Origin of the sequence: Parapedobacter defluvii (assembly GCF_014642075.1) — a bacterium.
GTDB lineage: Bacteria > Bacteroidota > Bacteroidia > Sphingobacteriales > Sphingobacteriaceae > Parapedobacter > Parapedobacter defluvii.
Genome location: NZ_BMIK01000002.1, coordinates 346029 through 403699, shown reverse-complemented (window position 1 = coordinate 403699; position 57671 = coordinate 346029). Strand labels below are relative to the sequence as shown.

Genomic DNA, 57671 nt, shown 5'->3' with positions numbered 1-57671 from the left:
TTGCTTTGTTCCATCTGATAAACCAACCCCACCCGGTTGCTTTCAAAAAAATAGGAATAGTCAATGCCCAGTGAATCCACAAACCGTTCTTTGTCTAGGTCCCAAACACTGCGGCGACTGTCAATTGCTGTATAATTATATTCGTAGCTAATCTCCAATATGCTGCTATTGTCGATGGGCTCTACATAAGACGCTTTCAGCCGGCCCACCCGGTTCTGGTTGTCACTCTTTACTTCCTGTGTAAGGTCGTAAACGTCGACGCCTCCCGTCACGGGCTCTCCGGTTACCATGCTGATGTTTCGGGATACGTCGCTGATGTCTTCCAACTTATCCCGCTGTGCGTATTTGCCCTGCATATTAACCACAAACTTTCTTCCCGGTTTACGAAATGCACGGGAGTACAGCACGTCCATGTCAAAATTGGGCGTCGAGACATTCTCATCCGCCAGGTAATTCCGGTCAGTAAGGATCTGCTCATGACCCCGCCGGTAGATATTGTTGCTGGCATGCTGGGAACCAACCTCGCTATATGAGATATTTGGACTGATTTTCAAATAATTACGATCATTTAACTGCGCCTCGATATCCCATGCCATCAAGTGATTGATATTATCGGTATTTATTTCTTTATCTTCCTGATTAACAATTGAATAACCTTCAAGAACACTTGTTGTCTCCGAATTTCCCAACGTCCGGTTCTTTCGGTTTGTAAACGTGTACTTTCCATAGATACTCACTTTGTCCGATACATCATCGGAATAACTCACCCCGACAGAATTGGTTGTGTTTACGCCATCCTCGGGGTCTATCATTCCGGTCAGATCGCTATTGCCACGTTCCCTGGCACCTGCTCCCGTTGGAGCCCCATAGCTGAAAAGGCTGGTATTGGTATTATTCAGGGATCCAAGTACCGAAAATTCCTGACCGTCGTTAAAATTATTGATACCCAGGCTGCCGATATAGCGGTCCACCGTACCGCCACCACCGGTTACCTGACCGAAAAGGATGCGTTTTTTGTCCTCTTTTAACACAATATTTAGTATCTTCTCCGGTTCGGAATCTTTAATCCCCGTGCTGTTGGCCATGTCTCCATAATAATCAATCACCTGAATGGACTGAATAAATTCAGCGGGCAGGTTGCGGGTAGCGGTTAGCACCTCCCCCCCGAAGAAATTTTTGCTATCCACCTGCACCCGGCTGATCTGCTTGCCATGGGCAATCACCGTTCCATCACGCCGCACCTGCACGTTGGGCAGAAGTTTTAATGCTTCTTCCAGCAACGAATTCTGCCGTACATTAAAGGCGTCCATATTATACTGCACGGTATCTTCCTTGATCACAATAGGCTGTACACGGTTGATGACAATCTCCTTGAGCAATGTCTGCTGCGGGGGCAACACTGTAGGAAGTAACTGCACAACCGGCCCGGGAAAATTGAATGGATACGATTTGTCTAATATCTTGTAGCCAATCATGCTGAATGTAAGCCGGAATTCCGGGCCGATGATATCCGTAAACCGATAAGCCCCATTGCCGTCTGTAACAGCCAGTACCGTGTCAAGTATCGTGGTAAGCCGTACATTCACACCCGACAGGGGTGTACCTGCCGTGTCAATTACGACGCCGCTTATTTCCTTTCGGTGGTGCTGAGCAACTGCTTGCACCGACACCAAAAGAAATAAAAAAACGAATAATCTATGGATCGTTATTGATGGCAACTTTATCTCGGGATAGCTAACTAATCGATATACTTGTTCCTTATACAAGGAACGAAAGATAGTATATTATCCGTATGTGTGCAAAAAAAAACGGGTTGCCTTTAAAAAGACAACCCGCCTGAAATACTGGATTACTTCCGGCGGCTAACCTTCGTAACTCACTTTGGGAATATGTTTGTCAATTTCCCAACGTCCGATACCTTCTTCACCGATTACATCAAACATTTCAAGGATGCGCCTTGCCACATATTCTTCTTCGATTTGTTCTTCGAGGAACCACTGGATAAACTGGAAAGTGACAAAGTCCTTCAGCTTGATGCACTTCTCGGCAATGTGATTGAATTGCTGGGTAACATACATTTCCTGTTCAAGCATTTGTTCAAAAACGCTGCGGAAAGACTCAAAATCCGCGGGAATATTCACAATCTCCGGAGAAATCGCTTTGCCACCCCGATCGTTTACGTAATTAAAGAGCTTCATCATATGCTTCCGCTCTTCTTCCGATTGCTTGGCAAAGAAACCCGCACTGAAATCATAACCCTGATCATCACACCAGGATGACATCGCCAAATAAATGGAGGAAGAATGTGCTTCCACCTTAATCTGAGCATTTAATATGTTTTCTATTTCTTCGTTCAACGAAGTTTTTAACCGCAATAGATCTTTCATGATACGTATATTTATATGTTCGAAGACGAGCAGATAATTGCCCGTATTTTACCCTACAAAAGTACGAAAATAGAGCGGTAAAACTCTCAAAATAAAAACAATACAAATTCAGTCTAAATTATTGTGATCAGCGGTGGGTGATCAGTAATGAGTGACGCGGATCATTCAGACCAAACTATGGGGGGTTCTTTTCAGGCACTCATTGACCACACTATTGAGCTCGATCATAAACTTCGCACCATTCAATAACTCCCTCAGATTCAATACATCGTTGATATACAGCACAAAACAACGCGGAGTACGAAAGGGCATTACGATTGTAAAATCAGCGGTACGAGAAGGATTAATAATCATTGCCGATACATCAATAGCGTCGATCTTTTTCTTGAAACTCAAGAAGTCCCCAACCTTGAAGGCGGTGGTATCTCCAGCGAATTCCAACCAATAACAATTCTGTCTACTGCATTGATATACAGCGCCGTGATCCGTTCGATAAAGTTCCTCAAAATTAGCCAAAGGACAAACCATGGTCAAAACCTTTTCTATTAATCGGTGGCGAATATACACATTATTTATAATCAGTCCAACTTAAACTAATTTTTACCTAAAAACACAATGCCTTCGAGGGTGTTACTTGAATAAAATGAACAAAAAACCACAATTAACTATTGATTCGGCTTATTATTTTGGCCGCACATGAAAAACCCATATAGTAACTATGATGAAGCCTGAGGCCAAAGCAAAATTGGTAGTGAAGAATATACGGCGCGTTCGGGCACTCAGAAACTATACCCAGGAATACGTCGCGGGGAAAATTGGAATATCCCAAAATGCCTACAGCAAGCTCGAATTAGGGTCCCACAAATTGTCATTGGAAAGGTTCTTCCAAATCGCCGACGTACTGGATATCGAATGCACAATCCTGCTCCGGCATGACCTAGAGAAGGGAGAAATCGAGTAAACCGACTCCTAAAGCAAGCTGTTCTTATCTACTTTTTCTACTTTGCTACCATCTTTCAACAGTTTACTGATGGCATTAAACGGCCGGGATACCACCTCATCCCCCTCGTTGAGTCCCGAAAGAATGCGGATGTTCATATCATCCTGTATGCCGGTTTTCACTTCAACCTGCTTTACGGTACCTCCGTTGTAAACAAACACATACTCTTTCATCTTTGGTACTCCCGCAGCTACGTTTCCCGTGGTCGTATCGGTTGCTTTTGTAGTATCTGCGCCTGCGGGTTCTCGGGTTGTGACAGCTTGTATGGGCACGGCAAGACCGGTGTCTTGCTGTGTGTGGATGTCCACTGTGGCCGATAATCCCGGACGGAAAGGCGATGGATTCGGCTGATCTTTCTTCAATAAATCGGCATACGAATCGGGCAAAATGCGGACTTTTACGTTGAAATTGGTGACCTGATCGGTTCCGGCTGTTGTAGTTGTCGTCGTAGCCGCCGTGGTAGACGAGCTGGCTATTTCCGTAACGATTCCTTTAAATTTCCGGTTTTGGAACGCGTCAATCTCGATTGAGGCTTCATTATTGAGTGCCACCCGGTTGATATCATTTTCATTCACTTCCACGACCACCTCCATCGTTTCCATATTTGCAATACGCATGATTTCAGTACCGGCCATTTGCGCTGTGCCAACCACACGTTCGCCCAATTCTACCTGTAGCAACGAGATAACGCCATCTACCGGCGCATAAATTGTGGTACGGGCCAGGTTGTCACCCGCTTCCTTTACCGTTGCCTGCGATTGATCTATTCCATACCGGGTGGCCAATACATTCTGCCGTTGTCCTTCCAGGTTTGCCCGTGCGCTCTCATAATCCGCACGGATCTGATCAAATTCAGCTACTGAAATCACCTTCCGTTCAAATAATTCCTGATTACGTTTGAAGTTGGCTTCAATGTTCGCAAAATTTGCTTCCTGTTGTTTCAATTGCTGCTCAGCCATGGCCAAACTGGCCCGTTGCGCATTCAGTGAAGCAACTGCCCGCTCGTAGCCCGACTGCAGGATGTCCGGCCGTATGCGGCACAGAATCTGTCCCTTGGTTACCACATCCCCCTCCTTGACAGTAAGTTCGACGATTTCACCGGAAACTTCGGAACTCAGCTTCACTTCCACTTCGGGATGGATCTTGCCACTGGCCGATACTTGCTCGTTTACGGTTTTTTTCTCCACCTTATCGGTAGCTACTTTGATTACATCCCCTTGACCGATCCATCCCATCTTATTGGCGACAATTACCCCTATTACCAAGATTACCGCCCCGATCAGTACGTATTTAAGTGTATTTTTTTTCCTTGCCATAGTCTGTCTATGCTGTTGCTCGTTATTCGTTAGTTTAGAAATTTATTTCATTGCCCAGGTAGAAGTCGATCACTTTACTCCTGAACAGCAGGTCATACCTTGCCTGGATATGGTCAAACTCTGCCTTGTTCATTGTCGTCTGTGCCGTAAAAAGTTCAACCGAATTGGCCAGTCCTACTTCGTACCGCTGGCGGATGACTTCAAAAGCATCTTTTGCCGACTCAAAGGCGGTTTCCGTAGAGGCATAACGCTTGCTGGCAGAACGGAGATCGAGTACCGCTTGATTTACGATCTTGTTCAGGTTATTTTTGGCTAGTTGCTCATTCGTCAATGCATTTTGGTAATTAATTTTTGCCTTGTTTACGGCTGTTCTGACTTGAAACCGATTGAAAATCGGGATATTGAGCGTTAAGCCGATATAGGGGCTTTCGTTGGCTCGAAGCTGATCACCAAAAGATACCCGTCCGTATTCGGTAGGCCGCCCCTCGGCATCAAATGCGATCGGTTGCGATGCTACGGATGATACGCTGGTACCATAACCTGCACCAAAGCCCAGCGTGGGATAGTACCCTCCCTTGGCAATATCGATATTGTTTTTGGCTAAGGCCGTTGAAAAAACAGCAGTTTCTATGTCAGGTTGTGCTTTCAACGCTCGTTGATAAATCTCTGCCGCGGTATAAGGGCTTTCTATTTGCTCGATATCGGCAACGGGTGGCTTTTCCAATGCAATATCCGCGGCAGGATCCAGCTCCATAAGTTGCTTTAAATTCAGCATGGACAACTCAAAGGCATTCTGGGCTGAAGTCACATTCAATTCATCCGTTGCTACCTGACTTTTTGCCTGTGACAAATCGGCTAATGTGTTGTTTCCTACCTCATAATTTGCCTCTGCAACTTCCAATTGTTGCCGGGAAAGATTTAATTGCTGCTCAGCCGCGGTCAGCAAATCCTGATTGGTCAATGCCTCCAGATACGTAGTAGCCACAGATAGCACCAGGTCATTCTTCACTTTTTCAATGTTGCTTTGATCCGCGGCAAGTTGATTCTTATTTGCCAATATCTGATTGATACGTTGGAACCCCTGAAAGATCGGAACATCCGCTGATGCCCCTGCGTTAGCTGTATTTACTGACGGCACCAATTGCCCCGTTGTTTGGTCAAAATACCTACCAAATCGCATATTTCCACCTACCTGCGCATTCAACGAGGGATAAAACTGACTTTTAGCCTGTTTTAAGTCTTCCTCTGACAATGCAGCCTGAAACTGTGCCTGTTTAACTTGCAGGTTGTTTTCTAAAGCATGGTAAATCGCCTCTTTGATGGGAACCAATTGCTGCGCGGCACCCTGCTTGGGTAACAGCACCGTACATAAGCAAGTGATCAAACAGGCCAGGCATGAGAAACTTTTTTTCATTATCTTCAAAATCGTATCTTTACTTCCTTTATTTGCAACAGCTGATGTATACCGTCAAAGCTCCCTTCATTCTATCCTGGCTTTATCCTTCACTTATATGGCATCGCAACCGTACCGAAAAACGTATTTTCCTTACCTTTGACGACGGGCCGATACCGGATGTTACACCGTTTGTCATAAATACGCTAAATAATTACGGCATCAAGGCTACTTTCTTCTGTGTGGGCGAAAATATAAAAAAACATCCTGATTTATTTGATCGCCTCTTAGAAAATGGGCATCGCATCGGCAACCATACTTACAACCATCTCAACGGCTGGAAAACGCCAGACGAGGTCTATCTGTTGAACATTGACCGCTGCCAGCAACTGACGGGAACGTCGTTATTCCGCCCTCCTTACGGCCGCGGCAAGCATTCGCAATATACCGAACTAAAAAAAAAATATGATATCATTATGTGGGACGTACTGAGTGGAGACTTTGACCGTAAACTTGCACCTGAGCAATGCTTACGGAATGTACTTCGGTATACCCGGAATGGCTCCATCGTCGTATTTCACGATAATATCAAAGCGATTCCCCGTGTCACATATGCCCTGCCCCGGGCGATTGAACATTGGCTGGCTGAAGGATATGAATTTGGCGTCCTGTAAAGATTAGCCGAGTTGCTACTGAACCGTTATAAAATATTCTGCGACAGCCTGCGCACTGAAATAACCTAATGCACCGTTTCCAAAAGCCGAAGGTGGATTGGCAGGTGCGGCGTTACCGGGATTATTTGCCTGCACGGCGTTCCAGAAATCAAATGTAGCTTTATCAATACACTGCATCCATATAGACACCGAATCGCCCGTATCCAATTCGGTTTCGAAGTCGGTTACATCTTCGCTTACGTATTTACCATCGGTGAACTTGTCATTGGAAACCCTGACCATTTTAGGGGGGGCTCCGTTTATACTCCACAAATAGCGGTAGTAATTTGATACACCGATGGGGTCCTGATACTTGACACTGATGAACTTCTGCTCTTCATTGAATACATTCCGGATACCGGTTCCGATCGAGTCCGCTAACACGGATTCGGGCATGCTGGATACGGCTTCAAATGTTTGCCCATCCACGCGTACCTGCAGCCGATACCGACGCCCTACCTCGCCCCTGAATCTGCTTTGATACCGCCCCGGCGTATTCTCAACAAATTCAAACGCTTTGCCCCTATCGTCAAATACGGTAACCTCTGCATCCGATACTGCATCAAAAGGATCTGCAGCACTGAATGCGACTGTCCGGCTGATGGTTACATATTGGTCTTCCAACCGGTTGCTTACTTCACCGACGATCACCAGTTGTGGAGTAACGTCTTTCAGATCCACATCGATGACGTCTTCGCATGCGGTTCCGAAAACAACCAGTAACCCCATAAAATACCTGTAACAACTCATTACTAAAACTTAAAATTCCAAGTAACCGAGGGAATAATACCAAACAAAGCTATCCGATATGCTTCGGTAACGTTGGGATTATCTGCATTCTCTCTGAAATCAATGATAAATGCATTTTTTCGGTTGTATACATTGTAAATTCCGAATGTCCAGCTGGATTTAAAACGTTTCGACGACGCCGACTCCCAAGTGGCACCCAAATCCAGTCGATGGTAATCAGGCATCCGGTAACCATTGCGCTCGGTATAATACCAAAGGGTACGCCCATCCACCGTATACTTTCCGCTGGGGAAAGTCACGGCATTTCCTGTACTGTACACAAAAGTGGCTGACAGATTCCATCGAGGCGTCAATTGATACATGCCCACTACAGATGCATCGTGTGTACGATCCTGACGTGCAGCAAACCAGTTTCCGCCGTTAATCCCATCAAATTGCCGCTCACTGCGCGAAAGTGCATAACTCAACCACCCATTCAAGCGGCCCTCCCGCCTTTTCAAAAACACCTCCACCCCATACGCCCGGCCAATACCGAACAGCAACTCCGATTCAATGTGTTCGTTAGCCTGCAAATCGGCCGCATTGCGGTAATCTATCTGATTTTGCATGTATTTGTAATACGATTCGATCGAAAATTCATACCGGTCGTTATCAAAGTTCTGATAGTATCCCAACGCTGCCTGATCGGCAATCTGGGGTTTAATGTTGTTGCTGCTCATTACCCATGCATCGGTGGGTAGACTCGAAGTGGAGTTGGATAATTGATGCAGGTTTTGACTGTTCCGGTTGTATGACAACTTAATACTGTTGTTACCCTGCAACTGGTAACTCAAAGACAAACGGGGTTCCAAATTCAAATAATGCTTCACCACCTCTCCACGCCGGTATTCTGTATGTTCCACAATGTCTCCTTCTTCATCATATGCATAAAATGTACCCGGACCGAACAGCAAAAAGTTACTCAGGCGTAGCCCGTAAATTAAACTCAGCCGGTCAATAGGCGTCCACTCATGAGCAAGATATCCCGCTAGTTCCATTCCCTTACGGTCTTCCAATTGCAGGCTATTTACGGCTGTATTTTCGTCTGCGTCGATGTTGGCGGGAGAAATCCCCTGGTGCAGCAGATTCACACCAAAATGCCATGTACTCTTGCTCGACGAGAAAAGCTGAAAATCCTGTTTCAGGTTGTAATTCTGAATACGGGACGCGATGACGAAACTAAATTCATCGTTTTCGATGCTTACGTTGTAGTTAAAATTACTATAAACAAGGGTCGTATTCGAAAACAAGCGGCTGTTCAGTACACGGTTCCAGCGGAACGTTCCTGTTGCATTACCCCAGTCAAAACCAAAGAGGTTAGAATAGCCAAGTACATCCCGGCCGAAATACCCTGAAAGAAAGACTGTATTTTTTTCGTTGATCCGGTAATTCGCCTTGGCATTCAGGTCGTAGAAATAAAGCCGGCTTTTGTTGACATCCTCGTCGTTAGACAGCTTAAGAAACAGGTCGGCATACGTCCGGCGACCACTGATCATAAATGAACCCCGGTCTTTCACAATCGGTCCATCCACCTTCAGCCGAGATGCGATCAGACCGAGTCCACCTTCTGCCCCAAAATTCTTTTTATTGCCATCCAGCATCGTAATATCCAGTACAGAAGATATCCTGCCACCATACTGTGCCGGCATTCCTCCCTTATACAGGTTCACTTCTTTGATTGCGTCTGAATTGAACGTAGAGAAAAAGCCGAAAAGATGGGATGCGTTGTATACCATCGCTTCATCCAGTAAAATCAGATTCTGATCACCCGTTCCTCCACGCACATAAAAGCTGCTGCTGCCCTCTCCCCCCGAAAGCACTCCGGGCAGCAACTGGATGGTTTTCAACACATCCTTTTCGCCCATCAAGACCGGTACATGCTTGATTTCATTCACATCTACCCGGGCAATCCCCATCTGCGGACTGCGTACGTTTTCCCGGTGCGCCGATTGACTGATTACCACTTCTTCCAACAATTCGCCACTGTGAAGGTCTACCGTTAACGACGTATCTTTTACGATATCTGCCGATACTTCTTGTGTTTGGTAACCTACATGCGAAACGACCAATAGATGGGTTCCCCCCTGAACGGTAAGCGAAAAAAAACCATAATTGTTGGTCCGTGTGCCGGTACCAGGATGGGCTTTCAATCGAATGCTTGCTCCAATCAGTGTTTCGCCGGTCAGCGCATCACGGATATGACCGCTAATTGTAAAAAGATGTTGAGAAAACAGGTGAAACGGAGCAGAAATAAGTAAGGCTATGAAAATGAAACGATACCTGCGAAACCGAGTAAGGAACATGCCTACAATATTACACGCTTTATGCCAATTAACCGCCGGTAAAAACATATTTTATTGCTAGCCAGTCGGACAACACAGCCAAATTATCACAACAAACTGTATATCAGACCAATAAAATCCATTTAAAAAATCATGAAAATCAATGTATTTGTCGGTTGGAGGCCCTTCATTGATTAATTATGTGAGCATTTCTGTAGCCATTGGCTGTTGGGAATAGACTAAGTTGTTACAAAATAATCTATCAAAAACAGCCATTTTTAAAAATTAAGTTTGTAGTATTGACCCCAAAAAACTTGTAAATCAAAACATCTCAGAATTTTGAACATGAAAAATTTAAAAAAAACGTTATCAGTTGCGTTCACGGCTATTGTCGTAACTGCCTGTGGGTCGGGCCAGAAAACAGATGGTGGTCAGGATTCTACGGCGACTGAAACCGCTGTGGAAAATGACGGATGGGTATCCTTGTTTGATGGGCAAACTACCAACGGTTGGCATACTTACCTGAGAGATACAGTCTCCGACGCGTGGAAAGTGGAGGACGGTGCATTGAGTTTCAATCCGGACGTGCCCCGTGAGCAACGCGGAGATATCGTTACCGATGGGGAATATGAAAATTACGAACTTGAATTGGAATGGAAAATATCGTCCGGTGGTAATAGCGGTATCATTTTCAGTGTCCATGAAGATCCCAAGTTTAGCGCGACGTATCAAACCGGTATCGAAATGCAGGTGCTGGACAACATCGATGCTGGCGACAACAAGATTGAAAATCACTTGGCCGGTTCACTTTACGACATGATTGGCAGCAAAGAAGTATCCAAACCCAAACCCGTTGGCGAGTGGAATCAGGCCCGTATCCGTAAGAATAATGGACAGATCACGCTGTGGCTTAACGGTGTGCAAACTGCAGATGTAACCATCGGCACTCCCGAATGGGAGCAAGTATTGAACGCCAGCAAATTCAAAGACTGGGAAGGTTTTGCCAAGTACCCGAAAGGCAAAATCGCATTACAGGATCATGGAAACTTGGTAGCTTACCGCAATATCCGCATCAAATCACTGTAATTTAATTGTTTATGAAGGTGTCTAAAAAGGAAGCGGCACACAGATGACACGGATCGAATAGATCAACACGGATTATTAATTAGCGAAAATCCTTTTTATCTGCGTCATCAGCGTTCTATCTTCTTGTTTTAGACACCCTCATTGACCCCTATTCAAACCCCATCACATCTTTCTTTTTCTTAGATCGGAACCGCTTTGGAACAGATTCCTTGATTTCTTTTTCCAACGCGTCGACGGCTTGTTTTTTCAGGAAATTATGGGGTGTAACTAAACTTATTTCCCGCACAGGTTCGGGCGACCTGAAATAGCGGACACGCGCCAGCTGGTCTTCGTCAAAGTCTTCAATGCTTAACTCCGGCAAAATGGTTGTTCCCGCGTTGTTATCAACCATCCGTTTCAAAGTTTCTACACTTCCTGTATTGTATTCGAAAGTTCCTTCAGGTTCCATGCTCCGTTTGCGCTGACAGATATTCAGTACCTGCCCCCGCATGCAATGCCCTTCAGTTAGCAACCACAGCTTATCACCCAATACATCTTCTGAAGTCACTTCCTTTTTGGCAAGCATCGGGCTATCGGCCGATACATAGGCAACAAATGGTTCATAAAACATCGGACGTTCCGCCAATGCCGTATCATATACTGGTGTTGACAGAATTCCGCAATCCAGCAGCCCGACTTTCAATTCATGAATAATTTTTTCGGTCGTATATTCCCAAATCTGCAGCTGCAGCTTGGGAAACCGTTGCATGAAATTACCCAGTACCTTCGGCAGCAAGTAAGGAGCGATGGTAGGAATCACCCCAATACGAAATTCACCTTCCAGTTCACCTTTTTGCGTCTGTACCAGTTCGATGATTTTGCGGCTTTCCGTAAGCACCACACGCGCCTGCTTGATAATTTCGACTCCCACATCTGTGGGAATAATCGGTTGCCGGCTACGGTCGAATATTCGTGCACCGATGGATTCTTCCAATTTTTGGATTTGCATACTCAGTGTAGGCTGGGTCACAAAACACTTCTCTGCGGCTGCCACAAAACTACGGTACGTGTCAACCGCTATAATATATTCCAATTGTATCAGGGTCATAATAGCGAAGAAAAGAATACAAAGATAAGAATTACCTTTATTTCATACTTCCGTTTTCCCTAAGCCGGTTATGCCAGCTGAACGCCTCTTCGAGCATGTGAGGGGTATGCCCACCGCGTAACTGACAGGCACGATCAAAATAGGATCGCAGTGACTCCCGGTACTCGGGATGCACACAATTTCGGATGATGCGATCTGCCCGCTCGCGGGGAGCCAACCCGCGCAAATCGGCCAATCCGATGTCAGTCACCAAAATATCTACATCGTGCTCCGTATGATCGACGTGAGAGACCATTGGCAGTACGTGGGAAATCCGATTATCTTTTGAAGCCGCTTGCGTCACGAAAATACTCAGGTATGCATTACGGGCAAAATCACCGGATCCGCCGATGCCATTCATGATATTTGTACCACCGATATGTGTGGAATTGACATTGCCATAGATATCGAATTCAATGGCTGTATTGATCGCGATGACACCGAGGCGCCGGATCAGCCCGGGTGTGTTGCTGATATTCTGCGGCCGAAGGACAACGCGGTCCTTATACTTCTGCAGGTTAGCGAACACCCGATCATAGCAGTCGGCTGAAAGCGTAATGGACGATGCCGAAGCAAAACTCAATTTACCGCTGTCCAGCAAATCAAAAGTGCTGTCCTGCAATACCTCCGAAAACATACGGAGGTCATAGAAATTGCTGTCTTTAAAACCAGAAAGCACGGCGTTGGCCACTTTACCGATTCCTGCCTGCAATGGCAGCAGCCGGTCCGTAAGATGTCCCTTTTTCACTTCGTCCTCAAAAAATCTAAGCAGATGTCCCGCTATGGCAATGGTTTTGGCATCCGGTGGAGCGATATCCGCAGGACTATCCTGAATATCCGTAAATACGATGGCAGCAATTTTATTGATATCCACAGGTATCGATCTGCGGCCGATACGGTTCTCTGGGGCCACAATCGGAATTACATTACGATGCGGGTAATTGTCAGGCTGGAAGATGTCGTGGAGGCCGTAAATAGCCTCCGGAACACGCGTATTGATTTCGATAATGACCCTTTTTGCCAATGCGGCAAACGTTACGGAATTTCCCACGGACGTGGTAGGCACAATACTGCCATCCGCTTCAATAAACGCCGCCTCAATCACTGCAATATCAACCGGGGGCAGGCAATTGTTGTGCAACAGTTCGGCACTTTCGCTGAGATGCTGGTCGACAAATAGTACCTCGCCCCGGTTAATTGCTTCGCGGAGCACGCGGTCAACCTGAAAAGGCATCCGTTTTGCCAATGCGCCGGCACGGGTCAGTTTGGCATCGGTATCATGACCCAGCGATGCACCGGTCATTAGCGTGATTTTCAACTCTTCTTTTTCAGCCCGTCTGGCCAGGGCATCCAGTACCGCCTTGCTGTCGCCCGCTTTCGTGAATCCGCTCGCACCTATGACCATGCCATGCTCAAACAGCCTTGCGGCCTCATCCGCCGTGGTTACCTTATCAATCAATTGCGTCGCTTTAATCCTTCCGTATGACATTTCCGATAAATTTGTTCACATTATTTCTACACATATTGCAACAGCAATATTAACGGTTATATACGGACCATGCTTATTGCTTTAGGTCATAAATTTATCCATTTTAGACAAAACTCCGTATTTTCTCGTTATTTTTGCCGGCGATCAGCCTGCCAGGCTGATCGATTCAACAGATGAGACAATATGTAAACAGGTATTATATCACGGAAGTGGACCGGTATCCGGATACTATTTACTGCCACCATGCTGTCATGGGAGAGAAATTCATTCCCGAGCACGTGCATAAAAAGGGCCAATTCCTGTACACAGAAGGCGGTGTCGTATACCTTAACACTCCCCAGCGATCGTACTTCCTACCTGCCAGGCACTACATCTGGATTCCCGCGGGTATTCGGCATAGTATCCACCCCAGCACGCCGGAAGTCATTATGCGAAACCTGTACTTCCCCGTCTACGAATGTGACGATGCGTTCTTTGCACAAACGGCCATTTATCCCGTTGACGACCTGCTGATGGAGTTGATGATGTTCACCAATCGTTGGAACGGTAACATCCATCCCCAAGAGGAAAACAGGTACAGCATCGCCAAAGCATTCAAGATGTTACTTCCCGAACTGAGCAAAGGAGCACTTCCATTGGCACTCCCCTATCCTGACGATGCCCGGCTTTTGAAGATCGTCGAATACCTGGACAGGCACATTGCAGACAGCATTAGCTTCAAACAGGTAGCCGATGTATTTGGCATCAGTGAGCGATCATTAGCCCGCCTGTTCCAAAAAGAATTGAATATGTCTTTTATCCAATATTTTACTATTTTGCGCATGCTTAAGGGATTGAAGTTACTGCTGGATGATAAACTAAGCATCAACGATGTGGCAGCGAAAGTAGGTTACAGCAGCTTACCGACCTTCAGCAATACGTTTACTAAAATAATAGGCGTACGGCCAAGTGAATATGTAAAGCACAGAGGGCTTTGGTCCCCCATAAAACAACAGTAATTCAACTATTCAATCAATGAAAACACTTTTTATCATCGCATTTGTGGCAACGTTGTCAACCGCCGCATGTACCAGTGCTGCCAAGAAAGCGGATCAGTTGGAATGGATCCAGCTTTTTAACGGAAAGGATCTCAATGACTGGACAGTGAAAATCGCCAAACATGAAGTGGGCGAAAATTATGCCAACACGTTCCGTGTGGAAGATGGTCTGCTGAAGGTACGGTATGATGGCTATACCGATTTCGATTTCCAGTACGGTCATATACATTATAACACACCTTTTTCGGCCTATCTACTGCGTGTGGAATACCGTTTTGTGGGAGAACAGGCCCCTGGAGGCGAAGGATGGGCCTGGCGCAACAGCGGTGCCATGTTGCACGGACAGGATCCGCACTCGATGCTGAAGGATCAAGATTTCCCGATATCCATTGAAGGGCAACTGCTTGGTGGCGATGGGACCCATGAACGGACTACGAGCAATCTTTGTACGCCGGGAACTAATGTATTGATGGAGGTGGATGGCGAACTGTTTACGCCCCATTGCACCAATTCGACTTCAAAGACTTATCACGGTGACCAATGGGTAACTGCAGAATTTCTCGTGCTGACAGACTCTGTAGTGCATCATATCCTTGAAGGTGACACGGTACTTACTTACTACAAACCACAGATCGGAGGCGGCAGTGTATCAAACTACGATCCTGCTGTTAAGGTGGACGGCAAACCGTTAAAAAGCGGCTACATTTCCCTGCAGAGCGAAAGTCATCCCATTGATTTCCGAAAGGTGGAGTTGCTTGACCTGGCACCTTATATACAGGATCAGACCAAGTTACAGCAAGTACTTAAACAACTGAGAAACGAGCAGGCGGAGTAACCGCCTGTGTTGGGTAAGGGCACAAAAAAAGCCGCTCTGAGTTTTCAGGGCGGCTTTCTATTGTATCTGTAGTATTTATTATGACAAGCCGTTTACGTACTTCGTCAACTTTGATTTGTTGTTGGAAGCTTTGTTTTTATGAATGACATTTTTCTTGGCCAAGCGGTCAAGCATGGAAATCACCCGTGGCAACAGCGCCTTTGCCTCTTCGGAATTGGTAGTCCCCCTCAATTTCTTTATCGCATTACGGGTTGTTTTAGCTTGGTAACGGTTCCGCAGGCGCTTCGCAGCGTTTGAGCGGATTCTTTTAAGTGCTGATTTATGATTTGCCATTTATCTTAGCTAATTTTTTCTTCTATTTTTCAGTCCGCAAAGATACCACCTTCTTTTTAATATCCAAAACAAATATCTCAAATTTTTAACATCGTACTTGCAACTCCGCATTTCGTAAGCTATACCCCTTAACTTCATATTTCATATCTTTGCATCCATGCAGAAATTATCTATGGATCAATTGGGACGGCCGTCGGTTGAAACATTCCGGGCACAGGCGAAACTTCCGGTCACCTTGATACTCGACAATGTCCGTAGCATGCACAATGTGGGTTCGGCCTTCCGCACATCCGACGCTTTTGCTCTTGAACGGATCGTATTGTGTGGCATCACCGGTACCCCACCCCACCGGGAAATCGAGAAAACTGCACTAGGGGCCACGCAATCCGTGGTATGGGAGCATACTGCTGACACGGCGGCAACTGTGGGGAAACTCCGCCAAAACGGATATCGTATTCTGGCCATCGAGCAAGCCAAGGAGAGCATCCCTCTCCAGGAGTTTACGCCGGAAACCGGAGAAAAATATGCGTTGATATTCGGCAACGAAGTACATGGAGTATCAGAAGAGGTAATGAAGATAGCCGATGCATGCCTGGAAATTCCCCAATCCGGCACCAAACACTCGTTGAATATCGCGGTATCCGTAGGGATCGTGCTTTGGGAATTTTACCGGAAATACCTCGCGCAAGGGCAAACCGCCCGATAGTGGAGGTGCCTGGGTACTGAGTCACTCCATCACTCCCGTTGCGGCATTTTCTTCATGGCCGCCAGTAAAACGGCTTCTGCTTCTGCTGTCACACCGGACGCCGGTCCAGCCTCATATCCACCTTCCTCATAGGCTGCAACCGAAAAACGTTTCAATCCGCAATAAACAATTATCTTTGTGGTTGAGGGAAAAACCGCGAAAAAACTGTTAACATGAGAAAAAGTAAACGACAAGAGTTTATTCTTAGGGAAATTGACTTACATAATAAGGTGTTTTCTGTAGAACTTAGTGAGCAGCTAAATGTTTCGGATGATACAATACGAAGAGACCTTCATGAGCTGGCCCAAGAAGGAAAGGTCATTAAAGTGCATGGCGGAGCCATCAGCAAATCATTTGTAGCGCCTTTTAATTCGGAACATGTGGTCTATGCCGTGGAATCGAAAAAGAAAATCGCTGCGAAGGCGATTACATTGCTCAAAAACAACATGGTCATCATCACCGAGGGGGGTACCACGATGCTTGAATTGGCCAAGATGATCCCCTCTTCATTAAAACTCACCATCATCACCATTAGCCCCCAGGTTGCGATCACGCTTGCCCAACACGAGAACCTGAATGTCATTGGCATCGGTGGCAAACTTGTCAAAAACGCGAATTTATATATCGGTGCGAGCGTCGTCAATCAATTGGCGGGCTTGAAAGCAGATCTCTGCATACTGGGTGCCAATGCATTCTCATCCGAGGAAGGGCTGACTGATGCAGATTGGGAAGTTGTGCAGGTAAAAAAGGCACTCATGCGATCGGCCAAGAAAACAGCAGTAATCAGTATATCCGAAAAGCTAAATACGGTAAAGTGGTTAAACATCTGCTCAGCCAGTCAAATCAATTACCTGATTACTGAACTTAATCCTACCGACCCGCTATTGACCCACTTTATCCAAAAGAACCTCACCGTGATGTAACAGCAATCGCCCTAAATGTCGCTGAAATCTATTCTTCAGCAGCTAATAAGGGATGTTGCATATGAAAGCAATTTTATCTAAGTTTGCGGTGCAAAAAGACAGAACCATGAGCGTATTAGTAAATAAGGACTCCAAAGTAATCGTACAAGGTTTTACGGGCAATGAAGGCACCTACCATGCTTCACAGATGATTGAATACGGCACGCAGGTAGTAGGTGGTGTAACCCCCGGTAAAGGAGGTCAGACACACCTGGATCGACCTGTCTTCAACACCGTACAGGATGCGGTGGAGAAAACCGGTGCGAATGTATCCATTATCTTCGTCCCGCCTGCATTTGCTGCAGACGCGATCATGGAAGCCGCCGCTGCCGGTATCGAAGTTATCGTATGCATTACCGAAGGTATTCCCACCAAGGACATGATTCAGGTGAAATCTTATTTGAGCGATAAAAATTCGCGGCTGATCGGCCCAAACTGTCCGGGTATCATCACCGCCGATGAAGCAAAGATCGGTATCATGCCCGGTTTTATCTTCAAAAAGGGTACCGTTGGGGTAGTGTCGAAGTCAGGGACGCTAACCTACGAAGCGGTGGATCAAACCGTAAAAGCTGGATTGGGTATCACAACCGCAATCGGTATCGGGGGCGATCCCATCATCGGTACGACCACCAAAGAGGCGGTTGAACTGTTGATGAATGATCCGGAGACCGAAGGAATTATTGTGATCGGGGAAATCGGTGGTGGTATGGAAGCGGAGGCTGCCCGTTGGATCAAAGAACATGGCACAAAGCCGGTTGTTGGCTTCATCGCGGGACAAACTGCCCCTCCGGGACGCCGTATGGGGCATGCCGGTGCAATTGTCGGCGGTGCCGATGACACCGCTGCTGCTAAGATGAAGATTATGCGGGAATGTGGTATCCGCGTCGTGGAATCGCCGGCGGAAATCGGCAAAGCCATGGCTGATGAACTGGGCGTAAGTGCGTAAAGATAACTTTTCATTCAACACACTAGCACTATTAGGCACCCCGTTAGGTGCCTTTTCTATTTGAATTCATTGCGTTTCATCCGTGTGCATATTTTAAAGATGGATGAGAGCCGCAACTTGCTTGGATATAACTAGCAAGTTACCTAAGTTTGCGATTATGCTGTCTGATACCGAGGAAAATTACCTAAAAGCATTGCTCCGGATTACCGGTGAGCAGGGCAGTGGTGGCGAAGCAGGCACCAATCAATTGGCGGCGAAACTCAATGTACGCCCGGCCACTGCCACTGATATGCTGAAGAAGCTTCGGGAGAAGCAACTCGTCAATTATGAAAAATACGGAAAGATATCACTCACTGATACCGGGCGTGACCTGGCAATTACCATCATACGTAAACACCGGCTTTGGGAAACCTTTCTATTTGATAAATTGGGATTCAGTTGGGACGAAGTGCACGATATTGCAGAACAACTCGAACATATCAAATCGGATAAATTGGTGGAACGACTTGACAAGTTTCTAGGGTTTCCCCAGTTCGATCCACACGGTGACGCCATTCCGACTGCCGATGGCAACTATATCGATGAAGCCCGTCTCACACTGGCGGAAGCTGCGGAACATCAGCCGTATGTCATCGTAGCGGTAAAAGACAACAGCCCGTCTTTTCTACAATATGTAAGCGAAATCGGCATGCGTATACACAGTCAGGTTAAGGTACTGCATAAATATGCTTTTGACCATTCCATGGCGTTGGAAATAGACGGTATCAAAACCAGTATTTCGGACAAGGTTGCACAAAATATTTACTGCAAACCGTTGTAATTTATACAAAGATGACACTATCATCAGACATCAATATCAAAAATAAGAAAGCTTATTTCGAATACCATATCCTGGATACGTATGTAGCAGGCATCCGGCTTTTAGGCACGGAAATTAAATCCATACGCGAAGGGAAAGCCAATATCAATGATTCTTTTTGTTCCTTCTTTGACGACGGTCTCTACATCCGAAATATGCACATAGCAGAGTATTCACACGGGTCGTTTTATAACCATGAGGCGAAACGGGACCGACAGCTGCTGCTGAACAAAAAGGAACTTAAAAAACTGAGGACCAAAAGTGAAGAAAGGGGATTCACGATCATTCCGCTACGTATCTTTATTAGTAAACGGGGATTTGCCAAGGTGGAGATCGCATTGGCCCAGGGTAAAAAGGACTTCGATAAACGGGAAACGATCAAAGAACGGGATACCAAACGGGAGTTGGCACGGGTAATGAAAGGCTGATATTTCAAACACGGCAATACATTCAATTTTCGTTTACCTCCACACCGATCCCTTTCAACAGCAACGATGCGTTGAATACGGTACATGCCCCGTCCTTCAGTTTGTAATCAAAAAGCATTTCCCCGTCAAGGACCTGGATGTCAAAATGAAAATTATGTACCACACCGGGGTGCTCTTCAGCCAGTTTAGCCAACTGTAGGTCATGCGTGGCAACCATACCGACTCCCCCATAGTTGATTAACTTCTTTATGATAGCCTTTGAGCCCCGGTATTTATCGACCGAGTTTGTACCCCGCAGCATTTCGTCAATGAGAAAAAACGTATTCCGTTGGTTATCTACCGTTTGCAGCACGGTTTGGATGCGATTCAATTCAGCTTTGAATGTAGAAGTACTTTCATTCAATGAATCTGCAATGCGCATATACGTAATCAGATGAAAGACAGATAAGTGCATTTCATGCCCGCAAACGGGAGCTCCACAGAATGCCAGCACAGCATTGGTCCCCACCGTACGGAGAAACGTACTTTTGCCTGCCATATTGGAGCCGGTAATCAATGCAATCCGGTGATTGCGCATTTGATAATCGTTGGCGACAGCATTATCAGCAGGAATCAATGGGTGAGCAAGTGCCTGAGCCGCCAAAAACGGCTCGGTGCTATCCTGTACGGTTGGGAATACCCAATCCGGATGATTCCGGCTCACGGCCGCCAGGCTACCCAACACTTCAAATTCGGCAATGGCATCGAATGCGTGGAGAATATCTGTTCCATATTTTTTGCGCCATTCAATCAGTGCATATACCTGTCTGAAATCCCAAAGTGCCATCATATTGAGTACTGCGCCAACCAACATGTTTAACCGGTAGTCCAGCCGATCAATCAGTACCGCCAATTCCCTGAATATGGACGAAACGGGCGAACCACCAGTTGTCGAACGGAGTGACGAAAACAGCTCCTTACCCCGCTGGCTTCGCCACTCCCTGTTTTCAATCAATTCAAATGCTGCGGCAAAAGCCCCCAATAAGCGCCCCGCCTTATCTGTCATCCCCGCAACCTGATTTACTTTTCTGCCGCATCCAACAGCGGCCAACAGATGTACAATGGCGAAGAACACTGCAATGCCTGAAAAGACCGGAACAAAAAATGCGGCAATGATCAGTACTACCATCAGCCACGGTACCGCTTTCACGTAAAACCGCAATAACCTGTTGCCGAATGAAATAGCTGAATTGCTCAGAAATTGCGCAAACTGCCGTTTAAAATCAATTGGATGGTGCAGATTGAACCACAACCGGGCTTGAAACTCCTGGCACCAAGTACAATCGTCTGCCAGCTCCCCGACTGCTTGCTGCCGCGCTTTGACAACCCCGGCATCTGTTGGTGCCAACAACCATTCCGCTAACAAAGCATTGGCCTGCGGGGTGGCCCCACGGTTAATCATAGCAAATAGCGAAGATGGACCAAATAGATCCAAATCGCCACTGTACGGATGGCGACTATCTGCAAACACTGCACCATTCGAATATCGATTGGGCTCGCCTTCTGACAGGTTTATTTCATTTTCGTTGACCGCCAGAAAATTTTCCAGTGCTGTCTTCCGTATTTCCAATCTGCTCTGCCGCCATACAAGCCCTGTAAAAAGTATGATAACTGCAAAGAAAGCAACCATCACTGCACTAACTTGTTCCGATTGTACCGCGCCAAATATTGCCGCACCGCCACCGACAATGGCAGCTAAGCGGATTAGAGAATTGATGTTTATAGAACGACGCAACCGGATCAACTGCGTCTGTGTATCCGCGATGTTCTTCCGGTAGGTATTAAAAACAGGGGTTACCATGCCTGATCTCCCACCAATGGAACAAACCGGAATGTATCCAATTCGATCCGCTCATATTCCTGCTCACCGACACGGAGAACGGTTACCATTTTCTGTTCCTTTTCGCTTCCGACAGGAATGACCATCACCCCTCCTATCCGAAGTTGCTTCAGCATTACATCGGGCACAAAGGGTGCACCTGCCGTGACCAAAATTTTGTCATAAGGGGCGTGTTCGGGTATGCCTTTGGAGCCGTCGCCCAGGAAAAAGTTCGGCTTATACCCCATATAAGGCAACACGCGTGTAGTCCGGTTATAGAGACTGGCTTGACGCTCGATGGTATATACGTTTGCTCCCAATTCGAGCAATATGCACGTTTGGTATCCGGAACCAGTCCCAATCTCCAGCACCTTATCTCCCCGCTGGATGTGCAGCAACTCGGTTTGATAAGCTACCGTATAAGGTTGGGAAATGGTTTGCCCGTCGCCGATCGGAAAAGCGATATCTTTGTAAGCCTGATTCCAGAAAGTTTCGTCAAAAAAATAATGCCGCGGAACTTTACCAATCGCTGCTAACACCCCCTTATCTTCGATCCCTCTCCGTTTCAATAGTTCCACCAATTGTTTTCTCGCTCCGCGTTCCCGGTAGTTGTCAATAAACTTATATGCCATTGTGCCCCAAAAATACGGAGATTAGGCGAAAAATTTTTACTTTCGCACTATACAAATGCTATCGCAGATGAGGTATATTCTTTTGGCTGTTTTATGGTGTGTCGGAGCGGATCAGTTGTCTGCACAGGTCGTAAAAATTGACACAGTTGATTATCCTCCGCTTGTTATTCCCAAAGAGAAGACATATCATTTCAATACAGACTATTGGTATACGATTGCTGTGCGGGCATATGCATACGAACAATTCCCGCAATTGCTTAACCAGCCTTCGGGTCAGCCCTATCACTCCTCTTATTTCAACGGCCTTCTATTTAAAGTAAACGACAATCAAATCAGTTACCGGCTGCAGGCTGCACATTTTAACAACAACATCGAATTTGATAATGAATGCGAAGGATGTGTTCCGAAGGTACCCGGAAAGTTCCGAAACACAGCAGTGAAGGTCGGTGCAGAAAAAAATATCAATTATTCACGTTTCCAGCCTTACTTTGGTGCAGATGTGGGATTTATGATCCAAAAGCTTAGCACAAAGGGATTTGATAACACACCTGTTTTTGCAGAAGACAACAAGAATGCGCTGTTGTTCTCCCCTTTCGTCGGCATAAAGCTATACATCGTTCCGCGGGTTGCTGTCAGTGCCGAAGCTAATTTCAACGTAGCTTATACGTATCAGAAAATCAATACCTATAGCAATAGTTCCTTTACCGGTGCACCCCTCCAAACCAAACGCTACCGTTGGGAATATTTTTTCGCCCCTTTGGCAGCCGTTACCCTACAGTATAGCTTTGCTATGATGAATAAATAATTAATAGGGATCTACATCAATCTGTACACGGACGCCCCGATTGACTTTGCCGGCTTCAAACTGCAGCAAAACCGATCTGACCAATTCCTTTACTTTGCCCACACTGGTACCGGCACGTTCCACTTTAAGCAGGATACTGAAAATGTAGTGATTGCGTACACGCCCCACTAAAGGGATTTCCGGTCCCACCACCCGGTGTCCCAGCACTTCCCGCAAGGAAGCCGCTAACCGATGGGATGCATCATAGGCCGTTTGTTGTTCCTTATGCTTCACATCCATACGGAATAATCGAAAAAAAGGCGGATATGCATAGTTCTTGCGTTCAGCTACTTCGGCCATGAACATATCGTCGTAATCATTGGCAATTACCTGCTGGATGATGCGGTGATGCGGCGCATAAGACTGTACAATCACTTTTCCATTGCTGTCACGGCGTCCCGCTCTTCCACTCACTTGTGCTAACAATGAAAAAGCACGTTCATGCGCCCTGAAATCGGGGTAGTTGATCAAGCCATCGGCATTGATGATACCGATCACGCTCACGTTTCCGAAGTCCAATCCTTTGGCCACCATTTGGGTACCCACCAATACGTCGTAAACACGTTCATCAAAAGCGCTCAATACACGGTCAAACCCATGCTTGCCCCGCGTGGAATCCAAATCCAGACGGCCAACGCGGGCATCGGGCAACAACGTCTCCAACTCTTCCTCTACCCTTTCGGTACCAAACCCCTTACTTTCTATATGAGTCGAACCACAAGCGGGACACACCTGCAAAGGGTCTTCGGAAAAACCGCAATAATGGCAATGTAGTTTCCCGCTACTTTTGTGATAAGTAAGGCTGACATCACAGTGGATACATTTTGCAATGTAACCGCAGGTTTTACATTGCAGCAGCGGTGTATGTCCGCGCCGGTTCTGGAAAAGGATGACCTGTTGCCGCTGGGCAATGGCGTTCTTCATTTCCTCCAGCAGTGTACTGCTGAAATAAGAAAACATACTGCCTTTCCGATTTTCTTCCCCAATGTGCACGGTTACAATTTCGGGAAGCCTGGCGTCTCCAAAGCGTTCTTTCAATTCGACCAGTCCATATTTGCCCGCTTTGGCATTATAATAACTTTCTATGGCGGGGGTAGCGGACCCCAATAGGATTTTTGCACCATGCGTATGACCAAGGTAAATTGCGGTGTCACGTGCGTGGTAACGTGGTGCCGGATCAAACTGTTTGTAAGATGTTTCGTGCTCTTCATCAACGACGATAAGCCCCAGTGCGGGAAAAGGCAGGAAAACAGCCGAGCGTGCCCCAACAATCACCTGATACTCGTTATTGATCACTTTATGCCATACTTCTGCGCGTTCGTTGTCGTTAAAACGTGAATGGTAAACACCCAATTTATTACCGAAATGTAACCGAAGACGTTCCGTTATCTGTGTTGTGAGTGCAATTTCAGGCAACAGATATAACACATTTTTCCCATTAGCCACCGCTTCTTCGATAAGGCGGATGTATACCTGGGTCTTACCTGAGGCTGTGACGCCATGTAGAAGCACAACATCTTTTTCCTCAAACTGTTCCTTGATGTTGCTAAATGTCTTCCTTTGGGCCTCACTAAGCGTAAAATCTCCGGTAAGTTCAACGTCCTCTCCATCGAGTCTGCTGACGGCACGTTCCTTTGCAATAAACACACCTTTTTTAACCAGAGCCGTTATACTGGCGGTACCGCAACCACTGGCCTCCAGAATATCTGTTTTGGTAATTTTTGAAAGCTGTCGATTCAATTGAAGGTAAGCTAAAACCGCATCCTGTTGTTTCGGTGCGTTACCAAGCATATCCAGCAATGTTTTCCGGCCCAAATCATCGGCATAATCTTCGTGCAGCGAAATAAATGTCTTTAATTTAGGTTTATATCGGGGTGTAATCTCCTCCGAAATCAGGATTAGTCCTTTATCAAATAGTCTTTTCAAGATGGGAAACACTGTTTTCTGCCCGAGCAGTTTAACGATATCACTTACTTTCAGCTCCGGTGAAATATCCAGTGCATCCAAGATCAGGAATTCCTTGTCGGTAAGCGTAGACCGATCAACCGAATCTGCTTCCGCCGCGATGATCCGCGTTTCGCTGGCCAGTTTCAGCGCAGCCGGTAACGCAGCTTGCATCACTTCTCCCAGCGTACACATATAGTAGGATGAAATCCACTCCCACAGCCGGAGTTGGGCGGCATCGACAATGGGCCGGTCATCCAGAATATCCAGGATATATTTCGCTTCATAACGCTCGGGGGCTTGGTTGGACACCCGGTAAATGACTGCTGAATAGACTTTGTTCTTTCCGAATTGAACAATAACCCGCTTACCGATCTCTACTTCTGCATTCCACATACCGGGTACACGGTAGGTATAGGTCTTGGAAATCGCCAGGGGTAATACCACCTCCACGAACAACGTAGTACGTATATCGGTCTTACCTTCGGTAAATTCAAGCATGGTAAAAATGGATAATGCTATCCCTTGTTTTTAATCGTCGCGATAAACAAACCAAGCCATCCCAAAATGAAACATAGCCCTCCGATTGGTGTTACCGGACCAAGAATAGCCGGTGTACCGAAATCAGTGATCGAATAAGTACTCAAGAGATACAATGAACCGGAGAACAGCAGGATTCCCAGCGTAAACGTGATAAAGGAAAATTTGATGTACGTATTTTTTGCTCTTGAAAAGGTAGCCAAAAATAACAGCGCCACCGTGTGGTAAAACTGGTAATCGACCGCAGTCTCCCAAGTTTCCAACTGGTCCTCACTGATTTTGCCTTCCAAACCGTGGGCTCCAAAAGCACCCAACACCACAGCGGCCAAACCAAAAAAAGAAGCGGTGAGTATGATCCGTTTATTCATTCGTCAACAATTTTTCAAATGATTTATTGAAGGCCAATTTATGTTATAATATTTTGCCAAACATAACGATAATTAGGTGTATCTGCAATAAATAGTTTGCAGCATACTGTGCAGCTATGGCATTTTTATGTTAAGTTTGTAGGGATGAGAAATCTGATAATCATCACGTCGGTTGTGTTCATTGCCATCGTCATTACCTCATACCTCTATTTTTCAAATCTGAGGAAAGATGAGCCGCCCGGGCAGGAAAACACAGAAATTGCTGGTGAGGAGATAACCTCTGCAGACAGAGCCACTGGGTACGCAGCACCTCTGTGGACTTTTGATCTGAATGCCGAGCCGGTGAGTAAGCCCATCGTCTGCATTTTTGATGACCGCCAGCGCTTTGTCCTGATACAGGACGCCTATCATATACTCTATGCCATTTCTGCAAGTGGCGAAAAACTATGGAATGCACAACTTCCCGGTGCAATTGTCGGTAACATCCATCAGCTTTCCGACAGCAGTCTCTTATTTACCACCGCCGAACGGCTATACCGGATTGATACCGCGGGCGACCCGCTGCCCGGATTTTCTTTGCGGCTTTCACAAAAAGCGACCGGACGCGGTGCTACACCTTCGTATGAAAACACGGAAGATATCCGCATTGAGGTACAGGCAGGCAACCGCATCCTCTCTTTCGACCACCGCGGAAGACAGCTTCAGTCCCGTAGCATCCGGGCAGACGAAGCAAGCGATGCAACCGTTGGAGACCAGGAGATGCCGGATAGTACGGACGTTACCTTAGCGACTGACTGCGGCCCGCTCTTTTTCTACGGCCCACTATCGGAAAAAGAAGGCAATTACCTGCTTTGCGGTAAAGACGACGGAAAACTATATTGTTACCGGTCATATGCACGATAGTGGCATAAAAAAACGAGGATAATCGCTAATGCACGCAGGTGGTCCAGTCCGGCCAAATGCCTACGGTCAACATCCACCAATTGATTCCAGTAAGCCTTCAACATCCTTTACCTGCGTGCAGCAGTTACCGTCAGTCCTTCGGAGCCAACTTCAAGTCCACTGTTTTGGTTCCCGACAATGGCCTGATTCCCATACCCGGTGTATTGGTGTATTGGGCATGAAAACGTAATACGGTTTCCTCTGCTTGGGTATCGGGCTGCCTGGCCACGATACTTCCCTTAGCTGGCAACGATTTTTGCTTAGCAGACTGGTCCTCTCCCAATGACAGAATCCATTGTACAATCTGTTTTGCTTCACCTTCTTTCATACCCGGATGCGCTGCCATTGCGACTTCTCCCCATACTCCGCTTCCGCCATTCAGCACTTTATCTACCAGATAAGCCGGTGCATCCTTTTGTCCGCGGTATTTGGTTGCCACCTGTGTGAATGCCGGGCCAACGCTTTTTTCAGAAATTTTGTGACAAGACTGGCAATCAGATGCCATCATCAAGCTCCGTCCCAAAATCAGTTCAGATACCTGCTGATGTCCCAATGACGCTCCGGCTAAATCCTTACCCTTCACATAATCCACAGATATCACCAGGTTCGAAGGGTCAATTTCGCGGCCCTGGTCGTTTACTTTCACTTCATATTCAATGCGCTCACCCGGTTTATAATAACCGGAGGTATTGGACAAGACAATCTCCACGGTGGGTTCCTCATTCCCTGCATAAACGGATGCTGGATTTGATTCGGTATGATTACCCGATGGATCACTCACTGTCACGGTGATGGAATATTCTCCTGACCGGTCTAAGGTGTAGGTCAGCGATGGTTCCTCCGTTTTCTGTGTCACCTCGCCTATTTTCCAGGTATACGTCAGTTTATCGTTTTCATGATCAGCGGCTTCTACCTTGGCATGAATGGTAAATGGCACGTTGCCGTTGTATTTCTCCAGCTCAATCTGCCCTACCTGGGGCGGCAGGTTGCCTGCGATGTAATCGATACGGGCAATACCGGCATCTGCATTTTTAGCAAACCATCCCCTGCCATATTCCAAAATATATAACCTACCGTCCTTGCCCACTTCCATATCGATCGGATTTGCGAAGGATTCTCCCTCCACAAAAGGCTCCATCTTGTCAAAATCACCGTTGGGCTGCATGGTCACCGCTTTGATCCATCCGCGTATCCAATCGTAAATAATCAGTTTGCCATTGTAATAGTCGGGATAACGGGTCTCTTTTGGAAACATGTCCGTGTAATATACCGGGCCGGCCATTGCATTACGCCCGCCTGTACCCACTTGCGGAAAATCCGGCGAGGCAGCATACGGATACCAGATAAAAGCCGGCTGTGCGGGTGGTAGTATCGTTAACCCCGTGTTGTTGGGTGAATTATTTTCGGGCTTTTCGGGGTTAAACGGTTCACCGGAACGGCCGGTTTCATAGTCGTAAGCACGATAAGGATAGTTGTTACCCACAAATAGGGGCCATCCGAAAAACCCGGCTTGCCTTGCTTGATTTACTTCATCGTAGCCCCGCGGACCACGCGTATCCAAGCTATCATTATTCGCATCGGGTCCCACTTCTCCCCAATAGAGATAACCCGTCTTCTGATCAACAGCAATCCGATACGGGTTGCGGTTACCCATTACATAGATTTCCGGGCGGGTTTTGTCTGTACCTTCTGGAAACAGGTTGCCCTCCGGAATGTCATAGCTGCCATCCGGCGATATCTTTAAACGTAAAATTTTACCCCGCAAATCGTTGGTATTACCCGATGAACGACGGGCGTCATATTGTTCAAAACCCGGCCGGCCATCGGTTGGAGAAAACCCGTGATTTTTGTACGTGGTAGGCTGATCAAAAGGTGTGGAATTATCACCGGTAGAAAGATACAGCAATCCGTTGCCACCGAAGGCGAGCGATCCACCTGTATGGCAGCAGATCTGCCGCTGCGAATAAAACTGGAGAATCACCTTCTCTGACGCGACATCGAGTTTGCCGTTATCAAACACAAACCGCGATAGACGATTCACGGATGTATCGACAGGGCTATAATAGGCATATAAAAACTTGTTGTTTTCAAAATCAGGATCCAATGCTAAGCCCATAAATCCTTCCTCCGCATTGACATTGGGTACACCCGACTGGTGATAGACATCCAGAAACCCCACCTGTTCCACGGTACGGCTTTCCTGCTTATATAACATCAATTCGCCACGACGCTGTGCAATCAAAATATCAAAATTGGGCAGGATGGCCATTTCGGTAGGTTCAAAAAGCTCTCCTTCCAACAATTGTGTTTTGACGAAACGCTGCCGCTCAGGAGGCAGTTGTGTTTTTGCTTTGCTGTAGTTGAGATTCAGGTTCTTACCAATAGCGTATTGGATACCACCCAATATTAATTTCAGATGAAGCGGGTCTTGGAAAGATTCCGAGGAATGTCCCAAAGCGGTATAAAATGAACGCCCTCCATCAAACTCGTGATACCATACCACGGGATGGTTTTCGCCATTTTTCCCACCTTCATAACTACTTTCATCAATCGTGATCAACACGTTATTGTCCGGATTGAGTTTTTTGAAGTTATACCATTCGTCGTGGTAGCTGAACGTTGCAGGCATCCCCTTGGTGATCGGATGAAGCGAATCCAACACATGGAAAGTCGCCTCCTGAGGATGGGGATGATTTAAGAAATAACCACCGACCAACCGGCCGAACCAACCCCAGTCGTATTCGGTATCTGTTGCAGCATGAATACCTACAAAACCGCCTCCTGCTTGTATATAACGCTCAAATGCAGCTTCCTGACGATAATCGAGCACATCGCCCGTTGTGCTCAGAAATACCACAGCCGAATATTTTTTCAAGCTGTCTTCGTTAAACCACGCCGCATTGGTCGTCGTATCGACATCAAACCCATTCTCCGCTCCGAGCTTGATCAATGCTTCGTTGCCAGCAGGGATAGATTCATGATAGAACGCCGCTGTTTTGCTGAAAACCAATATCCTCGGTTTGCCGCTGCGTTTGTTGCAGGAGCTAATGCCAACGATGGCAAAAACAACGATAAAAATAAAAGGCAGTTTGCCGGTAGCTGTTTTAAGAAACTCTCTCATGTTACGGTTTGTCACGTTAGCAAATATCTGGTTTGCAAAAATGATAATTCTGCGACAAATATGCTGATAAAAATTTATCTTTCTGGTGGTAGCACCGAAAATTCCCAATTCTTTACAGATTCTAAGGGTTATTTCGCTGCCAGCGAAACCTGCTATGTCTGCATCCGACTCAAAAAAACAAAAGAGATGCAGATGAAAATGCCGGTTTCCCGAGATCTTTACGAACAAGGTCTTTTGAATGAAATCGTTGTGAATGGAGGATTTGTTGGAAGAAAACCAAGACTTAGCACTGGTTATTGCCTGGCCCGATAAAACGGCCCGGGGTGATGAACAGTGGATGGCATTACTCAAAAAACTCGGAATTGTCAAAAACCTGAATTTCAAAGTTGGACATGCGGCTATTGTACTTGTGCAGCGGCATTCGGGACAGTTGGCTTATTTCGATTTTGGCCGTTACATTACTCCACGTGGGTATGGCCGTGCACGTTCCGCAGCGTCCGACCCCCGACTTGCCATTACGGTGCAGGCACAGATTGACCCCACTGGTCATATTGATAATCTACCGGCAATTTTGGCTGAACTCCGCCGGATGGAAGATGCGACCCACGGAGGGGACCGGCTGTTCTTCTCCATCGCTAACGGACTTTCCTTCGAAAGGGCTACCCAATTCGCAAGAAAACTGGTTGATGAAGGGCCGATTAAATACGGGGCTTTAGCCCGGGGCAACAATAGCTGTTCCAGGTTCGTCGCACAGGTGCTTTTAGCCGGTTGGGCCGCTGGCAACCCTGCAAGGCGGCGTGTATTGCGTCCGGAAAGCCTCAAACCGAGCCCGATGAGTAATGTCGTAAATGCATCGCCAGATGGCTTTGTTTACTGCTACCACGAAGGGGGATTGGCATCTAAACGGATGACCCGCTGGCGATCGCTGCGCTTTCAGGTGGATTTACTCCTTCATAACTTATCGGTCCATAAAGCAAAAAAATTACCCTGTGACCAAGAACCGGGTAACATGGCTGAGCCAAAGAGACCCTCCTCCATCCCTGCAAATGCCCAATGGCTGGGTGGCATCGGCGAAGGAGCGTGGTATGCTTTGGAATCAAATCCGAAATATGGCACCCTGCTGGTACTTAGATATGGTGCGGATGGCCAAGTGGATTATCAGGTGAGTTGTCAAGCCAATGATGGAATAGACCCCTCCCTGCCTCATCAGTTCACATATCACTGCCATTATCAACGACATGTGATTATACAGGGCGAACAGCAATTTCTCCTGGAAACGTGTGAACGATCAGAAAGCTACGTACGCACCGCATAACAATCAAACTAAAAAAACACAATCATAACAAATGGAGTTAACTATTTTAAAATCAAAAATCCACACGGTTAAAGTAACAGAGGCAAATGTCGAATACAACGGTTCTATCACAGTAGATGCCGATCTATTGGATGCTGCCCAAATTAAGAAATACGAACAGGTATATGTAAATAATGCAATAAATGGAAGCCGCATCATGACCTACGTGCTGCCTGGCAAACGTGGCAGTGGTGAGGTATGTATGAACGGAGGGGCAGCGCTGCATGCCAAGGTAGGCGATACGGTGCACATCCTCAGTTTCTGTACGGTAAATGAAGAAGAAGCCGACCGCTATCAACCCGTGTTGGTGTTTACCAAAGAGGGGAACCAAATTGCCTCCGTAGAGCGATATACTTATTGATAAATCTCAAAAACACCCTGGTAGCATCAATAGGATTATATGCCTGGTGATTGCTACCTATTGATAATGAACGTTTAGCTGTTGATTCCCCATCAGGGCTCCTCCCTTTTTTTCTGAAACTATAATTTTTAGTATATTCGCATCGGATTCGAAACGAATACATCGGGTCTGCAGTACACCGATACGAAATGAAAAAATCCGGAATTGCCAACTTACCGCTCCACTATGGCTACGTGCCTACATGGCTTGCCGAACGAATGGCCAGACTGGGATTAGCTATCACGGAATGCATCCTCCAGGATTTCGGGAAACAGGAATTTTTAAAGAGATTGGCAGATCCTTTTTGGTTCCAGAGCCTGGGCTGCGTGTTGGGGATGGACTGGCACTCCTCGGGCGTTACCACTTCGGTACTGGGTGCACTGAAAAAATCCATCAATCCACTATCCAAGGAATTGGGCATTTATATTTGTGGCGGCAAAGGCAGACATTCGAAAAATACACCCCAAGAACTGGCTCTTTACAGTGACCGGAACGGTTTAAATGGCCAGCAATTGGTGCGGGCTTCCAAATTGGTTGCCAAAGTGGATAACACGGCTGTCCAGGATGGTTATCAGTTGTATCTTCACACGTTCATCATCAGTAACGAGGGCGACTGGACCGTGGTACAGCAGGGAATGAAAGATGCCGATGCATCCGCCCGGAGATACCATTGGCACTCCGGGGCATTTAAATCGTTCACGGAAAAACCACACGCAGGGATCTGTGGGCCCCACCAAGGAAAAATTATGGATATGACCGCACCGGACGCGATGCCGGCAAAAAATGCCATGATCAGTTTATGTAATGAAAATCCCTCACTTATTTTGGCGGAAACATCCAAGCTGGTCATGCCCGGTCATCATCACGTTACCTCCAAAGACATCGATCTCAAACGACTGGGTGCTATGCTATGGCTTACACACGAGAAACAACCTGCCGATTTCGAAGAACTACTGTTGCTGCAGGGTATGGGTGCGCGTACGCTGCAGTCGATGGCCCTGGTCAGTGAAATCATTTATGGTACGCCGACCAGATTCGATGATCCGGCGAGATTTTCGTTTGCACACGGTGGCAAAGACGGACATCCTTTTCCTGCATTGACCCAGGTGTATGACGAAACCATCGACGTGCTTACCCATGCCGTCCAACGATCCAAACTTGGCCTTGACGATAAGAAACAGGCCATCAAAGCGTTGAGCAACCTGGCCTACCAAGCCGAGCAAAACTTCGTGGCGAAAGACAACCTGGATGAACTTTTGAAAACCGAACGGGACAATGCCTGGAAATACGGTGGCAAAACTGTGTTTGGAGACGCGAAGCGACCGAGAAGCGGCCAATTAAGTCTATTCGATTGAAGATCCCGATAATTTCCGTAACTTCGCTCTGCTGGATAACCCGGAACCATGAAGTTATTAAGGACAGAAATCACGCCGTTCATCAACGAACCCCTGTATATCGACAAGCGGGAACAACCTTTTCTTTGGTCTCCTTTCCACTCCCAGCCCTCTTTCCACGCTCATCCCGAGATGGAACTGGTATTTGTCGAAGAGGGCTTTGGCAAACGCATTATCGGAAATCAAGTAGAACCGTTCGAAGCCGGCGACATGGTTTTTATCGGCTCCAATGTGCCGCATATCTGGTTGAGCGATCCGGCATTCTACGAAGAGGGATCAACACTTAAATCCAAGGTGATTATCACATACTTCAACCCCACAATTTTCAATCAGCTACTAGGTTCCCTGAAAGAGTTCGATCAGATCAGGCGAATGGTACAGCAGGCCGCCAAGGGCATCCGCATATACGGCCGTACGCGCAATACCATCGCAGAACAGCTCAAATCACTTTCCACTACGTCGGGTTTTGAAAAAGTAAACGGAATGCTGCAAATTATGCATCTTATTTCCACCTCCCATGACAAGGGTTACATCCTCCCCCATGCGCAGGCCCGGACAAATGCTGACAATGCAGATAAGCTAGTAACTGCCATTAATTTCATAAAAAACAATCTTGACAAACCCATTTACCTTCAACAGGCAGCTGCCTTAGCCTGTATGACCGAATCCAGTTTCAGCAGGTACTTTAAACAGCGGATGAAAAAAAATTTCTCTGCTTTTCTGACGGAACTCCGTATCGAAAAGGCAAAGGAGCTGTTTTTACAAAGCGACCTTTCCGTCAAGGAGGTGGCATACCGCTGTGGCTACGATTCGTTAGCGCATTTTCACAAACTGTTCAAGGATTTTACGGGATTAAGTCCAGCCAAATATAAATCCGATTACCACCTTTTCAATCCTCTTCATAGGGCGAAGGACTGACAGACGTCCATCCCCCGTCTATTACAAGTGTCTGCCCGGTAATGTGCCGTGCCTTATCACTGATCAGGAACATTACAGCTGACGCGATATCGGCGGTCGTTGCCGGTCTGCCCATCGGAGTAATGGCCGACCACGTCGACACATATTCCGCATCTGCCTCGGTGCGTTCTGTACGCGTAGCACCGGGGGCAACCGTGTTCACGTTGATCCCGAAAGAAGACAACTCAACGACCAAATGTTTGGCCAGCATCTCCAGTGCAGCCTTTGACATGCCATAAGCCGCGAGGTTCTTATGTGCCTGATGACCCGTAACCGAGGAGGTAAACACCAAGCTTCCTCCTCTTCCCTGTTTAATCAGCTGCTTGGCTGCCTCCTGTGCCAGGAAAAACGTGCCGCCGAGATTCACCTGCATTACCCGATAAAACGACTCGGGGGAATAGTTCAAAAAATCGCCAAAGAGCGTAATTCCCGCGTTGGCTATGACAACGTCTAAGGTGCCGGTATCCGTCACGGCCCGTGCCACCAGCTGCCGGATAAATGTCAGGTCGCTCGAATCGCCCGGACAGGCAATGCATTTCCCGATTTTCTGCAGTTTCCGGGAAGCATCGTTCGCCAATGCTTCATCGACATCGTTGAGCAGTACCGCTGCACCTTCCTGTACCAATTGCCGGCAGATCTCAAATCCGATACCCTGCCCCGCTCCGGTCACAATCGCTGTTTTACCGCTGAATACACCTGCTGTCTTAACATCCATATCGTAATCTGTCTTTAGTGCGAATCGCGGGACACTTCGCTTCCGGACTTTCCTTTCAGGAAATCGAAATCAGCCCCCAGATGAGCTTGCTCCACATGATCTACAAACAATTTTACATAACCCCGTGTAAATCGGTTGGCGGCGTTCTTCCAGTTGCTTCTCCTTTGTTCCAATTCCGCCTCCTCCACCAGTAGATCCAAACGGCGGTTAGGTACATCCAACCGGATCATATCGCCATCTTCCACCAATGCCAGGGTGCCCCCTTCGGCCGCCTCTGGCGATACGTGCAACACCACCGTGCCAAACCCCGTTCCGCTCATGCGACCGTCGGAGATACGGATCATATCGGTGATCCCTTTTTCCAGCAGCTTTGCAGGGAGACCCATGTTGCCCACTTCCGGCATACCCGGGTAACCTTTTGGCCCTACGTTTTTCAGCACAAGCACGCAGGTCTCGTCCACATCCAGATCCGGATCATCAATTTTGTGTTTATAATCTTCAATGTCTTCAAATACCACAGCCCTGCCCGTATGCTGCATCAATGCCTGACTCGCCGCAGACGGTTTGAGTACTGCGCCCGACTCGCAAAGATTGCCTTTCAATATCACAACACCAGCCACCTCGTTAAAAGGCTGCTCCATGTCAGCTATTACCGTGGTATTTAAACTTCGCCTTCCATCGACGTTCTCACCTACCGTACGTCCGTTTACCGTCAGGCAATCCAGGTGGAGATGTGCTCGAATGGCATGCATGACCGAAGGTAACCCCCCGGCGTAATACATGTCTTCCATGAAATACTTTCCCGAGGGTTGTATATTGGCGACCAGCGGAATATCCCGTGAATACCGATCGAAATCATCAATGGAAAGCGGCACCCCGATCCGGCCGGCTATAGCGAGCAAGTGAATGACAAAATTGGTCGAACCACTGATGGCGGCATTTACCCGGATGGCATTTTCAAATGCTTCCCGTGTGAGTATGTCCGATAACTTAACATCGTCGCGGACCATCTCCACAATACGTCGACCCGACAATTGGGCGAGTACCTTCCGGTTTGCATCAGCTGCGGGTATTGCGGCATTGCCCGGCAACGACAGCCCCAACGATTCTACCATACAGGCCATGGACGAGGCCGTGCCCATTACCGCACAGTGCCCGCGGCTCCGGCACATACCGGCTTCAGCAAGGTTCAATTCCTCCTCGGTCATAATGCCGCGGCGCGCATCTTCAGAAAACCGCCATAAGTCACTCGTGCCGATATCGCGTCCGTTATATTTACCGGTCAGCATGGGTCCGCCAGATACCACAACCGTCGGAAGGTCCACACTGCATGCACCCATTACCAGGGAAGGTGTTGTTTTATCACACCCGCACAACAGCACTACCCCATCTACCGGATTTGCCCGGATGGATTCCTCCACATCCATGCTGGCCAAATTCCGGAAAAGCATCGCCGTTGGTTTCATCAATGTTTCACCCAACGACATGACCGGGAATTCCACCGGGAAACCTCCGGCTTCCCATATTCCACGCTTTACAGATTCGGCTAGCTCCCTGAAATGGGCATTGCAGGGTGTAAGTTCTGACCAGGTATTGCAGATACCGATAACCGGCTTACCCCTGAATTCATCGTCAGGTATCCCTTGGTTCTTCATCCATGCCCGATAGATAAAGCCATCTTTTCCTTTTCGGCCAAACCAGCCTGGGCTTCTTAACATAGTTTATCGTTTAGTCAGTAATATAACGTCTCAGCGTGATACAAATTTCAAAAAAAATCGGTATCCTCTTATACGGTAATTTGCGCATCCTCTCTGTTTTTTTAACAAAGGATAATCAGCAACAAAACGGCATCAATAAAATTTCAGATTTCGTCACTCAAAAATTCGGTAATCGGATTTTTTGTAGTAGGTTTGCACACTTTTAGCAGTTGAATGTTTACACCGGAAGCGCTTAAGGAGGAACTGACCAAACCAAAGCACATAGTTGTCACCACCCACCATAAACCCGATGGGGATGCATTGGGGTCTTCGTTGGCGATTTACCATTGGTTAAGGGCCAAAAATCACCTGGTACAGGTTGTGGTACCTTCCGATTTCCCTACATTTTTGGATTGGTTGCCCGGGAGGGAGGATGTACGGATCTATACCGATGACAAAGCAGCCAATGATGCGTTAATTGAGCAGGCGGAAATAATTTTTTGTTTGGATTTCAACGGATTACCGAGAATACACGCGATGGAAGAGGCCGTAAGAAATGCGGCAGGCACGAAGATCATGATTGACCATCATCTCGACCCTGAGGGTTTCGATGACTATCGGCATTGGGATAGCCATGCAGCGGCATCGGCACAATTGGTCTATGATTTTATTGTGAACGTAATGGACGATCACAGGTCCATTACCCCTGAAATCGCTACCTGTTTATATACGGGTATCATGACCGACACCGGCTCCTTTCGCTTTCAGACCACAACTCCCCTTGTGCATAACATTGCCGCAGACCTGATTGCGCTGGGAGCCAAAAACTGGGAAATCCACGAACAGGTATACAACAGCTATACCGAAAACCGCATGAAGTTCCTTGGATTTTGCTTATTAAACCGACTTGAAGTACTTCCTGAATACCGAACGGCTTTGTTCAGCATTTCCCGCCAGGACCTCAAGCGTTTCCAGATTACAACCGGTGACACCGAAGGGCTCGTCAATTACGCATTGGCAATCAGCGGGATGAAGCTTGCTGCACTGATCATTGACCGCACCGAACAAGTGAAGCTTTCGCTCCGTTCAATCGGTGATTTTCCCTGTAACGAAATCTGTAAACGCTATTTTAATGGCGGCGGCCATCGTAATGCCGCCGGTGGAAATTCAAATGAACCGCTGCCGGAGGTGGTGAAGAAATTCAAATCCATTTTACAGGAATATAAAACACTTTTAACACATAATTAATTACATAAAAAATGAAGAAATCAATTTTCAGTTTAGGACTTGCAACCCTTGTGCTTGCCGGTGCCTGCCAACAATTCAAGACGGGTGAAGGAGGCTTACAGTACAAAATTGTGAAGGACAACGGGCAGCCGAAAGCGCAAACAGGCGATTTGCTTTCCGTCAATATGACCGTAACCACGGATCGGGATTCCCTCCTTTCCAGCACCTATAAAATCGGCCTTCCCCAAATCATTAACATCGCTGCTGATTCGCTTCCAGGTTTATATCCGGGTGATTATAATTCGATGTTCAAAATGTTGGGAGAGGGAGATAGCGCCGTATTTAAGCTGAATCTGGATACAATGGCTGCAAAAACCATGCAACCCAAACCGGATTTCGCGGATCATTACGTAACGTTTAGCGTAAAGGTAAACAAGCATTTCAAAAAAGGGGAATTGACCGACAGCGCACTGTATGCCGAAGTAAATACGTATTTTGACGGGGAAATCGAAAAGCTGAGGTCGTCTGAAGAAGGTAAGATCAACGATTATATCAAAAAGAATAACCTGGAACCCCTGAAGACGACTTCCGGATTGCAATATATTATCACAGAAGAAGGTAAGGGTGAAAAGCCGGTAGCCGGTGATACGGTTAAAGTAAATTATACCGGTGCCTTGGTAGCTACGGGCGATGTCTTCGATACATCCATTAAAGAAGTAGCTGAAAAGAATAACACATACAATCCTATGCGTCCGTATGAGCCTGCTAAATTTGCCATTGGTGTACGCCAGGTGATTCCGGGCTGGGATGAAGGATTACTATTATTGCCGAAAGGCAGTAAGGCAAAACTCATCATCCCCTCTGAACTGGGGTACGGCGAACGCGGTGACGGTCGTGGAATCATCCCGCCTTTTGCTCCGCTGGTATTCGACATCGAACTCATTGATGTGATCAAACCGGTGGCAAATGACACCACCGCACAGGACAACACGGCAAAATAACGATGTTAGAACGCCTTCCCCAACGGAAGGCGTTCTTGTTTTAGTTGGATTTCAGAGGTGAGTTGCCTATGTTTGCACACGGTCAACGAAAAGACGATGACATTAACCGATACGCATACACACCTGTATTATTTGTTTGGCACACCGGAATTGGATCTTCAGATGCAACGTTGTTTTGCCAACGGCGTGCAGCAATTGCTCCTTCCCAATGTCGACAGGGAGTCCATCCCTAGGGTCTTGGGCACAGCTGCCCTGTATCCGGGCCACTGCTATGCCATGATGGGTTTACACCCCTGTGAAGTGAAAGCCAATTACACAGACGAGTTGGCAGCCATCGAAAAAACAATCGCCGAAAATAAGGTATATGGCATCGGCGAAATCGGTCTTGACCTCTATTGGGATAAAACAACGCTGCCTTTACAACAGGAGGCATTCCGAATACAGACCACTTGGGCCAAAGTATTGGACCTTCCCGTATCCATTCATTGCCGGAACGCATTCGACGAACTTTTCGAGCTGCTCGACGAAGTGCAGGACGGTCGCTTAAGAGGCATTCTACATTGTTTTACGGGAGATAGCCAACAGGCTAAACGTGCAATTGATTTGGGTCTGACGCTGGGAATCGGAGGGGTGGTTACTTATAAAAATGCCGGGCTAGATACGGTGGTTGCAGCGCTCGATCTCCGGAATGTCGTATTGGAAACGGATGCACCTTACCTGGCACCCGTACCCTACCGCGGCAAAAAAAACGAAAGCAGTTACCTGTTACCTATCGCACAAAAAATTGCCGACTTACAAGGGGTTTCATTGGAAACCGTTGCGGCAACCACAACAGAAAATGCCCGGAAAATATTTAGGATTAAGTTGAATGAATAACGTCTTCGTAATTTACACTGGGGGGACCATCGGAATGGTCAAAGATGAACAAAACGGCACGTTTGTACCGTTTGATTTTGATCTCATCGCAAAAAACATTCCCGAATTGGGCCGGCTTAATTACAACCTCAGCGTACATTCATTCACACCCATTATTGACTCATCCAATATGCAGCCGACCATATGGGTCGAAATGGCTAACCTCATCAAAGAAAACTATGACGCATACGACGGCTTTGTTATTCTTCATGGTTCCGATACAATGGCATTTTCCGCATCGGCATTAAGTTTCATGCTGGAAGGGCTACAAAAACCGGTCATTCTTTCCGGTTCACAGCTTCCCATCGGTGAAATCAGAACCGACGCAAGGGAAAACCTGATCACTGCGCTCGAACTCGCCTCAGCAAAGAAAAAGGGTAAATCACTCATCCATGAGGTATGTATTTTCTTCGACAACAAACTTTTCCGTGGAAACCGGTCATTCAAATATAACTCTGCAAAATTTGAAGCTTTCCGGTCGCCCAATTATCCGGTATTGGTCGAAGCGGGGGTACACCTCAAATACAACAAGGACGCCCTGCTCGATAACAGCGACAAAGAGTTCATCTTACATACCAAATTAGACAACTCCGTTTCCGTACTTAAACTGTACCCCGGCATCAGCGCCCAGGTCGTCCGCGCTGTGTTGGAATCCGAGGCGCGTTCCGTGATCATGGAGACCTTTGGTTCCGGCAACACCACCACGGACCGGTGGTTTCTTGACCTCATCCATGAAGCAATCCGTAAGGGGAAAAATATCCTTAATATCTCTCAATGTAAGGTAGGAAGCGTTGAATTGGGTCGTTACGAAACCAGCAGGTACCTCAAAGAAATGGGTGTGCTTAGCGGATACGACATGACCTTCGAGGCGGCTGTTACCAAACTGATGTACCTACAGGGCGAATTCTCCGAACAGGGGGAAGTAGCCTATTGGGCCGAACAGAATATCCGCGGTGAATTAACCCCCTGAGAAAGGCATTAGGATTTAAAACCCAAAGCCGCCAATGCATCTGCCACGATAAATGTGCTGCCACCTATAAAAATGAGATCATCCATTGCGGCACGCTGCTGTGCTGCCTGTATCGCATTGGACACATCGCCCCACGCAGCTCCCTCCAAGCCCCGCCGGTTTGCCGCAGTACACAATTCGCCGGCAGGAAGTGCCCGGGGCATAGCTACCTCGCAGAAATAATAATGTGCATTTTTCGGCAATAGCGGCAGCATCTTGTCCAGGTCTTTATCCCGCATTACCCCGATCACCATATGAAGTTCACGATGCGGGGTAGCGGCTATATTTGCCAATACTTCTCGCCATCCATCGGCATTGTGCCCCGTATCACAGATAACCAGAGGATCCAGCGACAATGTCTGCCACCTTCCCATCAAGCCCGTGGTCTGCTGCACCTGCTTCAGAGCTTGCCTAACCTGGGCCTCGTCAATGGAGAAACCTTTCAAGCGCAACGCTTCCACAGCAGTCAGGACAGCGGGTAAATTTTTTGCCTGGTATCCTCCTTTCAGATCCAGCATATACAGAACACCATTGGCTGCTCCCCGCTGATTGGTTTCCAGGTATTGGTAATCTTCATCCCTTCCGTGGTTTCTAACCTGCCATTCCTGGGAAGCATAAACTAAATGGCTGCCTCGTTCTTTCGCTACACGTTCAAAGACACCCGAGACCTCCGGTTGCCATTCACCTACGATGACCGGTACCTCCGGCTTAATGATTCCTGCTTTTTCATTTGCGATTTCCTGAAGCGTATTACCTAACATGTGGGTGTGGTCATACCCGATATTGGTAATCAGGGATAACAGGGGGATGATCACATTGGTAGAATCAAGCCTCCCCCCCAGTCCGGTCTCTATGACAGCTATATCAACCTTTTCACGGGAAAAATAGTCAAATGCCATCGCTACGGTTACTTCAAAAAATGAAGGTTGGATAGATTCGATCAATGACCTGTGCCGACTGACAAAAGCAGTCACAGATTTTTTGGGGATCAACGCACCGTCAATGCGGATGCGTTCTCTGAAATCCAGTAAGTGGGGCGACGTATATAATCCGGTGCGGTAACCCGCAGCCTGCAAAATAGCCGCCAGCATATGGGACGTTGAGCCTTTGCCATTTGTACCCGCAATGTGTATGGAACGGAACTGCCGCTGGGGATTTCCCAGTGCCTCACAGAGCTGCAGTGTATTGGTTAGGTCTTTCTTAAATGCAGATACACCGTCGCGCGTAAACATGGGCAAACGCGCATACAGGTAATCAACCGCCTCCTGATAGCTCGCCACTATTTCAATCTGAACCTAACGGGAACGATAGCTTTCTGCACCGTCGGGGCCCGCTCCAATTCATTTAGCCGTGCTCCCCGCAATGCCTGTTCACATTTTTCCCATAGACTTCTGTCGGGCAGTGTGGTACCTTTCACCCCCGCACGCGCATACGTAATTGTGCCGTTGGGAGCCACATGCACTTCTACAGCAACAACACCTGCTTGCTGACCATTGTCTTCAATCCGGGGGGGCACTACCCACCGCCTATTCGCAACGGTAAGTCCTTCCGTTCCGAATCCCGATCCACCTTCACCGTAATTTGCCGCCAGGGGATCCCCTTGGTTACTGCCTTGGTTGCCTCCTTCTGTTCCCGTGCCGTCACCTCTACCCGGAGCATTGTTACGTTTACCGGTATACAGGGCATTGGGATTAACAGCCGGCTTACTTTCTTTCTTCTCAACAGTAGCTTCCTCGGCGTTGGCCTTCTTCGGCTCATTGGCCACTACTGCGGGTGCATCTTCCATATCCTGCGTGGCGACACTTTTCTCAGTTACCTGCTGGGAGGGTGTAGGCTGGGTTTCCTGCTTCGGATCAATCCGATCGGGTGGAACATGGTTGGCATTGGGGTCCATCGATGCTTCGTCCACCGTCATATAATCGTCGCCCATTCCCACATCGGAAGTACCGTAGTTGACAATGATGCCTCCTGTTCCAATTTCGGGAAAAGCCGACCCGATCATGATAATAAAACTAAGAAGCAACAACCCGCCCATGATGGCTGTGGATATCCATAACGCCTTGGGATAATTATTGTCTTCCTGTATCCGATAATAACTCATCGTATTCAATACTACATTTGCACGTTTAACCTATGATGCATTCAACAGGCCAATTCCATAAACAAATTTAGCCAACCTGCGCCATAAACACAAGTCGCTATTCCTTTAATGGCTCAGTGGCCAGCACCAACCGGATCTTCAGCTTGTTTGCGATATCCATCACCGAAATCACATGCTGGATGGGCACGGCACTGTCTGCATACAGCATAATGGTTAGCTCTTCGCCCGGCTGTACATAAGCCTTGACAGCATCCAACAGATTTTCATAGGGCACTTCCTGCTTATCCAGGTAATACTTCAGATCCTGTGTAACGGAGACTGTTACCGTCTTCTTTGCAACGGATTGTTCGCCTGCACTTGAACGGGGCAACAGTAATTTCACCACCTGAGGGTTGGAAACAGCCGATGCCAACAGGAAAAACAGCATGAGAAAAAACATGATGTCATTCAGGGAGTCCGTAAATACCCGGACTTCCGATCGATTTCGTTTCGCTCTTAAATTCATCGCATCAGCAAGTTTTTAGGAACCGGGTTCATCCAACAAATCAACAAATTCAATCGCATCGGTTTCAATCCGGAGAATCAGGCGTTCAAGCATGGTATTCAGGGTATGATAACCCGCAAATGCCAAAATACCAATGGTAAGCCCTGTTGCAGATGCAATCATTTTTACATATAACCCACCGGACACACTGGCAATATCAATTCCTCCCGCGGCTTCCACATCCCGGAAGATGATAATTACCCCAAAAATGGTTCCAATGAAACCAAGCATAGGTGCAATCGTGGATATGATACTTAATAAATTAAGATTCTTCTCCAGCCGGGCAACCTCTAGTTTTCCAATGTTTTCTATGGCTCCCTCAATATCCTTAATCGGCCTGCCTATCCGCAGCAATCCTTTTTCCAGCATACGGCCCAATGCGCTGTTGCTGGCCCTGCAAACGGACAGCGCCGAATCCAACCTGCCGGAAAGCACACTTTGCTTTACGTGAGACATTAAACTCGGATCGTATTTTGAGGCTTTCCGGATGGTTAGGTACCGTTCGATGAAAATCACCAGTGTCGCAAAGAATAACAACGCCAAAGGGATCATGATCCACCCTGCCTTAAATAACAGGTCGATCAGGCTTATTTTTTCGTTCGCCAGTTCTACAGTCTGCTGTGCTGCGCCCGCCATCGAGTCAAGCGGATAAATGGTGTCTTGTTGTAATAATGACATAATGAATGATGTGTTTCCTGTTATTGTTTTATCGATCTGTTTTTATCCAACTATTTTTTTACTCATTTTCTACTTTAGCAATCCAGGCCCCCGGCTCGAAATTCTTCTGCACCCTTACCAGTTCACGGTATGCCTCTTCTTCCGTCGCGTATGACCCCCAGCTTATCTTCTTTCGGTTGCCCGGCATACGGCTATCCAGCGCCTGCAAATTGTATCCCTTGGCTTTCATGGTAGCTACATACTTCTCAGCCTGCGCCATGGTCGCAAAAGACCCCACAATGATTTCGTAGGTTACAGCGGGTTTGACTGGTTTCGTTACCGCAACTGTTGCATCTGCATGTACGCTATCCGCTGCCGCTCCCCCTAATTGGGCGACAGCCGTCGAGTCGGCAATGGTGTCTACGGGAGAAGCTAGCCTACCTGACGGCTGGCTTTGGTATGGTGACTCATCCGTTTTATCTTTTTGCGTTGAAAATGGCGCTTTTTTTTCTCCACCGAACCAATCAGACCGGTAATGCCACGTTACCATACCGGCCGCCGATACCAGCAATATCAGCGCCGCAGCGACAATCCATCGTATCGTATGATATCCGCGTAGAGATACCGGGCTTTCCTCAACTACGGGCAATGCTTTCTGTTGCACAGTTTCCTGTCCCTTATCAGATTCTTCAACCTCATCTGCCAACTCCGGTCTGCTTACCACAGGAGAGCTCACTGTTGTCTCCTCAGGCGTTACTTTTACGGAATGTATTTCTAAACCCTGGGTATCAAAAGGTTTGAGTACAAACGATGCCCCTTCGGCCATCAGGTATCCCAGACCGTCTAATAACGCCCGACCGTTGCGGTTCACAGCGTCAAACACCTCCCCGACCGCCCGGTTGAGCATCTGTGCCGCTGTGGATTCGTCCACATCCACTTGGGTTTGCAGGTAATTCAATATAGGGAAAAAATCGTTATGTTCCTCCGCCAGCTCAACCCGACTTGTGGGAGGAAGCAACACAGAACGTTCCCGATCATAAGAAGCAGGCATATGCGTTACCTTGAACACACCTATGCCCGGCACTTCTACTGCTGGGTACCGCCGCAACAAATTCACTATACACAACCCCAAATTCATGTTTCCAACCTATTCCTCAAATTAAACACTCCAAATCATTTGGGCATTCGGTGATCTATCAAAATGAAAAATTAACACCGCCGATTACGTTTAATCCCAGCCGGGGATAAAACAGATATCGCTCATAATTTGTCCCAAGCATATTGTTCAACCGCACATAAATTCCGATGCGATCCGTAGCACGGTATTCTGCACCGGCACTCAAATCAGCAAAAGAAGGGATGGTCGTTTTGCGTGCACCGGTACTACCCAACTCAGTAAACGCATAGCCCGATAAATTGATCGTGGGATCTTGTACCAGTCCATAAGTTGGTCCCTGAAACAGCAGTTCCCCGTCAATGTACAGCTTGTCACTAATATTGAAACGGGCATTGGCAGATAACCGCATCTTAGGTGTATACCACGCTTCTTCTTGTTGCTGAAGATCAAATTCATTGAAATTCACTTTACCTCCCAATGTTACCACCTCAGAAACACGAACATTAACTTCCCCTTCCAAACCAACGATGGTACTTGCATTGTCTCCGTCTTCGTAAATCAGGTTAAATGCATAGGGAGCACCGGGAGCGATCGCATAAAATGGCATATTCTCAATGCGACGGTAGAATGCTTTCACTTTATATCCGAAGGTAGCACCCGCGTTTCCTTTAATACCGCCGAACACATACATCCGGTCTACCGAATTCCGGATGTAGTTATCGCCTCCCAACGCTGCTAACCACGGATTTTCCTTAGTCAGCTCCTTAACAGACGTTCGGTTCACATCTCCGTTGATTCCGCCGAAAATATGGGCAAACTGTGGTATCAGTGCAAAATCAATCTCCGCCGAAGGGAAGATATTGGTGCGTGAGGAATCACCGAACTCAGCCACGAATTTCGCTCCAAGCGTAACGTTGTAATTGGGCCCTTGGAATCGGATATACGGATTTACTTTTGCAATGTTATTGGTAAAGCTGTATGAAGCATCCTTTACAGCAGTAAAATCCCCTGAAATATTGGCTCCAACATTGAACACACCGATTTGCTTATTGACATATCCCCCCAGCGCGAATGAGCTTTCTTTCGTTGCTTGCGCATTGCTATAGCCATACGCATCCGCTTTCAGTGAATAACTAAATGCATCCGTTGCCTGCTCATCGTAATTGCTGGTTAGCTCACCGGTAAAATAAATATCATTAAAGGTCTGTTTGGCGGGATTAAGGTTCAAGCCCACTCCGTCCATATCCTCCATCAAACCATAAAACCGGGTACCATACCGGTTGTATCCCGCTTCGCCATCCAGGGTGACCGGTCCAAGGATCGTACGGCCGAATACACCAATCTGCTGCGACGAATATTTCTGTGCTTCGATGGTCCCCTGTTGATTTAAATGCTTCACGTATCCACCCACACGGGTATCCACCCAATAATCCGAGCTAAGATACACTTCGCCCAATAGGGTACCTAGATTTCCAGCTCCGATCTTCGCATAATTGTTGGATGGGGTTTGCGTACGCGTAAATGGCATTTCCTGAATCGTGAGCCGTTTTGTACCGGTATTGATATCCAACTTCTTGTCAAGAATGTTATAGGTCAGTTTCGGCTGGTATTGTCGCTTGTTGCTCATATCCGGACTCCGTCGTATCTTGACAGCATCTGCCAGGATGGGCCGGTAATCACGCACGACATCGATGGAATCAATGGTAGCTGGCCTTTCGTCGGTCCGCTCCTGCTCCTGCGCATACCCCGCCGTAAGCAAGCACGAAAAAATCCCTGTAAGCAAATACCCCTGGCGCATGGTTCTATGAAAGATCATAAGCTATTAAAATTCCTGTTACTCCTTGTTCAACTTCTGTAAACGCTCCTTCGCTGAAGGGATGATATCGTCGTCCCCTTCGTAATTTTCTATCACACTTTCCAAGGTACTCTTGGCCTGGAAATCATCACCCTTGCCCGCGTAGGCATCGGCAAGTAAAATAAAACTTTTAGCTACCCAATAATCATGCGATGCCATGTTATTGATCACTTCAAATGCAGACTCAATGGCTTTATCATATTCTTTAGCCTCGTATTGCAATTGACCTACCCGGTAGCGTGCTTCGGCCGCTACGACGGTTTGGCTTTTCAGCGCCGCCAGGTTCAATTCCTTCATTGCCGGCTGTACATCTCCATTTCTTAACAGGGCACGCGCCGTGTAAAGATGTGCTTTCGCGATGTCTTCTTCAGACGACCGGTCATACTCTTTAATCAGCTTGGCATATTTCTGGACTTGCTCCATATCGCCGATTTCATAATAGCAGACCATCAAATTATTCACTGCATAGCCGTAATTGGCTTTATACTCCGATGTCAACTCCAGTTTCTTGAGGTGCACAATGGCCTCGTTGTACTGCTTCAAGCCTAAGTAAAGTTCCGCTGCCGTCAGCAGGGAGTTTTCCGTGTATGGGCTTGTCCAATCGTTGAGAATGATGTTAAGGTCATGTAATGCCTCCTTCGGGTGCCCGGTTTTATAAAGGCTTACCCCGCGGATGTAGCGTGCATGCTTCTCTTGGATGGGTTTAGGAAACTTATCAAAATACGCATTGATAGCTTCCACAGCAGCCTGGTATTCACCCCTGGCAAACAGCGTCTGGGCAGCCTGAAAAGCCAGGTTATCCTGCTCAGCAGTGCTGAGATCCCCAATGTTGGTACTCGTGGCGTAGTTGATATACCCCGATGCATCCCCACGGTCCAAATAGATGTTTTCAATGGAACGCAGTGCCTGTCTCGCTTCGTCGGTAGTTGCATGTTCTTCCACAACCCGCCGGAACGTAGCCATTGCTGCTTCCGTATCGTCTTTGTTATACTGTACGAGCCCAATGGTCATCAATGCCCGCGGCGCATAACTGCTGCGCGGATATTTTTCGATCATCTGTTGAAGCCCTTCAATAGCGGTATCGTAGTCCCCCGTGGTGAAATAGGTGTAAGGGATTTCAAATGCCACATCGTCTGCATAGTTCGAATTGGGGAACTGCTCAATGACCGACCGCAAGGTAGCGAGTTTCGCATCGTTATTCCCCTGCAACCCCTGGATGATTCCCCGCTGGAACAAGGCATAATCCTGGCTTGAAGCTTTACTGTTAATTAACCGGTCGTAATATTGCATAGCGCGGCCGTAGTTCCGCATCGAGAAATAGGAATCACCCAAACGGGCGATGGCATCGTTGCGGACGTTCGGCTCGATGGAATCCCCTCCCGTGGAGAGAAACCGTTCAAAATAATTAGCAGACGTATTGAAACTGTTATTACGGAACGCTGCATAAGCCAGCGCATAATTTGCATAGCTGTACACATCGGTATTCCGGGCGCCGGGCATGCGAAGGAATCGTGAAAAATTCTGCACCGCTTCACCATACTTGCGTACTTCATACATCGCCTCCGCTTTCCAATAGGTAGCCAATGCGGTAAGCCGCGGATCAATGGGGAATTTCTCCGAACGCATGAACAGTGAAATGGCGTTTTCAAAGGCCCGTTCGTTGTAAAACTCCAACCCACGGTAGTACGTTACTTTCTGATACGCTGCATCCGCCTCCGGCCCGCGGTCCTTCAGCTTTTCCAAAATATCGACTGCAGCGCGGTAATTGCTGGTACCCAACAGCGTCTCTGCATAGAGTGTTTGCGCCTCCTCCATCCGTTTGTTGTTCGGATAAGTATCCAGGTATTCTTTGGCCGCTTCCAACGCCACCTGATGGAATTCCAGCTCCGAAGACAGCTTTGCATAATTGAACAGCCCTTCCTCCTTCATTGCCGGGTCAAAATCCAGTTTGGAAGCTTTAAAGAATGCATTGCGCGCACTCTGCTTATCTCCGGTTTTCAGAAAAGCATCGCCCAACGCAATCATCGCACTCTGATAATAGGCATCGGGTTCTTCCAGTTTTTGAAGTTCCGCGATAGCCGTTTCATAATCTCCGTTTTTATAGGCTATGTAACCGATTTGATAACTATCCTGGTTGTTTTGGGTCTTACCCTGATCTGCGGCCTGGAACTTATCGTAGTATTCCTGCGCTTTCTTAAAATCGTTTTTTGCGAAATAGGTGGCCGCCACAATACGGAACATATCCGTTTCGTGTGCCTGCTTGGTATTTTCGAGAATCGGCAGGGCATACGCCAACACGTCGTCATACCGGTTATCCAGGTAATACAATGCGGTAATATAATACGGATAAGTGGCTTCGTACGTCTTCGATCCTTTCAGTTTTTCAAATTCGGTAAGCGCCGTCTTAAATTCCCGGTCCAGGTAGCAGAGGTAGGCATAATAATAGATCGATGCCTCCTGATATATTCCTCCCTCGTCTTTCAGCTGTTCAAAAAGGGGTTTTGCCGATGCGTAGTCATCGGTCATGAAGAAGGAATACCCCTGTTTGTAGCGGAATTCCCGGCTTTCCCGGCCGGCAAGGTTACGGCTGTCCAATTTATTGAACCATTCCAGCGCATGTTCATAATCTTTTTTTGCGAAATAGGAACGTCCCACCTGAAAATAGGCGGCTTTTGAGTTTGCACTGGCCGGATAATCTTTGATATAACGAAGAAATTGGTTTTCGGCATCAGACTCCTCCAGCTCCAGCGCACAGATAGCCTGGTAAAAACGTGCATTCTCTTTCAGCAGCGACAATTCTTCGTGCTCATCCTGCTGCAGGGTTGATTTGATCCGGATATCTTCTACTTTATCAAAATACTTGGCGGCAGCAGCGTACTTCCCCTTTTCGTACAGCTCCATTCCCGTTTTATAGGCCTGATTGACTTCCTGCCATGCGCTCTGCTGAGCCATGGCGGTTGAAACCATCAAACCAACTGTAATACCTAACTGATAAATCCGATTAAACATGCCGTCAAATTAATTCTGTTTTTACTCCTCTTTTCCACGCAAAGTTAAGGCCATAAAATACACCTTACCCAATTTAACCCGCTAATTTAGCGGGAAACCCAGAAGTTTTCCTCAAAAGTTGTCCACAAATGTTAATAACATCAGCAAGCAGTACGCGCTTACCCGCGTATCCCTGCTAACAGATACAGTACTGCCATCCGTATAGCCACGCCATTCTCAACCTGGTCAAGAATAATGGAATGTTGACTATCGGCTACATCACTGGTGATTTCCACCCCACGGTTTATGGGTCCGGGATGCATAATTATAATTTCTTTATCGAGCGAATCCAGCAATTGCTTATTCAACCCGTAAAGCATGGAATACTCCCTAAGAGATGGAAAGTAAGCGATATCCTGTCGTTCCAACTGAATTCGCAGCATATTTGCCACATCGCACCATTTCAGTGCCTTCATCAAGTCGTATTCCACCGTTACCCCCAACGAACCGATGTGTTTAGGGATCAATGTGGTAGGCCCACAAACCATCACCTCAGCACCTAGTTTACGGAGGCATAGGATATTGGACAGTGCCACGCGCGAATGCAGGATGTCTCCGATGATGGCAATTTTTTTTCCGGATACATCACCGTACCGCTCGCGGATAGAAAAAGCATCCAACAATGCCTGGGTGGGATGCTCGTGGGCACCATCCCCGGCATTCACAATCTGCGCATCTACATGTTTACTCAGAAAAACCCCTGCACCGGGGTACGGATGACGCATTACGATCATATCCACCTTCATGGCCAAAATATTGTTGACCGTGTCAATCAGTGTTTCACCTTTACTCACTGAAGAGGAAGACGCTGCAAAGTTGATGATATCGGCAGACAGCCGCTTCTCCGCGAGTTCAAAAGACAACCGTGTACGTGTCGAATTTTCAAAGAATACGTTGGCTATTGTGATATCCCGCAGAGAGGGAACTTTTTTTATCGGACGGTTGAGCACGTCTTTAAAATTATCAGCCGTGTCAAAAATAAGCTGGATATCATGCTCGTTGAGATCTTTGATTCCCAAAAGATGACGGGTGCTGATTTGCCTTGTCGATGCTGTCATTTGCTGATTAATGCACTAGTTTCCTCTGTCAACAGTGTAATCCGATCGTAGGTATCCACTTCTTTCCAGCTAACCGTAACCTTTTGTGAATCGATCGAATCGACCTGTATGCCGATATAGTCCGGTTCAATGGGCAGCTGCCGTGAAAAGCGACGATCCACCAATACCAGCAACTCAATCTTAGCCGGACGGCCAAACGCCTGTAATGCGTCCATAGCGGCCCGGATTGTTCTACCCGTCCACAGCACGTCGTCCATAAGGATGACTTTTCTCCCTTCTATGATAAAATCGATACGGGTGCTGCTCGGCACGAGCGGACCGCTGTCCTTCCTCCTGAAATCATCACGGAAAAAAGTAATATCCAATTCACCGTATGCAATCTCGGGTAATCCGGGGATCTGTTTCAGCTCCTCCATAATCCGTCTGCCCAAGTAAATGCCACGCGGTTGAATACCGATGATGACGGAATCAGAAAAGTCAACATGATTTTCGATCAGTTGGTGGCAGAGCCGCTGAATGGTAATCTGGAATTTTTGACCTTCCAATAAAATAGATCGTTTCATTCGAAAATATCTTGTCCGTAAAGGCCTCCTGCAGCCTGCATCTCATCGCCTTTTTTCAGGTGCTGACATCACAGGTTTTATTCGAATTTAGCTGCCTTTTATGGCTTCATGGAGCCCGCTTCCCACTTTTTGCAAAGCCCGAATACGGTCACAAACCTACTACAATTTTTTGATTTATGCGGATACCGGAATGATATTTTTCTGTCGCGTTAACCGCCCCAACAGCTTCACGTCTATCTTGAATGGTCTAGGTTCAAAAAACAGTTCACCACCGAAATGCGCGGCCTGTGGATTGTCGATAGCATTAACGTTCTCTCTTCCGTCTCAATTTCTCCACCTTTTTCTCGAAATTTTTACGCAATGCCTGATATTCAGGGGACCGATAAAGTTCCCACTCGTTCATATGTGACGGGAATATGGCAGCTAACCACCTGCCAAGATTGGCCTCCATCCGTCGTACGGAGGATCACCAACGGAGAACCGGCACTCATCACTAGTGCGGTGTCCGTTGAAAATACTTCGATGTCACGGAAGTCTTTTGTCTCGTGGCCCGCTACCTGTTGCCAGTCCCATGTCTTTCCCCCGTTGGTCGTACGCCCCACCCATCCATTGTTCCCGCTCACCCAGGCCACGGAATCATCCAGTACCGATAAGCCACGGATGCTGGTGGATCTACCTTCCTGAAGAACATGCAACATAAGATGCTGCGTTTGCGCATGCCCAACCCATAGGACAACCATCAGGAATGTCAGGAGGCCTTTTGCCGTCATCCTTCAAAAAAAAGTTTCCGGTACTTGTCAAGCACCGTCTGCAACTGCTCGTATTGGGCTGTTTGGCCATGGGCCCCGGCAGAACCGGAAAACTGCTGCAGGGCAAACAAACTGTTGCGGATACCCATCATCTCGGCTTGCGTCAGGGACTGGGTTTCGGCAATGGCTGCATAGTAAGCCATTTGTTCTTCCAAAAATTTGAGATTTCGTCCCACTAATGCATTCGCCTTTTCGGTTTCGCCCAGGGTATAGAGCTGATCGGCCAATACGGGGTAACGTGCGGCAATATCCGGCTGATATATTTTTGCCGGCAATACCTCGGTTGCCCGGTTGACGATATTTTTCGCCGCATCGATATTGCCTTCGGCAATCAGCATCTCGGCGGTATCCGAAAAAATCTTAATCGTTTCGCCAACCATCGCGCGGGATGTCGGATCCAGGTAGTTCGATCGGTTCATGTTTCCCCAGGCAAACCGATGCATGATAGCTTCGTATACGGCATCGGTATTGACGAGCCGTTCCCGCACCTCCGGATCATCTTGGGCGTTGACAGGCATCAGCCGTAACGCAAACCCTTCGGACACAAGATACGTATCGAGACCCAGCCGTTGGCTTTCCGGTACAGTGAAGGCAAAATAGATCGGGCGTTTCCATTGATTGTGCACCAGTATGTCCATCAGGGCCAGCTCTGCCCGTGTTACGCCATTTTGGGGATAGGTCCACTCCATCGTATCCACAATAGCTCCCTGCCACTTTTCAGGGACCACCTTATTCTCAGCTACCTGTTGCTTGTCCACCGTCAGTTTGAAGTGTTTGGTGGGCAGGAAATTCCGGCGGGAGCCATCTGCATATTCCAGTTGATCGGCCGGATTATCAGAAAGAAGGAGTGCCAGAATTTTCTCCAGATCGACCGAGTCCTGAATGCCATAATCGTGGTAATGCAGGTAATCGCGCGTACCTTTGGTGAATTGACGGTCTTCCATCGTAATGGGCAATGCTTGCGCATCGTTGATCGGCAATTTCATCTGCCGCACCGCCCAGTCCATCCCCAATAAACTCAGATTGACCACCCGGACGTCGGTCCGTACTCCTTCCACTTCTTGCAGGTACCAAAGGGGATACGTGTCGTTATCGATATAGGTAAAAAGTATCGCATTGGGTGCGCAGGATTCCAGGTAATTACGGGCCATGTCACGGGCCATATAGCGATCCGAACGGTCGTGATCATCCCAATTCTGAGTGCCCAGCAATGCCGGCACCATCACAAAGCCGAGGACGACCGCCAGGGGAACGGCGACGCGCGACTGAAGTCGCCTGCGTAATAATTCAGAAATCCCCACCACCCCCATACCGATCCAAATAGCAAAGGCATAAAACGAACCGGCATACGCATAGTCCCGCTCACGCGGCTGCAAGGGAGGTTGATTGAGGTACAAGACCACCGCCAGCCCGGTGAAGAAAAACAACAACCCGATAATGACGGTGTCTTTACCGCTCCGGCGCGCCTGCCACACAAGGCCGGCAAGGCCCAGAATTAGCGGAAGGAAATAATACGTGTTTCGCGACGGATCTTCCCGTGCCGCTTCCGGTAATGCGTTTTGCCCACCGAGCCGCCACTGGTCGACAGGTTCGATACCACTGAGCCAATTGCCTTCGGTGTGGCTGTCAAAACGAGCTTCCACATCGTTCTGCCTACCGGCAAAATTCCACATGAAATACCGCCAGTACATATGGTTCAGCTGGTATGAGGTCAGGAATTTCAGATTATCCGCAAATTCGGGGCGTTCATTTTCGCTTAGATTCAACCAAGCACGGTAGCCCAGCGCATGATTATCCCGGTTGCTGTATATACGTGGAAAAAGGGTTGTCCGGTCATATACCGGTTGATCGTCATTACCCGCTGGCTCATACCGGTCTCCACCTTTCCGATATTCGTTGCTTCCTTGTTTTACATCGGTCAACCGGGAATCGAAATAAGGCCCCTTCAGCAACGGCTCACTGCCAAACTGCCCCCGGTTGAGGTACCAGAGGAAGGAGAATGCATCATTGGGTTGACTGTTGTTCAGCGACGGGTTGGCCTCCGCACGGATCAGCACCATGGCAAACGATCCATATCCGAAGATGACAAAACCAAGACATAGCAGCACCAGGTTGAGCACCGGCTTTGCCCGGCGGATGGAGTATCTTATCCCGTAGATGATACCGCCCACAAGAGAAAAAATAAAAAACAACGCCCCGATTCCAAAACGCATTCCCAGCACATTCACAAAAAACAGATCGGTATAAGCCGCAAATTTGACAAGATACTGGACAATGCCCCACAAGATCACGGCAAGTATCACACACCCGATCAAAAGTGCCTTGGTAATGCCACCCGCCGTTGCCCGGGGTGTCCGGCGGAAGTATACCACCCCTGCCAACGCCGGTATGGTCAGCAAATTAAGCAGGTGTATACCGATGGAGAGCCCCATGATGTAAGCGATGAAAACCAGCCATCGGTTCCCTCCCGGCTCATCGGCCCGGGCCTCCCATTTCAGGATGGCCCAAAAAACCACGGCTGTACAAAGGGATGATAGCGCATACACTTCCGACTCAACAGCCGAAAACCAAAAGGTATCTGAAAACGCGTATGCCAGGGCACCTACCACCCCTGCACCCATAACCTGCAACATCCCCGGGAAAGTAAATGGCTCACCGTGTTTACATGCAATTTTGCGTACGAGCGCCGTAATGGTCCAAAATAAAAAGAGAACCGTTAATCCACTGGAGACTGCCGATCCGAAATTCATCCAATAGGCAATGCGCTGCGGGTCGCCGAATGCCAGGTTTGAAAATACATTTTGGAGCATAAGGAATAAAGGAGCGCCGGGCTGATGCACAATCTGCATGCGGTGTGCGGCTGCTATGAATTCGCCGGGATCCCACCAACCGGTGGTCGGTTCCATTGTCAATACATAGGTTACCGTGGCGACCAGCGCGCACAACCATCCAATAAGATTGTTGATTTTTGAGTAGTTCATCATTACCGGGTTAGTGAGCCATCCGTTATAATCGCTTAAAATTAAGCGATAAACCGGTTAGGCAAGCTCACCAAGCCCGGATTTAACATTTTTTAACAGAGATGCGGGATTTCCTGAACAGTTAATTGGCAGGCATCCCGCCGAAAAATTTTGTCTCGTATTGCCCAAAGATCTTTTCAATACGCGCCGCCAGCTCCTGTTGCCCATGTTCCTTCGCGGTTTCAGCAAACCGATTCAGCGTAAACATGCTATACTGGATATTCTGCATCTCCAGGTTAGGCTTCGTTTCTGCTATTGCCGCAAAATAACGTAGCTGCTCTTCCAGGTATTTCACGTTGCGTTCAGCCAGCGCGTTGGCCTTATCAGCCTCTCCCACGGCATAAAGATTTTCGGCGAGAAACGAATAACCGTATGCATCCATAATCCGGTAGATCCGGGTTGGCATGGATTCCAACGCATTGTTCAGCAGTTTCTTCGCTTTTTCCTTCTTTCCTTCAGCAATCAGCGCCTCTGCCGGCGCGGAATATATATTATTCAGGATCAGGCTCACCATCCGGTAGGATTCCGGATCAAGATAACGTGAATTCCGGATGTTACCCCAGGTATATTTGTTAAGTGCATGGTCATAAATAGCATCCGCATTCACAAGTCCCTGGGAAGTATTCTGCTTTTTATCTATTGGCATAAGCCGCAGCGCAAATCCTTCCGACACCAGGTATTTATCCAATCCCATAAAGTTATCACTGGGCACAGTCGTGGCAAAGTAAACCGGCCGCTCCCAATTGTTATTTACCAGGATATCCATGATGGCCAGCTCAGCCCTGGACACGTAGTTCCGGTTGTATGTCCATTGCATGACAGGGGTGATGCTATCCTGCCAGGCGGCGGGAACAACCTTATTTTTGATCACGTCTTCCTTATTGATGGTGAGTTGTAAATTTTTTGTCGGCAGAAAATTTTCAGGCTGTTCACTCTGTACCTGCCGCTTATCATTGGGATTGTCGGACAGCATCAATGCCACGATATTTTTCAACTCTACGGATCCTGGAATTTTAGCGTCCTGGTAATAGATAACGTCACGCACACCTTTCACATATTTTTCATCGGGAATGGTAATGGGCAATGGCTCCGCCTCATTAACCTTGTCTTTCATCTGCCGTACATACCAATCGGCACTGAGCAGACTCAGGTTTACAATCCGGATATCAGGCCGCACATTTTCGACCTCCTGTACGTACCACAGCGGATAGGTATCATTATCTCCGTAGGTAAATAAAATCGCATTCGGCGCGCAGGACTCCAGGTAATCCCGTGCAATATCCCGTGCGAGGGATTTTTCGGAACGGTCATGATCGTCCCATCCATCTTTGGCTAAAATGACGGGGCCAGCGAGCAATCCGATGACGGCCGCAATCCATCCGGCCGTCCGCGCATTGAGCTTCTTCCGCAGCCATTCGGTAATGCCGACTACACCGAGACCGATCCAGATAGCAAACGCGTAAAACGAACCTGCATAGGCATAATCCCGCTCACGTGGCTGCAACGGCGTCTGGTTGAGGTATAACACGATTGCCAAACCGGTCATAAAAAACAGCAATCCGACGACGCCCGCATCCCGTTGCCGGCGTTTGAAATGCCAAAACGCACCGATTAGCCCCAAGATAAGCGGCAGAAAATAAAATTTATTGTATGAAGGATCTGTCAATTGGGATTCCGGTAAGGCATCCTGCCCGCCAACATGCCATTGGTCGACGAACTTAATGCCACTGATCCAGTTGCCCGTGGTCAGATCGCCGTGGCCCTGCTGATCGTTCTGTCTGCCCACGAAGTTCCAGAGAAAATACCTTCCATACATATGCCCCACCTGGTAGCTGAAGAAAAAGCGAAGGTTATCGCCAAACGTAGGCTGTTCATTTTCCCCCAGGTTGAGGTAACTGCGATAATATTGCTGATGCGAGGCTTCCCGGTTGCTATAAATGCGCGGAAACACCGTTTCCCGATCGTATTCATAATCGAAATTGCGGCCTGCAACTTCATATTTTTCTGCTCCCTTACGGTAGATATTGCTGCCATATTTAATGTCAACCGGTCTGGAATCAAAATAAGGCCCCTTGAAAAGCGGATTGTCTCCATATTGTTCCCGGTTCAGATAACTGAGAAACGCAAACACATTGTCCGGGTCGCTGTTATTGAGCGTCGGGTCCGCCTTCGCACGGATCAGAATCATCGTAAAGGAGCTGTAACCGAATACAATGAATGCAAAAGACAGCAGGATGATATTGAGTAAAGGTTTC

At 47.5% G+C, this 57671-nt stretch carries 51 protein-coding genes (2 of these 51 cut by a window edge); 21 read left to right on the top strand and 30 right to left on the bottom strand.

Going from position 1 to position 57671, the window contains the following annotated elements; all coding sequences use genetic code 11:
- From IEX60_RS05530 to IEX60_RS05520, 3 genes are all read right to left on the bottom strand, one after another.
- Positions 1 to 1670, bottom strand: partial view of an outer membrane beta-barrel protein gene (locus IEX60_RS05530; protein WP_188748296.1) — the 5' portion only. It extends 1018 nt beyond the left edge of the window; only the first 1670 of its 2688 coding nucleotides appear in the window; its start codon is at positions 1668 to 1670; the stop codon falls past the left edge of the window.
- A gap of 192 nt (positions 1671 to 1862) precedes the next feature.
- A complete protein-coding gene (locus IEX60_RS05525) occupies positions 1863 to 2387 on the bottom strand; it encodes a ferritin (RefSeq protein ID WP_188748293.1) in 525 nt (174 codons plus the stop codon).
- Between the two features lie 165 nt (positions 2388 to 2552).
- Positions 2553 to 2915 carry a hypothetical protein gene (locus IEX60_RS05520; RefSeq protein WP_188748291.1) on the bottom strand — a complete coding sequence of 121 codons (363 nt, stop codon included), beginning with the start codon at positions 2913 to 2915 and terminating at the stop codon, positions 2553 to 2555.
- Between the two features lie 190 nt (positions 2916 to 3105).
- Between IEX60_RS05520 and IEX60_RS05515 the strand changes: the two genes are divergently transcribed.
- Positions 3106 to 3348: a helix-turn-helix domain-containing protein gene (locus IEX60_RS05515; protein WP_188748289.1), complete on the top strand. Its 243-nt coding sequence runs from the start codon at positions 3106 to 3108 to the stop codon at positions 3346 to 3348.
- Between the two features lie 8 nt (positions 3349 to 3356).
- Here the strand turns inward: IEX60_RS05515 and IEX60_RS05510 are convergent, their stop codons facing one another.
- On the bottom strand, positions 3357 to 4703 hold the full coding sequence (locus IEX60_RS05510; protein ID WP_188748286.1) for an efflux RND transporter periplasmic adaptor subunit: 1347 nt from the start codon (positions 4701 to 4703) through the stop codon (positions 3357 to 3359).
- A gap of 34 nt (positions 4704 to 4737) precedes the next feature.
- Entirely contained in the window at positions 4738 to 6117 is a 1380-nt protein-coding gene (locus IEX60_RS05505) for a TolC family protein (protein WP_188748284.1), read from the bottom strand.
- Positions 6118 to 6161: 44 nt separating this feature from the next.
- Between IEX60_RS05505 and IEX60_RS05500 the strand changes: the two genes are divergently transcribed.
- A complete protein-coding gene (locus IEX60_RS05500; protein WP_188748656.1) occupies positions 6162 to 6770 on the top strand; it encodes a polysaccharide deacetylase family protein in 609 nt (202 codons plus the stop codon).
- Between the two features lie 15 nt (positions 6771 to 6785).
- On the opposite strand, the gene IEX60_RS05495 is transcribed toward IEX60_RS05500, so the two are convergent.
- Both IEX60_RS05495 and IEX60_RS05490 read right to left on the bottom strand, forming a co-directional pair.
- Positions 6786 to 7559, bottom strand: coding sequence for a DUF4249 domain-containing protein (locus tag IEX60_RS05495; protein WP_188748282.1), 774 nt, complete (start codon positions 7557 to 7559; stop codon positions 6786 to 6788).
- Between the two features lie 2 nt (positions 7560 to 7561).
- Entirely contained in the window at positions 7562 to 9901 is a 2340-nt protein-coding gene (locus IEX60_RS05490; RefSeq protein WP_188748280.1) for a TonB-dependent receptor, read from the bottom strand.
- A gap of 324 nt (positions 9902 to 10225) precedes the next feature.
- Between IEX60_RS05490 and IEX60_RS05485 the strand changes: the two genes are divergently transcribed.
- Complete coding sequence (locus IEX60_RS05485) at positions 10226 to 10966, top strand: 3-keto-disaccharide hydrolase (RefSeq protein WP_188748278.1); 741 nt, start codon at positions 10226 to 10228, stop codon at positions 10964 to 10966.
- 148 nt (positions 10967 to 11114) lie between these two features.
- Here the strand turns inward: IEX60_RS05485 and IEX60_RS05480 are convergent, their stop codons facing one another.
- Both IEX60_RS05480 and scpC read right to left on the bottom strand, forming a co-directional pair.
- Complete coding sequence (locus IEX60_RS05480; RefSeq protein ID WP_188748277.1) at positions 11115 to 12053, bottom strand: hydrogen peroxide-inducible genes activator; 939 nt, start codon at positions 12051 to 12053, stop codon at positions 11115 to 11117.
- Positions 12054 to 12090: 37 nt separating this feature from the next.
- Complete coding sequence (scpC, locus tag IEX60_RS05475) at positions 12091 to 13581, bottom strand: succinyl-CoA:acetate CoA-transferase ScpC (protein WP_188748275.1); 1491 nt, start codon at positions 13579 to 13581, stop codon at positions 12091 to 12093.
- 173 nt (positions 13582 to 13754) lie between these two features.
- Here scpC and IEX60_RS05470 point away from each other — a divergent pair, with 173 nt between their 5' ends.
- On the top strand, positions 13755 to 14579 hold the full coding sequence (locus IEX60_RS05470; RefSeq protein WP_188748273.1) for a helix-turn-helix transcriptional regulator: 825 nt from the start codon (positions 13755 to 13757) through the stop codon (positions 14577 to 14579).
- A gap of 16 nt (positions 14580 to 14595) precedes the next feature.
- Positions 14596 to 15453, top strand: coding sequence for a 3-keto-disaccharide hydrolase (locus IEX60_RS05465; protein ID WP_188748271.1), 858 nt, complete (start codon positions 14596 to 14598; stop codon positions 15451 to 15453).
- Between the two features lie 78 nt (positions 15454 to 15531).
- On the opposite strand, the gene rpsT is transcribed toward IEX60_RS05465, so the two are convergent.
- Positions 15532 to 15786 carry a 30S ribosomal protein S20 gene (gene rpsT / locus IEX60_RS05460; RefSeq protein WP_188748269.1) on the bottom strand — a complete coding sequence of 85 codons (255 nt, stop codon included), beginning with the start codon at positions 15784 to 15786 and terminating at the stop codon, positions 15532 to 15534.
- A gap of 157 nt (positions 15787 to 15943) precedes the next feature.
- Between rpsT and IEX60_RS05455 the strand changes: the two genes are divergently transcribed.
- On the top strand, positions 15944 to 16492 hold the full coding sequence (locus tag IEX60_RS05455) for an RNA methyltransferase (protein WP_188748267.1): 549 nt from the start codon (positions 15944 to 15946) through the stop codon (positions 16490 to 16492).
- A gap of 29 nt (positions 16493 to 16521) precedes the next feature.
- Here IEX60_RS05455 and IEX60_RS24965 read toward each other — a convergent pair whose 3' ends face one another.
- Positions 16522 to 16647, bottom strand: a complete 126-nt coding sequence (locus IEX60_RS24965) for a hypothetical protein (protein WP_262892308.1) — start codon at positions 16645 to 16647, stop codon at positions 16522 to 16524.
- Between the two features lie 57 nt (positions 16648 to 16704).
- Between IEX60_RS24965 and IEX60_RS05450 the strand changes: the two genes are divergently transcribed.
- The 4 genes from IEX60_RS05450 to smpB all read left to right on the top strand — a co-directional run bounded on the left by IEX60_RS05450 (position 16705) and on the right by smpB (position 19726).
- Positions 16705 to 17454: a DeoR/GlpR family DNA-binding transcription regulator gene (locus tag IEX60_RS05450; protein ID WP_188748265.1), complete on the top strand. Its 750-nt coding sequence runs from the start codon at positions 16705 to 16707 to the stop codon at positions 17452 to 17454.
- A gap of 106 nt (positions 17455 to 17560) precedes the next feature.
- Positions 17561 to 18439: a succinate--CoA ligase subunit alpha gene (sucD, locus tag IEX60_RS05445; RefSeq protein WP_188748263.1), complete on the top strand. Its 879-nt coding sequence runs from the start codon at positions 17561 to 17563 to the stop codon at positions 18437 to 18439.
- Positions 18440 to 18596: 157 nt separating this feature from the next.
- Positions 18597 to 19259, top strand: a complete 663-nt coding sequence (locus tag IEX60_RS05440; RefSeq protein ID WP_188748261.1) for a metal-dependent transcriptional regulator — start codon at positions 18597 to 18599, stop codon at positions 19257 to 19259.
- A gap of 11 nt (positions 19260 to 19270) precedes the next feature.
- Complete coding sequence (smpB, locus tag IEX60_RS05435; RefSeq protein ID WP_188748259.1) at positions 19271 to 19726, top strand: SsrA-binding protein SmpB; 456 nt, start codon at positions 19271 to 19273, stop codon at positions 19724 to 19726.
- Between the two features lie 22 nt (positions 19727 to 19748).
- Here the strand turns inward: smpB and IEX60_RS05430 are convergent, their stop codons facing one another.
- Both IEX60_RS05430 and IEX60_RS05425 read right to left on the bottom strand, forming a co-directional pair.
- Entirely contained in the window at positions 19749 to 21566 is a 1818-nt protein-coding gene (locus tag IEX60_RS05430; protein WP_188748257.1) for a MutS-related protein, read from the bottom strand.
- Complete coding sequence (locus IEX60_RS05425; RefSeq protein ID WP_188748255.1) at positions 21560 to 22216, bottom strand: protein-L-isoaspartate(D-aspartate) O-methyltransferase; 657 nt, start codon at positions 22214 to 22216, stop codon at positions 21560 to 21562. Before IEX60_RS05425 ends, IEX60_RS05430 begins: the two co-directional genes overlap by 7 nt.
- A gap of 67 nt (positions 22217 to 22283) precedes the next feature.
- On the opposite strand from IEX60_RS05425, the gene IEX60_RS05420 reads away from it, so the two are divergent.
- Complete coding sequence (locus IEX60_RS05420; protein ID WP_188748253.1) at positions 22284 to 23021, top strand: hypothetical protein; 738 nt, start codon at positions 22284 to 22286, stop codon at positions 23019 to 23021.
- On the opposite strand, the gene priA is transcribed toward IEX60_RS05420, so the two are convergent.
- Together priA and IEX60_RS05410 are read right to left on the bottom strand one after the other, a co-directional pair.
- Complete coding sequence (gene priA, locus IEX60_RS05415) at positions 23022 to 25505, bottom strand: replication restart helicase PriA (RefSeq protein WP_188748251.1); 2484 nt, start codon at positions 25503 to 25505, stop codon at positions 23022 to 23024.
- 17 nt (positions 25506 to 25522) lie between these two features.
- A complete protein-coding gene (locus IEX60_RS05410) occupies positions 25523 to 25912 on the bottom strand; it encodes a DUF423 domain-containing protein (protein WP_188748250.1) in 390 nt (129 codons plus the stop codon).
- Positions 25913 to 26056: 144 nt separating this feature from the next.
- On the opposite strand from IEX60_RS05410, the gene IEX60_RS05405 reads away from it, so the two are divergent.
- Positions 26057 to 26815, top strand: a complete 759-nt coding sequence (locus IEX60_RS05405; RefSeq protein WP_188748248.1) for a PQQ-binding-like beta-propeller repeat protein — start codon at positions 26057 to 26059, stop codon at positions 26813 to 26815.
- A gap of 130 nt (positions 26816 to 26945) precedes the next feature.
- On the opposite strand, the gene IEX60_RS05400 is transcribed toward IEX60_RS05405, so the two are convergent.
- Positions 26946 to 29864, bottom strand: coding sequence for a ThuA domain-containing protein (locus IEX60_RS05400; RefSeq protein ID WP_229717435.1), 2919 nt, complete (start codon positions 29862 to 29864; stop codon positions 26946 to 26948).
- Here IEX60_RS05400 and IEX60_RS24810 point away from each other — a divergent pair.
- The 5 genes from IEX60_RS24810 to IEX60_RS05380 all read left to right on the top strand — a co-directional run bounded on the left by IEX60_RS24810 (position 29832) and on the right by IEX60_RS05380 (position 34041).
- Positions 29832 to 30287 (top strand): hypothetical protein, encoded by a 456-nt coding sequence (locus tag IEX60_RS24810; RefSeq protein ID WP_229717434.1) that lies wholly within the window; start codon positions 29832 to 29834, stop codon positions 30285 to 30287. The genes IEX60_RS05400 and IEX60_RS24810 overlap by 33 nt on opposite strands.
- Positions 30229 to 31290 carry a DUF6695 family protein gene (locus IEX60_RS05395; RefSeq protein ID WP_188748244.1) on the top strand — a complete coding sequence of 354 codons (1062 nt, stop codon included), beginning with the start codon at positions 30229 to 30231 and terminating at the stop codon, positions 31288 to 31290. Before IEX60_RS24810 ends, IEX60_RS05395 begins: the two co-directional genes overlap by 59 nt.
- 31 nt (positions 31291 to 31321) lie before the next feature.
- Positions 31322 to 31690, top strand: coding sequence for an aspartate 1-decarboxylase (panD, locus tag IEX60_RS05390; protein WP_188748241.1), 369 nt, complete (start codon positions 31322 to 31324; stop codon positions 31688 to 31690).
- Between the two features lie 188 nt (positions 31691 to 31878).
- On the top strand, positions 31879 to 33084 hold the full coding sequence (locus IEX60_RS05385) for a DUF763 domain-containing protein (RefSeq protein WP_188748240.1): 1206 nt from the start codon (positions 31879 to 31881) through the stop codon (positions 33082 to 33084).
- A 48-nt stretch (positions 33085 to 33132) separates the two neighbouring features.
- Positions 33133 to 34041, top strand: a complete 909-nt coding sequence (locus IEX60_RS05380; RefSeq protein ID WP_188748238.1) for an AraC family transcriptional regulator — start codon at positions 33133 to 33135, stop codon at positions 34039 to 34041.
- On the opposite strand, the gene IEX60_RS05375 is transcribed toward IEX60_RS05380, so the two are convergent.
- Together IEX60_RS05375 and IEX60_RS05370 are read right to left on the bottom strand one after the other, a co-directional pair.
- A complete protein-coding gene (locus IEX60_RS05375; RefSeq protein WP_188748236.1) occupies positions 34013 to 34795 on the bottom strand; it encodes an SDR family NAD(P)-dependent oxidoreductase in 783 nt (260 codons plus the stop codon). The genes IEX60_RS05380 and IEX60_RS05375 overlap by 29 nt on opposite strands.
- Before the next feature lie 14 nt (positions 34796 to 34809).
- The gene (locus IEX60_RS05370) at positions 34810 to 36513 is read right to left on the bottom strand and encodes an IlvD/Edd family dehydratase (RefSeq protein ID WP_188748234.1); all 1704 of its coding nucleotides are present in this window, start codon (positions 36511 to 36513) and stop codon (positions 34810 to 34812) included.
- A gap of 213 nt (positions 36514 to 36726) precedes the next feature.
- Between IEX60_RS05370 and IEX60_RS05365 the strand changes: the two genes are divergently transcribed.
- The 4 genes from IEX60_RS05365 (at position 36727) to IEX60_RS05350 (ending at position 40605) form a co-directional block, all read left to right on the top strand.
- Positions 36727 to 37740 carry a DHH family phosphoesterase gene (locus IEX60_RS05365; RefSeq protein ID WP_188748231.1) on the top strand — a complete coding sequence of 338 codons (1014 nt, stop codon included), beginning with the start codon at positions 36727 to 36729 and terminating at the stop codon, positions 37738 to 37740.
- Between the two features lie 11 nt (positions 37741 to 37751).
- Entirely contained in the window at positions 37752 to 38720 is a 969-nt protein-coding gene (locus tag IEX60_RS05360; protein WP_188748229.1) for an FKBP-type peptidyl-prolyl cis-trans isomerase, read from the top strand.
- Positions 38721 to 38816: 96 nt separating this feature from the next.
- Positions 38817 to 39596: a TatD family hydrolase gene (locus IEX60_RS05355; protein WP_188748226.1), complete on the top strand. Its 780-nt coding sequence runs from the start codon at positions 38817 to 38819 to the stop codon at positions 39594 to 39596.
- Positions 39589 to 40605, top strand: a complete 1017-nt coding sequence (locus IEX60_RS05350) for an asparaginase (RefSeq protein ID WP_188748223.1) — start codon at positions 39589 to 39591, stop codon at positions 40603 to 40605. Before IEX60_RS05355 ends, IEX60_RS05350 begins: the two co-directional genes overlap by 8 nt.
- A gap of 8 nt (positions 40606 to 40613) precedes the next feature.
- Here IEX60_RS05350 and IEX60_RS05345 read toward each other — a convergent pair whose 3' ends face one another.
- From IEX60_RS05345 to IEX60_RS05290, 12 genes are all read right to left on the bottom strand, one after another.
- Complete coding sequence (locus IEX60_RS05345; RefSeq protein ID WP_229717433.1) at positions 40614 to 41924, bottom strand: bifunctional folylpolyglutamate synthase/dihydrofolate synthase; 1311 nt, start codon at positions 41922 to 41924, stop codon at positions 40614 to 40616.
- Positions 41924 to 42745: an energy transducer TonB gene (locus tag IEX60_RS05340; protein ID WP_188748221.1), complete on the bottom strand. Its 822-nt coding sequence runs from the start codon at positions 42743 to 42745 to the stop codon at positions 41924 to 41926. The genes IEX60_RS05345 and IEX60_RS05340 overlap by 1 nt, the downstream gene beginning before the upstream one ends.
- Before the next feature lie 97 nt (positions 42746 to 42842).
- Entirely contained in the window at positions 42843 to 43250 is a 408-nt protein-coding gene (locus tag IEX60_RS05335; protein ID WP_188748219.1) for an ExbD/TolR family protein, read from the bottom strand.
- 15 nt (positions 43251 to 43265) lie between these two features.
- Positions 43266 to 43967, bottom strand: a complete 702-nt coding sequence (locus IEX60_RS05330; RefSeq protein WP_188748217.1) for a MotA/TolQ/ExbB proton channel family protein — start codon at positions 43965 to 43967, stop codon at positions 43266 to 43268.
- Between the two features lie 58 nt (positions 43968 to 44025).
- On the bottom strand, positions 44026 to 45084 hold the full coding sequence (locus tag IEX60_RS05325; RefSeq protein ID WP_188748215.1) for an SPOR domain-containing protein: 1059 nt from the start codon (positions 45082 to 45084) through the stop codon (positions 44026 to 44028).
- Between the two features lie 58 nt (positions 45085 to 45142).
- Positions 45143 to 46879 (bottom strand): TonB-dependent receptor, encoded by a 1737-nt coding sequence (locus IEX60_RS05320; RefSeq protein ID WP_229717432.1) that lies wholly within the window; start codon positions 46877 to 46879, stop codon positions 45143 to 45145.
- 18 nt (positions 46880 to 46897) lie between these two features.
- Positions 46898 to 49927: a tetratricopeptide repeat protein gene (locus tag IEX60_RS05315; RefSeq protein ID WP_188748213.1), complete on the bottom strand. Its 3030-nt coding sequence runs from the start codon at positions 49925 to 49927 to the stop codon at positions 46898 to 46900.
- Positions 49928 to 50085: 158 nt separating this feature from the next.
- Entirely contained in the window at positions 50086 to 51024 is a 939-nt protein-coding gene (locus IEX60_RS05310; protein ID WP_188748211.1) for an aspartate carbamoyltransferase catalytic subunit, read from the bottom strand.
- The gene (gene pyrR / locus IEX60_RS05305) at positions 51021 to 51587 is read right to left on the bottom strand and encodes a bifunctional pyr operon transcriptional regulator/uracil phosphoribosyltransferase PyrR (RefSeq protein ID WP_188748209.1); all 567 of its coding nucleotides are present in this window, start codon (positions 51585 to 51587) and stop codon (positions 51021 to 51023) included. Before pyrR ends, IEX60_RS05310 begins: the two co-directional genes overlap by 4 nt.
- Positions 51588 to 51958: 371 nt before the next feature.
- Entirely contained in the window at positions 51959 to 52357 is a 399-nt protein-coding gene (locus IEX60_RS05300; RefSeq protein ID WP_188748207.1) for a WD40/YVTN/BNR-like repeat-containing protein, read from the bottom strand.
- Entirely contained in the window at positions 52354 to 55380 is a 3027-nt protein-coding gene (locus IEX60_RS05295; protein WP_229717431.1) for a glycosyltransferase family 117 protein, read from the bottom strand. The genes IEX60_RS05300 and IEX60_RS05295 overlap by 4 nt, the downstream gene beginning before the upstream one ends.
- Before the next feature lie 118 nt (positions 55381 to 55498).
- A protein-coding gene (locus IEX60_RS05290; RefSeq protein ID WP_188748205.1) for a glycosyltransferase family 117 protein crosses the window boundary here: on the bottom strand, positions 55499 to 57671 show its 3' portion. 854 nt of this gene lie beyond the right edge of the window; 2173 of the gene's 3027 nt are visible here — the last part of the coding sequence; its start codon lies off the right edge, out of view; the stop codon is at positions 55499 to 55501.

Excerpts from the sequence above, each read along its gene's own strand:
- IEX60_RS05525 (WP_188748293.1), bottom strand. The coding sequence starts at position 2,387 with ATGAAAGATCTATTGCGGTTAAAAACTTCGTTGAACGAAGAAATAGAA.
- IEX60_RS05520 (WP_188748291.1), bottom strand. The coding sequence starts at position 2,915 with ATGGTTTGTCCTTTGGCTAATTTTGAGGAACTTTATCGAACGGATCAC.
- IEX60_RS05515 (WP_188748289.1), top strand. The coding sequence starts at position 3,106 with ATGATGAAGCCTGAGGCCAAAGCAAAATTGGTAGTGAAGAATATACGG.
- IEX60_RS05510 (WP_188748286.1), bottom strand. The coding sequence starts at position 4,703 with ATGGCAAGGAAAAAAAATACACTTAAATACGTACTGATCGGGGCGGTA.
- IEX60_RS05505 (WP_188748284.1), bottom strand. The coding sequence starts at position 6,117 with ATGAAAAAAAGTTTCTCATGCCTGGCCTGTTTGATCACTTGCTTATGT.
- IEX60_RS05500 (WP_188748656.1), top strand. The coding sequence starts at position 6,162 with ATGTATACCGTCAAAGCTCCCTTCATTCTATCCTGGCTTTATCCTTCA.
- IEX60_RS05495 (WP_188748282.1), bottom strand. The coding sequence starts at position 7,559 with ATGAGTTGTTACAGGTATTTTATGGGGTTACTGGTTGTTTTCGGAACC.
- IEX60_RS05490 (WP_188748280.1), bottom strand. The coding sequence starts at position 9,901 with ATGTTCCTTACTCGGTTTCGCAGGTATCGTTTCATTTTCATAGCCTTA.
- IEX60_RS05485 (WP_188748278.1), top strand. The coding sequence starts at position 10,226 with ATGAAAAATTTAAAAAAAACGTTATCAGTTGCGTTCACGGCTATTGTC.
- IEX60_RS05480 (WP_188748277.1), bottom strand. The coding sequence starts at position 12,053 with ATGACCCTGATACAATTGGAATATATTATAGCGGTTGACACGTACCGT.
- scpC (WP_188748275.1), bottom strand. The coding sequence starts at position 13,581 with ATGTCATACGGAAGGATTAAAGCGACGCAATTGATTGATAAGGTAACC.
- IEX60_RS05470 (WP_188748273.1), top strand. The coding sequence starts at position 13,755 with ATGAGACAATATGTAAACAGGTATTATATCACGGAAGTGGACCGGTAT.
- IEX60_RS05465 (WP_188748271.1), top strand. The coding sequence starts at position 14,596 with ATGAAAACACTTTTTATCATCGCATTTGTGGCAACGTTGTCAACCGCC.
- rpsT (WP_188748269.1), bottom strand. The coding sequence starts at position 15,786 with ATGGCAAATCATAAATCAGCACTTAAAAGAATCCGCTCAAACGCTGCG.
- IEX60_RS05455 (WP_188748267.1), top strand. The coding sequence starts at position 15,944 with ATGCAGAAATTATCTATGGATCAATTGGGACGGCCGTCGGTTGAAACA.
- IEX60_RS05450 (WP_188748265.1), top strand. The coding sequence starts at position 16,705 with ATGAGAAAAAGTAAACGACAAGAGTTTATTCTTAGGGAAATTGACTTA.
- sucD (WP_188748263.1), top strand. The coding sequence starts at position 17,561 with ATGAGCGTATTAGTAAATAAGGACTCCAAAGTAATCGTACAAGGTTTT.
- IEX60_RS05440 (WP_188748261.1), top strand. The coding sequence starts at position 18,597 with ATGCTGTCTGATACCGAGGAAAATTACCTAAAAGCATTGCTCCGGATT.
- smpB (WP_188748259.1), top strand. The coding sequence starts at position 19,271 with ATGACACTATCATCAGACATCAATATCAAAAATAAGAAAGCTTATTTC.
- IEX60_RS05430 (WP_188748257.1), bottom strand. The coding sequence starts at position 21,566 with ATGGTAACCCCTGTTTTTAATACCTACCGGAAGAACATCGCGGATACA.
- IEX60_RS05425 (WP_188748255.1), bottom strand. The coding sequence starts at position 22,216 with ATGGCATATAAGTTTATTGACAACTACCGGGAACGCGGAGCGAGAAAA.
- IEX60_RS05420 (WP_188748253.1), top strand. The coding sequence starts at position 22,284 with ATGAGGTATATTCTTTTGGCTGTTTTATGGTGTGTCGGAGCGGATCAG.
- priA (WP_188748251.1), bottom strand. The coding sequence starts at position 25,505 with ATGCTTGAATTTACCGAAGGTAAGACCGATATACGTACTACGTTGTTC.
- IEX60_RS05410 (WP_188748250.1), bottom strand. The coding sequence starts at position 25,912 with ATGAATAAACGGATCATACTCACCGCTTCTTTTTTTGGTTTGGCCGCT.
- IEX60_RS05405 (WP_188748248.1), top strand. The coding sequence starts at position 26,057 with ATGAGAAATCTGATAATCATCACGTCGGTTGTGTTCATTGCCATCGTC.
- IEX60_RS24810 (WP_229717434.1), top strand. The coding sequence starts at position 29,832 with ATGATAGAACGCCGCTGTTTTGCTGAAAACCAATATCCTCGGTTTGCC.
- IEX60_RS05395 (WP_188748244.1), top strand. The coding sequence starts at position 30,229 with ATGGAGGATTTGTTGGAAGAAAACCAAGACTTAGCACTGGTTATTGCC.
- panD (WP_188748241.1), top strand. The coding sequence starts at position 31,322 with ATGGAGTTAACTATTTTAAAATCAAAAATCCACACGGTTAAAGTAACA.
- IEX60_RS05385 (WP_188748240.1), top strand. The coding sequence starts at position 31,879 with ATGAAAAAATCCGGAATTGCCAACTTACCGCTCCACTATGGCTACGTG.
- IEX60_RS05380 (WP_188748238.1), top strand. The coding sequence starts at position 33,133 with ATGAAGTTATTAAGGACAGAAATCACGCCGTTCATCAACGAACCCCTG.
- IEX60_RS05375 (WP_188748236.1), bottom strand. The coding sequence starts at position 34,795 with ATGGATGTTAAGACAGCAGGTGTATTCAGCGGTAAAACAGCGATTGTG.
- IEX60_RS05370 (WP_188748234.1), bottom strand. The coding sequence starts at position 36,513 with ATGTTAAGAAGCCCAGGCTGGTTTGGCCGAAAAGGAAAAGATGGCTTT.
- IEX60_RS05365 (WP_188748231.1), top strand. The coding sequence starts at position 36,727 with ATGTTTACACCGGAAGCGCTTAAGGAGGAACTGACCAAACCAAAGCAC.
- IEX60_RS05360 (WP_188748229.1), top strand. The coding sequence starts at position 37,752 with ATGAAGAAATCAATTTTCAGTTTAGGACTTGCAACCCTTGTGCTTGCC.
- IEX60_RS05355 (WP_188748226.1), top strand. The coding sequence starts at position 38,817 with ATGACATTAACCGATACGCATACACACCTGTATTATTTGTTTGGCACA.
- IEX60_RS05350 (WP_188748223.1), top strand. The coding sequence starts at position 39,589 with ATGAATAACGTCTTCGTAATTTACACTGGGGGGACCATCGGAATGGTC.
- IEX60_RS05340 (WP_188748221.1), bottom strand. The coding sequence starts at position 42,745 with ATGAGTTATTATCGGATACAGGAAGACAATAATTATCCCAAGGCGTTA.
- IEX60_RS05335 (WP_188748219.1), bottom strand. The coding sequence starts at position 43,250 with ATGAATTTAAGAGCGAAACGAAATCGATCGGAAGTCCGGGTATTTACG.
- IEX60_RS05330 (WP_188748217.1), bottom strand. The coding sequence starts at position 43,967 with ATGTCATTATTACAACAAGACACCATTTATCCGCTTGACTCGATGGCG.
- IEX60_RS05325 (WP_188748215.1), bottom strand. The coding sequence starts at position 45,084 with ATGAATTTGGGGTTGTGTATAGTGAATTTGTTGCGGCGGTACCCAGCA.
- IEX60_RS05320 (WP_229717432.1), bottom strand. The coding sequence starts at position 46,879 with ATGATCTTTCATAGAACCATGCGCCAGGGGTATTTGCTTACAGGGATT.
- IEX60_RS05315 (WP_188748213.1), bottom strand. The coding sequence starts at position 49,927 with ATGTTTAATCGGATTTATCAGTTAGGTATTACAGTTGGTTTGATGGTT.
- IEX60_RS05310 (WP_188748211.1), bottom strand. The coding sequence starts at position 51,024 with ATGACAGCATCGACAAGGCAAATCAGCACCCGTCATCTTTTGGGAATC.
- pyrR (WP_188748209.1), bottom strand. The coding sequence starts at position 51,587 with ATGAAACGATCTATTTTATTGGAAGGTCAAAAATTCCAGATTACCATT.
- IEX60_RS05300 (WP_188748207.1), bottom strand. The coding sequence starts at position 52,357 with ATGACGGCAAAAGGCCTCCTGACATTCCTGATGGTTGTCCTATGGGTT.
- IEX60_RS05295 (WP_229717431.1), bottom strand. The coding sequence starts at position 55,380 with ATGATGAACTACTCAAAAATCAACAATCTTATTGGATGGTTGTGCGCG.